This is a genomic window from Pseudomonas azotoformans, assembly GCF_001579805.1.
In the GTDB taxonomy this organism is placed as follows: domain Bacteria; phylum Pseudomonadota; class Gammaproteobacteria; order Pseudomonadales; family Pseudomonadaceae; genus Aquipseudomonas; species Aquipseudomonas azotoformans_A.
Window position 1 is genome coordinate 3539955 of the sequence record NZ_CP014546.1, and the last position, 55921, is coordinate 3595875.

At 61.1% G+C, this 55921-nt stretch carries 53 protein-coding genes and 4 tRNA genes (2 of these 57 only partly in view); 25 read left to right on the top strand and 32 right to left on the bottom strand.

What is annotated here, in order from left to right:
- On the top strand, positions 1 to 1429 hold the 3' portion of the coding sequence (locus AYR47_RS16550) for an alkaline phosphatase D family protein (RefSeq protein ID WP_061435938.1). Its footprint begins 146 nt before the window's first position; 1429 of the gene's 1575 nt are visible here — the last part of the coding sequence; its start codon lies beyond the left edge, outside the window; the stop codon is at positions 1427 to 1429.
- Here AYR47_RS16550 and AYR47_RS16555 read toward each other — a convergent pair.
- Positions 1426 to 2052, bottom strand: coding sequence for a serine-tRNA(Ala) deacylase AlaX (locus tag AYR47_RS16555; protein ID WP_033897706.1), 627 nt, complete (start codon positions 2050 to 2052; stop codon positions 1426 to 1428). The two genes, AYR47_RS16550 and AYR47_RS16555, sit on opposite strands and share 4 nt — an antisense overlap.
- An 89-nt stretch (positions 2053 to 2141) precedes the next feature.
- Between AYR47_RS16555 and AYR47_RS16560 the strand changes: the two genes are divergently transcribed.
- On the top strand, positions 2142 to 3086 hold the full coding sequence (locus AYR47_RS16560) for a LysR family transcriptional regulator (protein ID WP_061435939.1): 945 nt from the start codon (positions 2142 to 2144) through the stop codon (positions 3084 to 3086).
- On the opposite strand, the gene AYR47_RS16565 is transcribed toward AYR47_RS16560, so the two are convergent.
- Both AYR47_RS16565 and AYR47_RS16570 read right to left on the bottom strand, forming a co-directional pair.
- Positions 3087 to 3494 (bottom strand): PA2817 family protein, encoded by a 408-nt coding sequence (locus AYR47_RS16565; protein WP_016979513.1) that lies wholly within the window; start codon positions 3492 to 3494, stop codon positions 3087 to 3089.
- A gap of 75 nt (positions 3495 to 3569) precedes the next feature.
- A complete protein-coding gene (locus tag AYR47_RS16570; protein WP_033897675.1) occupies positions 3570 to 6017 on the bottom strand; it encodes an acyl-CoA dehydrogenase in 2448 nt (815 codons plus the stop codon).
- Between the two features lie 158 nt (positions 6018 to 6175).
- On the opposite strand from AYR47_RS16570, the gene AYR47_RS16575 reads away from it, so the two are divergent.
- The 4 genes from AYR47_RS16575 (at position 6176) to AYR47_RS16590 (ending at position 9353) form a co-directional block, all read left to right on the top strand.
- Positions 6176 to 6835, top strand: a complete 660-nt coding sequence (locus AYR47_RS16575) for a transglutaminase-like domain-containing protein (RefSeq protein ID WP_033897676.1) — start codon at positions 6176 to 6178, stop codon at positions 6833 to 6835.
- 57 nt (positions 6836 to 6892) lie between these two features.
- A complete protein-coding gene (locus AYR47_RS16580; RefSeq protein ID WP_061449433.1) occupies positions 6893 to 7510 on the top strand; it encodes a glutathione S-transferase family protein in 618 nt (205 codons plus the stop codon).
- Between the two features lie 134 nt (positions 7511 to 7644).
- Positions 7645 to 8577: an ABC transporter ATP-binding protein gene (locus AYR47_RS16585; RefSeq protein ID WP_017737219.1), complete on the top strand. Its 933-nt coding sequence runs from the start codon at positions 7645 to 7647 to the stop codon at positions 8575 to 8577.
- A complete protein-coding gene (locus AYR47_RS16590; protein ID WP_012723134.1) occupies positions 8574 to 9353 on the top strand; it encodes an ABC transporter permease in 780 nt (259 codons plus the stop codon). Before AYR47_RS16585 ends, AYR47_RS16590 begins: the two co-directional genes overlap by 4 nt.
- Before the next feature lie 45 nt (positions 9354 to 9398).
- Here the strand turns inward: AYR47_RS16590 and AYR47_RS16595 are convergent, their stop codons facing one another.
- Positions 9399 to 9947 carry a TetR/AcrR family transcriptional regulator gene (locus AYR47_RS16595; protein WP_033897677.1) on the bottom strand — a complete coding sequence of 183 codons (549 nt, stop codon included), beginning with the start codon at positions 9945 to 9947 and terminating at the stop codon, positions 9399 to 9401.
- Positions 9948 to 10038: 91 nt separating this feature from the next.
- On the opposite strand from AYR47_RS16595, the gene AYR47_RS16600 reads away from it, so the two are divergent.
- From AYR47_RS16600 to AYR47_RS16615, 4 genes are all read left to right on the top strand, one after another.
- A complete protein-coding gene (locus AYR47_RS16600) occupies positions 10039 to 11232 on the top strand; it encodes an MFS transporter (RefSeq protein ID WP_061435941.1) in 1194 nt (397 codons plus the stop codon).
- Between the two features lie 45 nt (positions 11233 to 11277).
- The gene (locus AYR47_RS16605; protein ID WP_033897679.1) at positions 11278 to 11589 is read left to right on the top strand and encodes a cupin domain-containing protein; all 312 of its coding nucleotides are present in this window, start codon (positions 11278 to 11280) and stop codon (positions 11587 to 11589) included.
- A gap of 107 nt (positions 11590 to 11696) precedes the next feature.
- Positions 11697 to 12845: a TDT family transporter gene (locus AYR47_RS16610; protein ID WP_033897680.1), complete on the top strand. Its 1149-nt coding sequence runs from the start codon at positions 11697 to 11699 to the stop codon at positions 12843 to 12845.
- A 67-nt stretch (positions 12846 to 12912) separates the two neighbouring features.
- A complete protein-coding gene (locus AYR47_RS16615; RefSeq protein ID WP_061435943.1) occupies positions 12913 to 14787 on the top strand; it encodes an MFS transporter in 1875 nt (624 codons plus the stop codon).
- A gap of 51 nt (positions 14788 to 14838) precedes the next feature.
- Here the strand turns inward: AYR47_RS16615 and sugE are convergent, their stop codons facing one another.
- From sugE to rdgC, 3 genes are all read right to left on the bottom strand, one after another.
- Positions 14839 to 15153 carry a quaternary ammonium compound efflux SMR transporter SugE gene (gene sugE / locus AYR47_RS16620; protein WP_010211634.1) on the bottom strand — a complete coding sequence of 105 codons (315 nt, stop codon included), beginning with the start codon at positions 15151 to 15153 and terminating at the stop codon, positions 14839 to 14841.
- Between the two features lie 105 nt (positions 15154 to 15258).
- Positions 15259 to 16224: a bile acid:sodium symporter family protein gene (locus AYR47_RS16625; protein WP_061435945.1), complete on the bottom strand. Its 966-nt coding sequence runs from the start codon at positions 16222 to 16224 to the stop codon at positions 15259 to 15261.
- Between the two features lie 159 nt (positions 16225 to 16383).
- Positions 16384 to 17304: a recombination-associated protein RdgC gene (rdgC, locus tag AYR47_RS16630; protein ID WP_010211632.1), complete on the bottom strand. Its 921-nt coding sequence runs from the start codon at positions 17302 to 17304 to the stop codon at positions 16384 to 16386.
- A gap of 159 nt (positions 17305 to 17463) precedes the next feature.
- On the opposite strand from rdgC, the gene AYR47_RS16635 reads away from it, so the two are divergent.
- A tRNA-Val gene (locus tag AYR47_RS16635) sits at positions 17464 to 17539 on the top strand.
- Between the two features lie 19 nt (positions 17540 to 17558).
- A tRNA-Asp gene (locus AYR47_RS16640) sits at positions 17559 to 17635 on the top strand.
- A 142-nt stretch (positions 17636 to 17777) separates the two neighbouring features.
- Here the strand turns inward: AYR47_RS16640 and AYR47_RS16645 are convergent.
- From AYR47_RS16645 to AYR47_RS16655, 3 genes are all read right to left on the bottom strand, one after another.
- A complete protein-coding gene (locus AYR47_RS16645) occupies positions 17778 to 20210 on the bottom strand; it encodes a TonB-dependent siderophore receptor (protein ID WP_061435947.1) in 2433 nt (810 codons plus the stop codon).
- A gap of 78 nt (positions 20211 to 20288) precedes the next feature.
- Entirely contained in the window at positions 20289 to 21260 is a 972-nt protein-coding gene (locus AYR47_RS16650) for a FecR family protein (RefSeq protein ID WP_061435949.1), read from the bottom strand.
- A gap of 6 nt (positions 21261 to 21266) precedes the next feature.
- Positions 21267 to 21785, bottom strand: a complete 519-nt coding sequence (locus AYR47_RS16655; RefSeq protein WP_061435950.1) for a sigma-70 family RNA polymerase sigma factor — start codon at positions 21783 to 21785, stop codon at positions 21267 to 21269.
- Between the two features lie 200 nt (positions 21786 to 21985).
- On the opposite strand from AYR47_RS16655, the gene AYR47_RS16660 reads away from it, so the two are divergent.
- From AYR47_RS16660 to AYR47_RS16680, 5 genes are all read left to right on the top strand, one after another.
- A tRNA-Val gene (locus AYR47_RS16660) sits at positions 21986 to 22061 on the top strand.
- 19 nt (positions 22062 to 22080) lie between these two features.
- Positions 22081 to 22157: transfer RNA gene (locus tag AYR47_RS16665), tRNA-Asp, on the top strand.
- A 304-nt stretch (positions 22158 to 22461) separates the two neighbouring features.
- Positions 22462 to 24045 (top strand): BCCT family transporter, encoded by a 1584-nt coding sequence (locus AYR47_RS16670; RefSeq protein ID WP_061435951.1) that lies wholly within the window; start codon positions 22462 to 22464, stop codon positions 24043 to 24045.
- A gap of 27 nt (positions 24046 to 24072) precedes the next feature.
- Positions 24073 to 26079: a CocE/NonD family hydrolase gene (locus tag AYR47_RS16675; protein ID WP_061435952.1), complete on the top strand. Its 2007-nt coding sequence runs from the start codon at positions 24073 to 24075 to the stop codon at positions 26077 to 26079.
- Between the two features lie 83 nt (positions 26080 to 26162).
- Entirely contained in the window at positions 26163 to 27098 is a 936-nt protein-coding gene (locus tag AYR47_RS16680) for a LysR substrate-binding domain-containing protein (protein WP_061435953.1), read from the top strand.
- 3 nt (positions 27099 to 27101) lie between these two features.
- On the opposite strand, the gene AYR47_RS33150 is transcribed toward AYR47_RS16680, so the two are convergent.
- The 3 genes from AYR47_RS33150 to AYR47_RS16690 form a co-directional block, all read right to left on the bottom strand.
- Positions 27102 to 27224 (bottom strand): hypothetical protein, encoded by a 123-nt coding sequence (locus AYR47_RS33150; protein ID WP_256348291.1) that lies wholly within the window; start codon positions 27222 to 27224, stop codon positions 27102 to 27104.
- A 110-nt stretch (positions 27225 to 27334) separates the two neighbouring features.
- Positions 27335 to 28501, bottom strand: a complete 1167-nt coding sequence (locus AYR47_RS16685; protein WP_033897690.1) for a catalase family protein — start codon at positions 28499 to 28501, stop codon at positions 27335 to 27337.
- Positions 28498 to 30306 (bottom strand): di-heme-cytochrome C peroxidase, encoded by a 1809-nt coding sequence (locus tag AYR47_RS16690; protein WP_061435954.1) that lies wholly within the window; start codon positions 30304 to 30306, stop codon positions 28498 to 28500. The genes AYR47_RS16685 and AYR47_RS16690 overlap by 4 nt, the downstream gene beginning before the upstream one ends.
- 258 nt (positions 30307 to 30564) lie before the next feature.
- On the opposite strand from AYR47_RS16690, the gene AYR47_RS16695 reads away from it, so the two are divergent.
- The 4 genes from AYR47_RS16695 (at position 30565) to AYR47_RS16710 (ending at position 32871) form a co-directional block, all read left to right on the top strand.
- The gene (locus AYR47_RS16695; protein WP_033897692.1) at positions 30565 to 31296 is read left to right on the top strand and encodes an FKBP-type peptidyl-prolyl cis-trans isomerase; all 732 of its coding nucleotides are present in this window, start codon (positions 30565 to 30567) and stop codon (positions 31294 to 31296) included.
- 313 nt (positions 31297 to 31609) lie between these two features.
- On the top strand, positions 31610 to 32068 hold the full coding sequence (locus AYR47_RS16700; protein WP_061435956.1) for a YkvA family protein: 459 nt from the start codon (positions 31610 to 31612) through the stop codon (positions 32066 to 32068).
- Positions 32069 to 32161: 93 nt separating this feature from the next.
- Complete coding sequence (locus tag AYR47_RS16705; protein WP_061449434.1) at positions 32162 to 32503, top strand: helix-turn-helix domain-containing protein; 342 nt, start codon at positions 32162 to 32164, stop codon at positions 32501 to 32503.
- Positions 32500 to 32871 carry a hypothetical protein gene (locus AYR47_RS16710; protein WP_005786715.1) on the top strand — a complete coding sequence of 124 codons (372 nt, stop codon included), beginning with the start codon at positions 32500 to 32502 and terminating at the stop codon, positions 32869 to 32871. Before AYR47_RS16705 ends, AYR47_RS16710 begins: the two co-directional genes overlap by 4 nt.
- Here AYR47_RS16710 and AYR47_RS16715 read toward each other — a convergent pair.
- Positions 32868 to 34637, bottom strand: a complete 1770-nt coding sequence (locus AYR47_RS16715; protein WP_028615784.1) for a bifunctional diguanylate cyclase/phosphodiesterase — start codon at positions 34635 to 34637, stop codon at positions 32868 to 32870. The genes AYR47_RS16710 and AYR47_RS16715 overlap by 4 nt on opposite strands.
- A 118-nt stretch (positions 34638 to 34755) precedes the next feature.
- Positions 34756 to 36837, bottom strand: a complete 2082-nt coding sequence (locus tag AYR47_RS16720) for a carboxy terminal-processing peptidase (RefSeq protein WP_208603903.1) — start codon at positions 36835 to 36837, stop codon at positions 34756 to 34758.
- 138 nt (positions 36838 to 36975) lie between these two features.
- Between AYR47_RS16720 and AYR47_RS16725 the strand changes: the two genes are divergently transcribed.
- On the top strand, positions 36976 to 37938 hold the full coding sequence (locus AYR47_RS16725; protein WP_061435960.1) for a zinc-binding dehydrogenase: 963 nt from the start codon (positions 36976 to 36978) through the stop codon (positions 37936 to 37938).
- A gap of 160 nt (positions 37939 to 38098) precedes the next feature.
- Here the strand turns inward: AYR47_RS16725 and AYR47_RS16730 are convergent, their stop codons facing one another.
- From AYR47_RS16730 to AYR47_RS16755, 6 genes are all read right to left on the bottom strand, one after another.
- Positions 38099 to 38752 carry an HAD family hydrolase gene (locus AYR47_RS16730; protein WP_033897697.1) on the bottom strand — a complete coding sequence of 218 codons (654 nt, stop codon included), beginning with the start codon at positions 38750 to 38752 and terminating at the stop codon, positions 38099 to 38101.
- Positions 38753 to 38781: 29 nt separating this feature from the next.
- Positions 38782 to 39771, bottom strand: a complete 990-nt coding sequence (locus AYR47_RS16735; RefSeq protein ID WP_061435961.1) for an ABC transporter ATP-binding protein — start codon at positions 39769 to 39771, stop codon at positions 38782 to 38784.
- Positions 39768 to 40568, bottom strand: a complete 801-nt coding sequence (locus AYR47_RS16740) for an ABC transporter permease (RefSeq protein ID WP_010211611.1) — start codon at positions 40566 to 40568, stop codon at positions 39768 to 39770. Before AYR47_RS16740 ends, AYR47_RS16735 begins: the two co-directional genes overlap by 4 nt.
- Entirely contained in the window at positions 40555 to 41391 is an 837-nt protein-coding gene (locus AYR47_RS16745; RefSeq protein ID WP_016980250.1) for an ABC transporter permease, read from the bottom strand. The genes AYR47_RS16740 and AYR47_RS16745 overlap by 14 nt, the downstream gene beginning before the upstream one ends.
- Positions 41388 to 42194, bottom strand: coding sequence for an alkaline phosphatase family protein (locus AYR47_RS16750; RefSeq protein ID WP_033897699.1), 807 nt, complete (start codon positions 42192 to 42194; stop codon positions 41388 to 41390). The genes AYR47_RS16745 and AYR47_RS16750 overlap by 4 nt, the downstream gene beginning before the upstream one ends.
- 109 nt (positions 42195 to 42303) lie before the next feature.
- Positions 42304 to 43380, bottom strand: a complete 1077-nt coding sequence (locus AYR47_RS16755) for an ABC transporter substrate-binding protein (protein ID WP_061435963.1) — start codon at positions 43378 to 43380, stop codon at positions 42304 to 42306.
- A gap of 351 nt (positions 43381 to 43731) precedes the next feature.
- On the opposite strand from AYR47_RS16755, the gene AYR47_RS16760 reads away from it, so the two are divergent.
- Positions 43732 to 44457, top strand: coding sequence for a UTRA domain-containing protein (locus AYR47_RS16760; protein ID WP_033900319.1), 726 nt, complete (start codon positions 43732 to 43734; stop codon positions 44455 to 44457).
- On the opposite strand, the gene AYR47_RS16765 is transcribed toward AYR47_RS16760, so the two are convergent.
- From AYR47_RS16765 to AYR47_RS16800, 8 genes are read right to left on the bottom strand one after another with little or no spacing between them, the layout of a single operon-like run.
- Positions 44438 to 45352, bottom strand: a complete 915-nt coding sequence (locus AYR47_RS16765) for a metal ABC transporter substrate-binding protein (protein WP_061435965.1) — start codon at positions 45350 to 45352, stop codon at positions 44438 to 44440. The two genes, AYR47_RS16760 and AYR47_RS16765, sit on opposite strands and share 20 nt — an antisense overlap.
- Positions 45352 to 46251, bottom strand: a complete 900-nt coding sequence (locus AYR47_RS16770) for a metal ABC transporter permease (RefSeq protein WP_061435967.1) — start codon at positions 46249 to 46251, stop codon at positions 45352 to 45354. Before AYR47_RS16770 ends, AYR47_RS16765 begins: the two co-directional genes overlap by 1 nt.
- Complete coding sequence (locus tag AYR47_RS16775; protein WP_061435968.1) at positions 46248 to 46994, bottom strand: metal ABC transporter ATP-binding protein; 747 nt, start codon at positions 46992 to 46994, stop codon at positions 46248 to 46250. The genes AYR47_RS16770 and AYR47_RS16775 overlap by 4 nt, the downstream gene beginning before the upstream one ends.
- Positions 46991 to 47911 carry a metal ABC transporter substrate-binding protein gene (locus AYR47_RS16780; RefSeq protein WP_061435970.1) on the bottom strand — a complete coding sequence of 307 codons (921 nt, stop codon included), beginning with the start codon at positions 47909 to 47911 and terminating at the stop codon, positions 46991 to 46993. The genes AYR47_RS16775 and AYR47_RS16780 overlap by 4 nt, the downstream gene beginning before the upstream one ends.
- A 19-nt stretch (positions 47912 to 47930) precedes the next feature.
- Positions 47931 to 48491, bottom strand: coding sequence for a DUF6162 family protein (locus tag AYR47_RS16785; protein ID WP_016980242.1), 561 nt, complete (start codon positions 48489 to 48491; stop codon positions 47931 to 47933).
- Positions 48488 to 48817 carry a hypothetical protein gene (locus tag AYR47_RS16790; RefSeq protein ID WP_061435972.1) on the bottom strand — a complete coding sequence of 110 codons (330 nt, stop codon included), beginning with the start codon at positions 48815 to 48817 and terminating at the stop codon, positions 48488 to 48490. The genes AYR47_RS16785 and AYR47_RS16790 overlap by 4 nt, the downstream gene beginning before the upstream one ends.
- Complete coding sequence (locus AYR47_RS16795) at positions 48814 to 49350, bottom strand: hypothetical protein (RefSeq protein WP_033900310.1); 537 nt, start codon at positions 49348 to 49350, stop codon at positions 48814 to 48816. The genes AYR47_RS16790 and AYR47_RS16795 overlap by 4 nt, the downstream gene beginning before the upstream one ends.
- Positions 49347 to 50549, bottom strand: coding sequence for a PepSY-associated TM helix domain-containing protein (locus AYR47_RS16800; protein ID WP_033900308.1), 1203 nt, complete (start codon positions 50547 to 50549; stop codon positions 49347 to 49349). Before AYR47_RS16800 ends, AYR47_RS16795 begins: the two co-directional genes overlap by 4 nt.
- A 271-nt stretch (positions 50550 to 50820) precedes the next feature.
- On the opposite strand from AYR47_RS16800, the gene leuC reads away from it, so the two are divergent.
- Both leuC and leuD read left to right on the top strand, forming a co-directional pair.
- Complete coding sequence (gene leuC, locus AYR47_RS16805) at positions 50821 to 52239, top strand: 3-isopropylmalate dehydratase large subunit (protein ID WP_061435973.1); 1419 nt, start codon at positions 50821 to 50823, stop codon at positions 52237 to 52239.
- Positions 52236 to 52850 (top strand): 3-isopropylmalate dehydratase small subunit, encoded by a 615-nt coding sequence (leuD, locus tag AYR47_RS16810; protein WP_061435975.1) that lies wholly within the window; start codon positions 52236 to 52238, stop codon positions 52848 to 52850. The genes leuC and leuD overlap by 4 nt, the downstream gene beginning before the upstream one ends.
- Here the strand turns inward: leuD and AYR47_RS16815 are convergent.
- The 3 genes from AYR47_RS16815 to AYR47_RS16825 all read right to left on the bottom strand — a co-directional run.
- Positions 52847 to 53761: a LysR substrate-binding domain-containing protein gene (locus tag AYR47_RS16815; protein WP_208603943.1), complete on the bottom strand. Its 915-nt coding sequence runs from the start codon at positions 53759 to 53761 to the stop codon at positions 52847 to 52849. The two genes, leuD and AYR47_RS16815, sit on opposite strands and share 4 nt — an antisense overlap.
- A gap of 78 nt (positions 53762 to 53839) precedes the next feature.
- A complete protein-coding gene (locus tag AYR47_RS16820; RefSeq protein ID WP_033900301.1) occupies positions 53840 to 55144 on the bottom strand; it encodes a dicarboxylate/amino acid:cation symporter in 1305 nt (434 codons plus the stop codon).
- 83 nt (positions 55145 to 55227) lie between these two features.
- Positions 55228 to 55921 carry the 3' portion of an alpha/beta fold hydrolase gene (locus AYR47_RS16825; RefSeq protein WP_061435979.1) on the bottom strand. Its footprint extends 182 nt past the window's final position, so only the last 694 of its 876 coding nucleotides appear in the window; its start codon lies beyond the right edge, outside the window — the gene reads right to left on this strand; its stop codon occupies positions 55228 to 55230.

Consider the following 55921-nt stretch of genomic DNA (forward strand, 5'->3'; position numbering starts at 1 on the left):
CGATGGGTTTGTGATCTGGACGCGCCTGGCGCCGTTGTTCAATGCCGTGGATGGCCGGGGCGGCTTGAGCCGTTCCGTGCCCGTGCGTTGGCGGGTCGCCAGCGATGCCGCGATGACCCGCGTGGTGCGCCAGGGCGAAGTCATGGCCAGCGAGCGCTGGGGCCATTCGGTGCATGTGGAAGTCGCGGGGTTGGAGGCGGGCCGGCCGTATTGGTATCAGTTCGAAGGGCTGGGCGCGCAAAGCCCGGTGGGGCAGTCGCGCACGGCGCCTGCGGTGCATGCCATGGTGTCGGCACGCCTGGGGTTTGTCTCGTGCTCCCACTGGGAGCGCGGCTATTTCAGTGCCTATCGCCACCTGGCAGAGGAACAGCCCGACCTGGTGTTCTTTCTCGGCGACTACATCTACGACAGTTCCTACGCGGCGGATTCGGGCAAGATCATCCGCCCCCACGGCAGCGGCAATGCGGTGAGCCTGAGCGACTATCGCAACCGCTATGCCCTGTACAAAACCGACCCGGATCTACAGGCCCTGCACGCTGCTGCACCGAGCGTGGCGACCTGGGACGATCACGAAGTGCAGAACGACTACGCCAACCGCTGGTCCCAGGACCCGAAGATTCCGGTCGGGCAATTCCTGCAGCAGCGTGCGGCCGCCTACCAGGCTTACTACGAACATATGCCGCTGCGTGCCAGCAGTTTGCCGAAAGGGCCGGACATGCGTATTTATCGGCGCCTGGACTACGGTCGACTGGCCCGTTTCCACGTGCTGGACGGTCGGCAATACCGTTCCGAACAACCGTGCATTCCGGCGAATGGCAGCCACCAGGGACATATCGCCGATAACCTCTGTCACGACTTGCGCGACCCTGGCCGCACCATGCTCGGTTGGCAGCAAGAGGCTTGGCTGGACCAGGGGTTTGCCCAGTCGAAAGCGCAGTGGAACGTCATCGCCCAGGACCTGCTGGTAGCGCCGCTGACCCAGCGTGACCTGACCGATCACAAGCCGGGACGCTGGACCGACGGGTGGGATGGCTACATGGCCAACCGCTCACGGATGCTGGCGTCCATTGAGCGCAATCGCGTCAACAACCCGGTGTTCTGGGGCGGTGACATCCATTCGTTCTGGGTCACGGATTTGCACGCCGATGCCAACAACCCGGATTCGCGGGTGGTGGCTACGGAATTCGTCGGTACGTCGGTGACGTCTGACGGGCCGCCTTTTGCTGCGTTCAGCAAGCTGCTGCCACTCAACCCCCATGTAAAATTTTTCGACAGTCGCCAGCGAGGGTATGTGTCGGTGGAGGTGGAGGAGGGCAGGATGCTCACGAACCTGCGGGTGATTACCGACCCTCGCGACCCGATGGCCACGGTGTCGACCCTCAAGTCGTTTGTGGTGGAACCAGGGCGGGCGGGGGCGATTGAGGTTTAATTGAGTTCGTAGCGCACGGACAGCGCGCCCTTTTTCTCTGACAAGGCCAGGATAGTCACCTGGCCCAGCTCGCTCAGTGCCTGCACGTGGGTGCCGCCGCAGGCATACGCGGGCAATTCGCCAAAGCCGACTTCGCGGGTGCCGTCTTCCAGGTTCATGTGGCGCGGGTAGTCTGCGGCGATCCATTGATTGACCTGTTGCTGGATTGCCTCGGCGTCCATGGCTTGCGCCGCTTCGCCACGGATGAAGGTGATCTTGCCTTCGCCCGGCCAGTGATGGGCCTTGATCGGCATCCAACCCAGGGTTTCGCCTGCGTTGCCAATCAAGTGCCCGGCGGAATGCAGTCGGGTGTGTAGAGTACGACGCTGCGCATCGACTCGCGCGGTAATCAGACCTGGCTCCAGTGGCCGGTCGACGTAGTGCACCACGCGATCGGCTTCCTGGGTGACGCGCAGCACAGTGCTTTCACCCAGCCAGCCTGTATCGAAAGGTTGCCCACCGCCCTGGGGGTGAAAAATCGTCGACTGCAGGATGACTGCAAACTGCTCCTCGTGGGGGGTGCAACTCAACACCTCCAGCTCGGCAGTCAGGTGGTCGTGGGTAAAAAACAGGCGCTCGGTCATCATCTACATCCGCATCAGGGTTCTGCGCGCAGTATAAATAGTGCGTGGATAGGTGATAATCCGCTCAATTATCAATGGACCTGTGCACCATGAGCATCAATCTTCCTTTGCCGCTGCTGGGCGAAATGGCGATTTTCGTCAAAGTGGTGGAAACCGGCAGTTTCTCCGAAGCCGCCCGGCAGATGGGCGCTTCGCCTTCTTCGGTGAGCCGCAGTATCTCGCGTCTGGAAAAAGCTTTGGCTACGCGCTTGTTGCAACGCACCACGCGCAAGTTGCGCTTGAGTGAAGGCGGGGAAGAGGTGTTCAAGCGTTGCCAGGAGATGGTCAGCGCGGCGCGCTCGGTGATGGAGATCAGCGGCCAGTTCACCCATGAAGCCGAAGGTTTGGTGCGGGTCAGCGTGCCCAAAGCGGTAGGGCGGTTTGTGGTGCATCCGCATATGCCGGAGTTTCTACGGCGGTATCCCAAGGTGGATGTGCAGTTGATCCTGGAGGATCGGCAGGTGGACATGATTGATGACAATGTCGACCTGAGTATCCGCATCACTGACAGCCCACCGCCGGGGTTGGTGGGGCGGCAGTTATTGCCCATCGAGCATCTGTTGTGCGCGACGCCGCAGTACTTGGCTGAACACGGGACGCCGGAGCACCCCCATGATCTGCTGGCGCACAGTTGCATCTACCTCGGGGAGACACCCGGAGACTCGCGCTGGAAATTCCGCCAGGCCGGCAAGGCGGTGACGGTGGCGGTGCGCGGGCGTTATGCGGCGAACCACACCGGGGTTCGGCTGGATGCGGTGTTGCAGCACGTGGGGATTGGCAGTTTGCCGTACTTCACGGCGCGGCATGCGTTGGAGGAGGGGCGGTTGGTGCAGGTGTTGCCGGAGTGGGATTTTATTGCGTCCTACCATGGCGAGGCGTGGTTGCTGCATTCGCCCACGCGGTACTTGCCGCCGAAGTTGCGGGTGTTTATTGATTATCTGGTGGCGTGCATGGCGAAGGAGCCGACATTGCGTCGGCCCATTCCTGGTCGCTGATCAGTGCTTGCTCTGGTCAACCGGCATGGCCAGCAGCTGCTTTTCCTGGTTCCAGTCGAACGGTTCGTCGTTCTGTTCGGCTTCGAAGCGACGTTCTTCCAGGGCCTGGTACAGGTCCAGTTCTTCGTCGGGCATGAAGTGCAGGCAGTCACCGCCAAAGAACCACAGCAGGTCGCGCGGCACCAGGTGGGCGATTTGCGGGTAGCGCAGGATGACCTGGCTCATCAGGTCCTGGCCCAGGTACTGGCTTTCGATCGGGTCGATCGGCAGCAGGGCGCGCAATTCGTCGAAGCGCTCCAGGAACAATGAATGGCTTTCCTCGGGCACCTGTTCGGCTTCGCCGACGGCAACCAGGATGCTGCGCAGGTGGTCGAGCAAGACGAGATGATCGGCAACGACGTTGGACACGAGATAAGTCCTCTAAAGCAAAAACGGGCGCGAGAGTATATAGCTCTCGCGCCCGTATTTATATGACCGCTCGACTCAGCGGACTTTACCCTCGGCCTGGGTCAGCTCTTCCTTGCTGAAATCATCCACGTCGATCACCTTGCGCCGCGCTGCTTCGGCGTCACGCAGGGTTTGCGCCTCGGCCGGTTGCAAGACGCCTGCGTGCAGCGCCGCGTCGATGGCATGCTCCCCGGCGCTCGGTTTGACCTGGCCGCTTTTGAGCGCGGTGTGCAGTTTTTTCTGCAGCGGATGGCTGGCGCCGAGCAGGTCGTAGGCATGTTGCAAGGCGCCTACCGGATCTTCCGCCGATTGCGGGCGATAGCAGCCGGCCAGCAACTCTTCCAGGGTCGGGTCACCCTTGGCACGGCCGATCACTGCGGCCACTTCGGCATCCAGCGCATCCGACGGCCCGGTATGGCGACGGCCGAACGGGAACACGATCAACCGCAGCAGGCAGCCCAGTACCTTGTTCGGGAAGTTGCTCAGCAGTTCATCCAGCGCACGCTCCGATTCGCCAAGGCTTTCTTCCATGGCCCAGGCGAACAGGGGTTCCAGATGATCCGGCGAATCCAGGTCGTGATAACGCTTGAGGGCGGCTGACGCCAGGTACATATGGCTCAATACATCACCCAGGCGTGCCGACAGGCGTTCGCGACGCTTCAACTCGCCACCCAGCAGCATCATGCTCAGGTCAGCCAGCAGCGCGAACGCGGCCGCCTGGCGGTTGAGTGCGCGGAAGTACCCCTGGCTCAAGCGGTTGCCTGGGGCCTTCTCGAAATGACCGACACCGAGGTTCAGCACCAACGTACTGGCGGCGTTGCTCACGGCGAAACCGATGTGTTGCATCAGCAGCCCGTCGAACTCCTTCAGCGCCTGGTCATGGTCTTCGCGACCGGCCAGGGCCATTTCCTTGAGTACGAACGGATGGCAGCGGATCGCGCCCTGGCCGAAGATCATCAGGTTGCGCGACAGGATGTTCGCGCCTTCCACCGTGATAAAGATCGGCGCACCTTGCCAGTTGCGACCCAGGTAATTGTTCGGGCCCATGATGATGCCTTTGCCACCGTGCACGTCCATGGCGTGGCTGATACACTCGCGGCCACGTTCGGTAAGGTGGTACTTGAGGATCGCCGACAGCACCGAGGGTTTCTCTCCCAGGTCCACGGCGTTGGCGGTGAGCATGCGTGCGCTGTCCATCAGCCAGGCGTTGCCGCCGATCCGTGCCAAAGCTTCCTGGATGCCCTCGAAGGCCGACAGCGGCACATTGAATTGTTCGCGCACCTGGGCGTATTGGCCGGTCACCAGGCTGGTGAACTTGGCCGCGCCAGTGCCGACCGCAGGCAGGGAGATCGAACGGCCCACGGAGAGGCAGTTCATCAACATCATCCAGCCTTTACCGAGCATTTCCTGGCCGCCGATCAGGAACTCAAGCGGGATGAAGACATCCTTGCCGGAGTTGGGGCCGTTCATGAAAGCGGCGCCCAGAGGCAGGTGGCGACGGCCGATTTCTACGCCGGGGGTATCGGTGGGGATCAGCGCCAGGCTGATGCCCAGGTCTTCTTCTTCACCCAGCAGGTGGTCCGGGTCATGGGCCTTGAAGGCCAGACCGAGCAGGGTCGCGACCGGGCCGAGGGTGATGTAGCGTTTTTCCCAGTTGAGGCGCAGGCCGAGGGTTTCCTTGCCTTCCCATTCACCTTTGCAGATAACGCCGGTGTCGGGCATGGCGCCTGCATCGGAGCCGGCCAGTGGGCCCGTCAATGCGAAGCAGGGGATGTCATCGCCACGGGCCAGGCGCGGCAGGTAGTGGTTGCGTTGTTCTTCGGTGCCGTAGTGCAGCAGCAGTTCGGCGGGGCCAAGGGAGTTGGGCACCATCACGGTGGAGGCCAGGTCACCGCTGCGGGTGGCGAGTTTCATCGCAACCTGGGAATGCGCGTAGGCAGAGAAGCCCTTGCCGCCATATTCCTTGGGGATGATCAGGGCGAAGAAGCCATGGGTCTTGATGTGCTCCCAGGCCGCGGGCGGCAGGTCCATGGCCTGGCCGATTTCCCAGTCGCTGACCATGGCGCAGAGTTCTTCGGTCGGGCCGTCGATAAACGCCTGTTCTTCTTCGGTCAGCTGGGCCTTGGGGTAGGCCAGCAACTTGTCCCAGTCCGGGCGACCGCTGAAGAGTTCGCCGTCCCACCACACGGTGCCGGCGTCGATGGCGTCGCGCTCGGTCTCGGACATCGGCGGCAGGACTTTCTGGAACCAGCTGAACAGTGGCTTGGTGAAGTATTGGCGGCGCAGGTCGGGCAGCAGCAGGGGCGCGGCCACCACGGCGATCAACACCCAGAAGATCAGCAGCAGCCAACCCGGTGCGTGGCTCCAGGCGCCCATCGCCAGCAGGTAGACGGCAACCACGCCGAGGGCGGGCAGGGGCGCGACGCGGCGGTGTGCGAGGTAGGCAATGCCGACCACCAGCACCAGTATCCACAACAACAGCATATTCAATCCTCCGTGAAACCAGGGGCGAAACCACCAGGGAGCTTAGTCGGCATCCGAACAAGCGGGGTGATCAGGGTGTAACGAGATTTGGCCGATTCGTCGTTATCTCCCCGGCAGGCCTGTGGTTAGACTCCAAGCTTCCTTCGGAGATAAAGCTCATGGATACCTACCTGAGTCCCAGCCGCTTCATCGATAGTGACCACCCTGCGGTGGTGGAGTTCGCCGAAAAACACCGTGGAACCCGTAGGGATTTTAGTGACCAGTCAGTCAGCCTCTACTACGCCGTGCGTGAGGCGATTCGCTATAACCCCTACACCTTTAGCCGCGATCCAGACACATTGAGTGCCAGCTTCGCCCTGGCCGCCGGCGAAAGCTATTGCGTGCCCAAGGCCACGTTACTTGCCGCCTGCGCCCGCCATTGCGGGATCCCGGCGCGCATCGGCCTGGCGGATGTGCGCAATCATCTGTCGACGCCGCGTCTGATCGCGCTGCTCAAGAGTGATGTTTTCGCCATGCACGGCTATACCGAGCTTTACCTGAATGATCGCTGGGTCAAGGCCACGCCTGCGTTCAACCAGCAACTGTGCGATGTATTCGATGTGCCGCCGCTGGAGTTCGACGGCCTTCACGACAGCGTTTTCCACGCGTTCAACCGCCAAGGCCAGCGTTCGATGGAATACGTGGTCGACCACGGGCAATTTCCTGACGTGCCCGAGGCCTTTTTCTTCGCCCATATTCAGCAGTCTTACCCGCATCTGTTTGCCGACGACCTGCCGCCGTTACTCGGCGACATGCAGAGCGATTTGAGCCGCGCGTGAACCGGCGTATGCTGCTGCCTTCATCCAGCCATGTTCATCCACAAGAAAGGCGCGGTCATGCTGAAAATCTGGGGTCGTAAAAATTCATCAAACGTCAGGAAGGCACTGTGGTGCGCCGAGGAACTCGGCCTGGACTATGAAGCAATTGATGCGGGCGGGGCTTTTGGTGTGGTCGACACGCCGCAATATCGGGCATTGAACCCCAACGGCCGGGTGCCGATGATCGAAGACGGCGACTTCGTGTTGTGGGAGTCCAATACCATCGTGCGCTACCTCTGCGCCAAGCAGGCGTCCAGCTGGTATCCGACCGAGGTGAAAGCCCGGGCCAACGCTGAAAAGTGGATGGATTGGACCACGTCGACTTTCGCCGAACCGTTCAAGATTGTGTTCTGGGGCGTGCTGCGCACCCCGGCGGACAAACAGAACTGGGACAACATCCACGCCGGTCGCCAGGCCTGTATTGATGTGCTCAAGACCGTTGATGAAGCGCTGGCTACACAGCCGTATCTGTCGGGCGACGAGATCGGCATGGGCGATATTCCCCTGGGCAGCTTTATCTACGCCTGGTTCGAAATGCCCATCGAACGGCCTGCGATGCCCCATCTAGAGGCCTGGTATGCGCGCCTGCAACAACGTCCGGCCTACCGCAAAGCGGTCATGACTGCGTTGACTTAATACCCACTATTAATACGGGTGACTGTACTTGTGCGGCGCGGGCAAGCACCATGCTTGTCATGCGCCGCCGTTGAACTACCTGGGCTGCGCCCTCATCTACTCTTTCTATTCCCTTCTTTGGTGCGTAATCCGATATGAGTTCCGCTCTGTCCATCCGGCAGCTAACCAAAACCTACGGCAACGGTTTCCAGGCCCTGAGTGGTATCGATCTGGACGTTGCCGAAGGTGACTTCTTCGCCTTGCTCGGCCCCAACGGCGCCGGCAAATCCACCACCATCGGTATCCTCTCGACCCTTGTCAACAAGACCAGCGGCACGGTGAATATCTTTGGCCATGACCTGGACAAATCCCCGGCGGCGCTCAAGCGTTCCATCGGCGTGGTGCCCCAGGAATTCAACTTCAACCAGTTCGAAAAGACCTTCGACATCGTCGTGACCCAGGCCGGTTATTACGGCATCCCGGCGAAGATCGCCAAGGAACGCGCCGAGCAGTACCTGACCCAACTGGGCCTGTGGGACAAGCGCGACGTGCCTTCGCGTTCGCTGTCTGGCGGCATGAAGCGCCGCCTGATGATCGCCCGCGCATTGGTGCATGAGCCGCGCTTGCTGATCCTTGATGAGCCCACTGCCGGCGTGGACATCGAACTGCGTCGCTCGATGTGGACTTTCCTCACCGAGCTGAACGAGAAGGGCATCACCATCATCCTCACCACCCACTACCTGGAAGAGGCTGAGCAGCTGTGCCGCAACATCGGCATCATCGACCACGGCACCATCGTCGAGAACACCAGCATGCGTAACCTGCTGGGTCAGTTGCATGTGGAAACCTTTTTGCTCGACCTGAAAAACAACCTGTCGGCGCCGCCGCAACTGCTCGGTTACCCGAGTCGCCTGGTGGACAGCCATACCCTGGAAGTGCAGGTGGACAAGGCCATGGGCATCACCGCGTTGTTCACGCAGTTGGCGACCCAGAACATCGAAGTGCTGAGCCTGCGCAACAAAACCAATCGCCTTGAGGAGTTGTTCGTGTCCCTGGTGGAGAAAAATCTGGCGAAGGTGGCGGTATGAGTTCCGAACTGCAACCCAACCTCGTCGCGCTGCAAACCATCGTCTATCGCGAAGTGAAACGCTTTACCCGGATCTGGCCGCAGACCCTGCTGCCGCCGGCGATCACCATGGTCCTGTACTTCGTGATCTTCGGTAACCTGATTGGCCGCCAGATTGGCGACATGGGTGGCTTCACCTACATGGAGTACATCGTGCCGGGCCTGATCATGATGTCGGTGATCACCAACTCCTACGGCAACGTGGTCTCGAGTTTTTTCGGCAGCAAGTTCCAGCGCTCCATCGAAGAACTGATGGTGTCGCCGGTGTCACCCCATACCATCCTGATCGGCTACACCCTGGGTGGTGTGCTGCGTGGCTTGATGGTGGGCGTGATCGTGACCCTGCTGTCGCTGTTCTTCACCCACCTGCAGGTGCATCACCTCGGGGTCACCATTTTGGTGGTGGTACTGACGGCGACGATTTTCTCGCTGCTGGGCTTCATCAACGCCGTGTTTGCGCGCAACTTCGATGATATTTCGATCATCCCGACCTTCGTGCTGACGCCGCTGACCTACCTGGGCGGGGTGTTCTACTCCATTACCCTGCTGCCGCCGTTCTGGCAGACCGTGTCGCTGGCCAACCCGGTGCTGCACATGGTCAACGCCTTCCGCTACGGCATTCTGGGGGTGTCGGACATCAAGATCAGCGTGGCAATCACCTTCATGCTGGTGGCGACGGTGGTGCTGTACATTGGCTGCGCGAAGCTGCTGGTGAGTGGACGTGGGATGCGTACGTAAGCGACGACCCGCAATAAAAAACGGCCTCAATTGAGGCCGTTTTTTTTAGGTGCCGAGCAGGGCCAGATCGATCAGTTCATGCAGCTCTTCAACCGGCAACGGTGCGCTGGAAAACAGGCTGCGATACACCGTGGGGGCCGCGATCAGGTTCAGCAGGCGATCCAGGCTTGGCAACACGTCGACGCTGCTCTGATAGCGGTCGAGGATGACCTGCAACTGGCCCATCAGAATGTGGCTGCAGTAGTCCCTGGGATGACTGCACTGCACGTCGCGCATCATGTTGCGGCCCAGGTCGGAGCTCATTTCATCCAGGTATTGTTCGCCCCAGGCGCGCAGGTCACCGCGCAGGCTACCGGTGTTGGCCGGCTCGCTGTCCGGGCGCAGGCGCTCCAACGCCACATCGGCGAGCAGGGCGGCGAGGTCGCCCCAGCGTCGGTAGATGGTGGAGGGCGTAACGCCCGCGCGTGCAGCAATCATCGGCACGGTCACGCTGGAGCGCTCATGGGCTTCCAGCAGTTCGCGCGCGGCGTTATGCACTGATTCTTGGACCCGGGCACTGCGGCCTCCCGGGCGAAGGCCTTCTTTGATCGCCATGCACAAAACCTTAACACAAAGAATTTGCTTTAAGCGCTTTCCAGTAGCACACTCTGCAAAAGCAAAATATTAGCTTTAGCGGAGCGTGCCCATGTCCAGTACTCCTTCACACCGTGCCAACCTGGCCTTCCTGGTGGTCACGGTGTTGACCTTCCTCGCCGCGTCCAGCGCGCCGACGCCGCTGTATCAGGTGTATCAAGACAACCTGCACTTTTCGGCGGCAATGCTTACGGTGATATTCGGCGTCTACGCCGTGAGCCTGCTGGCGGCGTTGCTGACCGTCGGTTCGCTGTCGGATCACCTGGGACGCAAGCCGGTGATCTTCACCGCATTGCTGCTGAACATTCTGGCGATGCTGCTGTTTATCAACGCCGACAGCACCGCTTACCTGATCGCCGCCCGCGCGTTGCAAGGCTTTGCGACCGGCATGGCCACGGCGGTGTTGAGCGCGACGCTGCTCGATACCGATCGCCTGCGCGGCCCCATGCTCAACAGCCTGGCGCCTTTGTTGGGCATGGCCAGTGGCGGCCTGGGCAGTGGTTTGCTGGTGGAATACGCGCCCCGGCCAACCCAGCTGATTTATCTGGCGATGCTCGCCTTGATGGTGATGCAGGCACTGTATGTTTGGCGTTTACCGGAAACGGTCAGCCGGATTCCGGGTGCCTTGAAATCCCTGGCGCCGACCCTGCATGTGCCCGAACAGGCGCGCCGGGCCCTGTGGCTGGCGATGCCGTTGAATGTGGCGGTGTGGGCACTCGGCGGGTTCTTTTCCTCCCTGGCACCTTCGCTGGTGCGGGCGGCGACCGGCTCGACCTCGCACCTGATCGGCGGCGGGTTGGTGGCCGTGGTCACCTTGAGCGGTGCGGTGATGATCTACAGCCTGCGGGATCGCCCGGCGGACAAGGTCATGCGCCTGTCGGCCGTGCTGTTGGCGGTGGGCGTGGCCTTGCTGCTGGTCGCCGTGCAGAGCGCCAGCCTGGTGCTGTTCTTTGCCGCCAGTGTGATCGCCGGCTTCGGCTTTGGCGGCGGATTCATGGGCAGTGTCCGCAGCATTGTGGGCCTGGCGTTGCCTCACGAACGGGCTGGATTGATGTCGGCTTTCTACGTGCTGAGCTACCTGGCGTTCTGCTTGCCGGCGCTGCTGGCGGGTAACTTGAGCCACGTGTATGGCCTGATCGTGACCACGGATGGCTACGGCGCGGTGCTGATCCTGTTGGCCCTGGGGGCGCTGGTCGGTCTGCTGATGCAGGATTCGGCACGGGCCAGGGCGACGACAGGCGGCTGATGGGTAATAATCGGTGCCTCGTATTCGCCTGACCGAGAGGCAAGCATGAAGATCATCCGCAGCAAGGACTTCACCGGCAGCCGGGCCTGGGAGGCGCTGGATATCGCCAACATGAACGGCATCACCACGCGCCTGCACTGGACCGACCAGCCGTACCGCTGGCACATCAATGACGGTGAAGAAGTGTTTGTGGTGCTCGATGGCCGGGTGCAGATGCACTATCGCGACAATGGCTTCGAACAGGTGGCGGAACTGGGCGTCGGCGACATCTTCTACGCCAGCGTCGGCACCGAGCACGTGGCTCACCCTCAGGGCCCGGCGCGTATCCTGGTGATTGAAAGCGAAGGCAGTGTTTGACGCTATATTGGCAAAACAGATAACAGATAGAGATATTACCCGTTATATAGATATTCGATATGGTTCTACCATGGTCTCAACCTCAAACGAGGACGAGGATTGCCATCATGACCTGCTCGAATACCATCAGCTACAAACCCTTCAGTCACTTGACCCGTCCACGGGAAGTGATCCGCCAGTTCACCCCGAACTGGTTTGCCGCCACCATGGGCACCGGCGTGCTTGCGTTGGCGTTGGCGCAACTGCCGTTCAATTTGCCTGGCTTGCACGCGATTGCCGAAGCGCTGTGGTTGTTCACCATCGGCCTGTTTGTGCTGTTCAGCGGGTTGTACGCGGCGCGCTGGGTGATGTTTTTCCATGAAGCGCGGCGAATTTTCGGACACTCCACGGTGTCGATGTTCTTCGGAACAATTCCCATGGGGCTGGCGACCATTCTCAATGGCCTGCTGTTGTTCGGCCTGCCGCGTTGGGGCAGCGACGTGATCCCTCTGGCTGAAGCGCTGTGGTGGCTGGATGTGGCCATGGCGCTGGCCTGCGGTGTGCTGATCCCGTTCATGATGTTCACCCGCCAGGAACACAGCATCGACCAGATGACCGCCGTCTGGCTATTGCCGGTGGTGGCTGCCGAAGTCGCCGCCGCCAGCGGTGGCCTGCTCGCACCACACCTGGCAGATGCTCATTCGCAACTGGTGATGCTGGTGACCAGCTACGTGCTGTGGGCGTTTTCCCTGCCGGTGGCGTTCAGCATCCTCACTATCCTGATGCTGCGCATGGCCCTGCATAAACTGCCTCATGCCAATATGGCCGCGTCGAGCTGGCTGGCGTTGGGCCCCATTGGCACCGGTGCGCTGGGCATGCTGTTGCTGGGCGGCGATGCTCCGGCGATTTTCGCGGCCAATGGTTTGCCGGGTGTCGGCGAAATGGCCAACGGCCTGGGGCTGGTGGCGGGCATTACTCTGTGGGGCTTCGGTCTGTGGTGGATGCTGATCGCGGTCTTGATCACCCTGCGTTACCTGCGCGCCGGTATTCCGTTCAACCTGGGGTGGTGGGGCTTTACCTTCCCATTGGGTGTGTACGCCCTGGCCACATTGAAGCTGGCGAGCCTGTTGCACCTGGGTTTCTTCAGCGTATTCGGCAGTGTGCTGGTGGTGGCATTGGCGCTGATGTGGCTGATCGTGGCCAAGCGCACGGTGCAGGGGGCTTATAAAGGTGAGCTTTTTGTTTCGCCTTGCATTGCGGGACTAGGGAATAAGTAAGCCGGATTAGGTAAAGTCGTGGCCTGAATGCTTTTACAAAAAAATAGGCCACGCAGGAACACGGACGATGAGCCACCCCTCGCAATTCACTTTGCTGCGCACACGGCGTTTCCTGCCGTTTTTCATCACCCAGTTGCTGGGCGCGTTCAACGACAACATCTTCAAGCAATCGCTGATCCTCGCCATTCTCTACAAGCTCACCATCGACGGTGACCGCTCGATCTGGGTCAACCTCTGTGCCTTGCTGTTTATCCTGCCATTCTTCCTGTTTTCAGCCCTGGCCGGGCAGTTTGGCGAGAAATTCAACAAGGACGCGTTGATCCGCGCGATCAAGATCGGCGAGATCGTGATCATGGCCGTGGGGGCGACGGGCTTCCTCACCAATCACCTGGAACTGATGCTGCTGGCGCTGTTTGCCATGGGCACCCACTCGGCGCTGTTCGGGCCGGTGAAGTACTCGATCATGCCTCAGGCTTTGCACGAAGATGAGTTGGTGGGCGGTAACGGCCTGGTGGAGATGGGCACGTTCCTGGCGATCCTGGCCGGCACCATTGGCGCCGGGATCATGATGTCGTCCACCCATTACGCGCCGGTGGTGTCCGTAGCGATCGTCGGCGTGGCGGTGCTGGGTTACCTGGCCAGCCGCAGCATTCCACGGGCGGCGGCGTCGACCCCTGGGTTGCGCCTGAACTGGAACATCTTCAGCGAGTCCTGGGCCACCTTGCGTCTGGGGCTGGGGCAGACGCCCGCCGTTTCGCGTTCCATCGTTGGTAACTCGTGGTTCTGGTTCGTCGGTGCGATCTACCTGACGCAGATCCCGGCCTACGCCAAGGAATGGTTGTACGGCGACGAAACCGTGGTGACGCTGATCCTCACCGTGTTCTCGGTGGGTATCGCGCTCGGCTCGATGCTCTGCGAAAAACTCTCCGGGCGTAAGGTGGAAATCGGCCTGGTGCCGTTCGGTTCATTCGGCCTGACCGTGTTTGGCCTGCTGCTGTGGTGGCACTCTGGCGGCTTCCCGCAGAACGTGCAGGCCAACGACTGGCTCGCCGTGCTCAGCTACGGCCAGGCCTGGTGGGTGCTGTTCGATATCCTTGGCCTGGGCGTGTTTGGCGGCTTTTATATCGTGCCGCTGTATGCGCTGATTCAGTCGCGGACCGCCGAGAATGAGCGCGCGCGGGTGATTGCGGCCAACAACATCCTCAATGCACTGTTCATGGTGGTCTCGGCCATCGTGTCGATCCTGTTGCAGAGTGTGGCCAAGCTGTCGATACCCGAGTTGTTCCTGGTGGTGTCGCTGCTCAACATCGCGGTCAACACCTACATCTTCAAGATCGTCCCCGAGTTCACCATGCGTTTCATGATCTGGCTGCTCAGCCATTCCATGTACCGCGTGGAGCACCGCAACCTGGAGGCGATCCCGGATGAAGGCGCGGCGTTGCTGGTGTGCAACCACGTGTCGTTTGTCGATGCGCTGTTGATCGGCGGCGCGGTGCGTCGGCCGATTCGCTTTGTCACGTACTACAAGATCTACCGTTTGCCGGTGCTGAACTTTATCTTCCGCACCGCCGGGGCGATTCCGATTGCCGGGCGCCATGAAGATATCCAGATCTACGAAAAGGCCTTCACGCGGATTGCGCAGTACCTGAAGGACGGTGAGTTGGTGTGCATCTTCCCTGAGGGCAAGCTGACCGCCGATGGTGAGATGAATGAGTTTCGCGGGGGCGTGACGCGGATTCTGGAAGAGACGGCGGTGCCGGTGATTCCAATGGCGTTGCAGGGGTTGTGGGGGAGTTTCTTCAGTCGCGATCCGAAGAAGGGCTTCTTCCATCGCATATGGTCGCGGGTGGTATTGGTGGCGGGTGAGCCGGTGGCGGCAGACGCTGCCACTCCCGCGCAGCTACAGGAAAAAGTCACCCAGCTACGCGGCACTGTTCTGTAGGCGCCCGGCTTGCCGGCGATGGCGATTTTCAGGCCGCCATCGCCCGCAGGGTTATGTGGAGATTTTCAGGCCAATCAGCCCACAAATGATCAGCGCCACGCTGGCCAGCCGGAACAACGCCATGGACTCCCCAAACAGGATGATCCCGGCAATCACGGTGCCCACGGCGCCCACGCCAGTCCAGATGGCATAGGCCGTGCCCAGCGGCAGTTCCTTCATGGCCAGCCCCAGCAGGCCGAGGCTGACGGCCATGGCGGCAATCGTCAGAGCCGTGGGCAAAGGCTTGCTGAAACCATCGGTGTACTTCAGTCCGACGGCCCAGCCGACTTCAAACAAACCCGCGAAAAACAGAATGATCCAGGACATGATGACCTCCTAACGTTAGGTGGGGTCGTCCCCGGATTAGCCGCTTGAAGTGTCGCGGGGTCGTCCCCGCGCAGCTCGGTAGAGTGCCGAAAAGTGCTCGGCTGATCAAGTTTGCGGGGTGTTCTCCAGCACGCGACGGTCTTCCTTTTCGCTCATGCGGCGGAAGTAGGTCGACAGCAACGCCCCGGAAATATTGTGCCAGACGCTGAACAACGCACTCGGCACTGCCGCCAATGGCGAAAAGTGCGCGCTGGCCAAGGCGGCGCCCAGCCCGGAGTTCTGCATGCCCACTTCCAGCGCCAGCGACTTGCGCTGTGCCAATGGCAGCTTGAACACGCGGCCGGTGAAGTAACCCAGCAGGTAACCAAAGCTGTTGTGCAGCATCACCACCGCCATGATCAACAGACCCGACTCGGCAATCTTCGCCTGGCTCGCCGCTACCACCGCCGCGACGATGATCACGATGCTCACCACCGACACCAGCGGCAACACATCCACCGCATGGCGTACCCGTTCACCGAGCAGACGTTGCGCCAGTACGCCGAGCACGATCGGCAGCAGCACCACTTGCAGGATCGACCAGAACAATTCCATGAACGACACCGGCAGCCAGGCCGACGCCAGCAGCCAAATAAGCGCCGGGGTGAGCAGCGGGGCGAGGAGGGTGGTGATGGCGGCGATGGCCACCGACAGCGCCAGGTCGCCACGGGCCAACCAGGTCATCACGTTGGATGAGGTACCGCTTGGGCAGCAACCGACCAGGATCACACCGACGGCGATTTCCGGCGGCAGGTGGAACGCCTGGCACAGCAACCACGCCACGCCCGGCATGATCACGAAGTGCGCGACCACGCCCAGGGCCACCCGCCACGGATGGCGGGCGACCTCGGCGAAGTCATCGAGTTTGAGGGTCAGCCCCATGCCGAACATCACCAGGCCCAGCAGCGGGACAATGGCGCTTTTCAGACCGATGAACCAGTGGGGTTCGAGGAAGGCGACGACGGCGAAGATCAATACCCAGTAGGCGAAGGTATTGCCGACGAAGCGGCTCAAGGCGGCGAGTGCGCGCATGGGGATGTCCTTTTATTAGAGAGGTAGTCGGAGTGCAAACCGGATCCAAATGTGGGAGCGGGCTTGCTCGCGAATGCGGTGGATCAGTCAACATATTCAGTGACTGGCACACCGTATTCGCGAGCAAGCCCGCTCCCACAGTTTGATCTTCACAAAGCGTTAAATGCCCTGTGGTGTCTCTTCACCGCCCAGTGCTTCAACCAGCGCCGGGATGAAATCGCCGAACGTCAGCATCATCAATGTGAAGCTCGCATCCAGTTGACCCAGGGCCTCGTCGCCGCCGTCCTGTTCCGCCTGGTCTTGCAGCAGGTCTTCGAACTTCAGGCGCTTGACGGTCATCTTGTCGTCGAGCATGAAGGACAGCTTGTCCTGCCAGGCCAGGGACAATTGGGTCACGACTTTGCCGGTGGTCAGGTGCAGTTGGATCTCTTCGCCGGTCAGGTCCTGGCGCTTGCAACGCACGATGCCGCCGTCTTCGTGGGTGTCGCGCAGCTCGCATTCGTCGAGGACGAAGAAGTCATCGGCTGGCTTCTGGGTGGTGACCCAATCGGTCATGATTGCGGTGGGCGCGGTTTTCACGGTGAGTGGGCGAACCGGCAGGGTGCCGATCACTTCCCGCAGGGTCGACAGCAGGTCTTCGGCGCGTTTCGGGCTGGCCGAGTTCACCAGGATCAGGCCCTGTTTCGGCGCGATGGCGGCGAAGGTCGACGAGCGACGGATAAAGGCGCGTGGCAGGAAGGCCTGGATGATTTCATCCTTGATCTGGTCGCGTTCCTTCTTATAGACCTTGCGCATTTGCTCGGCCTCGATTTCTTCGACTTTCTCTTTCAGTGCGTCACGCACTACGCTGCCCGGCAGGATGCGTTCTTCCTTGCGCGCGGCAATCAGCAGGAAATCACCGCTGACGTGAACCAGAGGAGCGTCTTCACCTTTACCAAAAGGCGCGACGAAACCGTAAGTGGTCAATTCCTGGCTTGCGCAAGGGCGCGCCAGTTTGGTGGCCATGGCCGCTTCCAACGCCTCGGCATCAACAGGCAGATCTTGGGTCAGGCGATAGATAAGCAGGTTCTTGAACCACATGGGGTGAGTCTCTCCTTTATACAAAGGGGGGCATTATTCTCTTGATAACGTCCCAGGCCAACCCTGCCTAAGCCATTGGAAGCTATCAAAAAAAAGATTTAAGAAAGTGCTTGCCAGACTCAAGGTCGCTCCGTAGAATGCGCGCCACACCGAAACGAAGGGTGATTAGCTCAGCTGGGAGAGCGTCTGCCTTACAAGCAGAATGTCGGCGGTTCGATCCCGTCATCACCCACCATTCGCTTCATGTGTTACGCGCAGCGGTAGTTCAGTCGGTTAGAATACCGGCCTGTCACGCCGGGGGTCGCGGGTTCGAGTCCCGTCCGCTGCGCCATATTCGGTAACCTGGAACACTGAACGCCAGGTCACCACAGGAAGCCCGCTCAATGAGCGGGCTTTTTGCTGTCCGGGGTTTGCAAAAACCAAAAAACGCCGCCGATCATTTCCGATGATTGGCGGCGTTTTTTATTGGGCGATCAGAAATCCCAGCGTGTAGTGACCATGAAGTTGCGCGGCTCACCGTAGGCGGCGGAGTTATAGAAGCCGATGTTGGTGTAGTAGTGCTTGTCGAACAGGTTGTTGACGTTCAGGGTCGCTGAGAGGTTTTTAGTGACCTGATATTTGGTCATCAGGTCCACCAGCCAATAAGCGTCCTGGGAAAACTCTTCATACCCACCATGGGGTGAGTTGTAGATGTCCTGCCAGCCCACGCTTTGCCAGCGCACGCCACCGCCGACGGTCAGCTTGTCCAGGTTGCCCTTGAGTTTGTAGGTGGTGAACAGCTTGACCTGATCTTCGGGCTCGAAGGTGGAGATCTTCACGTCCTTGTCGTCGCGCACCACCTTATGGGTGTAGCCGGCCTGGAGTTGCCAGCCTGGGGCAATCTCGCCGGACATCTCCAGCTCGTAACCCTTGGTGACGGCCTTGCTGCTTTTATAGGCGTAGTTGTTCGGGATCGGTGTCTGGTTGTTGTATTCGTCGTCGGAGAGCGCGCGATTTGACTCATGGATTTCAAAGTACGCCGCGCTGGCGTTCACCCGGCCATCGAGGAAATCGGCTTTCACGCCCAGTTCCCAGTTCTGGCCTTCATCCGGTTCCAGCAGCTTGTTGTCGCGATCGCGGTTGTAGTTTTCCTGTGGCATGAAGATGTCGGTGTAACTGGCGTAGACCGCATAGGTGTCGTTGAGGTCGTACACGGCGCCGATGTACGGGACGAAACGTCCGGACTCGCGGTAATTGGGGTTGTAGCCCGTGACCTGGTAGTTGACCACGCGCCCGCCCAGCAGCAGCTTGAGGTCATCGGCGAGGTTCAGTCGCGTGGTCACGTAGGCACCGGTCTGGCGCACCGTGTCATCGGTAAGCGATTGCGCCTTGCCCCAGTCCGGTATCGTGGCGTGGCCGTGCCAGTTATTGAAGTCGACGATATTGGGGGAGAGGTTCCAGTAGCCTTTGCCTTTCCACTCCGACGCGCTGATGGAGCCACCCAGCACCAGCTCATGTTCGCGCCCGCCGAGGTTGAATGGGCCGCTGACGTACAAGTCGGCCGAGTCGCTGACGGTTTCCCCGGTGTATTTACCCGAGGTGAGTTGCGCGGTGCCATCCGGCTGCGGTTGGTCGCCCTGGATCGAGCCCATGAGCGCGTGATAGCCGTTGATCTTGTGATCCAGTTGCAGCTTGGTGACCCAGCCATTGCCCAGGTCGTGTTCGAGCATGGCAAAGACGGTTCGAGTGTATTGCTCCCAACTGCTCCAGTCCGCGGCGTTGTTGAACGAGCGCTTGACGCTGTTGCGGTCGCCCTTGGAGTTGATCAGCGGGAAACTGCCCGACCACGACGAGCCCTTCGGCAAGGTGTCCTGGTAATCGCCGCCGACGGTCAGCAGGGTATCGGGTGACAGGTCGAACTCCATGATGCCGTAGTACGTCGGGCTCTTGCGCGAGTAGTGGTCCATGAACGAATGCTTGTCCTGATAGGCCGCCACGGCGCGGCCACGCACGTTGCCGCTTTCGGTCATGGGGCCGCTGACATCCAGCTCGCTGCGGTAGTTGTCCCACGAACCGGCGCCGAGGGTTGCGTGGCCCTGGAAGTCTGCGGTGGGTTTCTTGCGCACCAGGTTGATCGTCGCGCCCAATGAGCCTGCGCCCGTGAGCAGGCCGGTGGCGCCCTTGAGCACTTCGACACGGTCGTAGATCGCCATGTCGCTCAGGGTGTTGCCCGCCGAGTAAGCGACGTTGCGTGCGGTCGAAGGGATGCCGTCGTACTGGAAGTTATTGATCGAAAAGCCTCGGGCATAGTAGTTGGTACGCTCGGTGTCGAAGGCGGAAACGGTGATGCCGGGCGTGTGGCGCATCACGTCGTCAACGTTGTTCAGGCCGAAATCATCCATGTGCTGGCGGGTGACCACGCTCACGGACTGCGGGGTTTCCTTGGGCGTCAGCACCAGCCGCGTGGAGGTCGCGATAGTGCCGGGCGTATAGGAACCGGTGCCTTCGGTGACGTTGCCCAACTGGTTGGCGGTGACGGCGGTCGGACTCAGCTCCATGGTGCCGTTGCCGGCGATGGGCGCGGGTTGCAGTGCATATCCCTGATCGCCTTTTACCGCGCGGTAGCCGCTGCCTTCCAGCAGCCGGTCGAACCCGTCCTGAATCCCGAAGTTGCCTTTGAGCCCAGGGCCTTTGAGGCCTTCCAGTTCGTGGGACTGGAACACGATGGCCACACCCGCCTGCTGGGCAAAGCGGTTGAGCGAACTGCCCAATGGCCCGGCAGGAATGTCGTAGGAGTGGGCGGCGACGCTGACGGCGTCCGCCTGGGCCAGACCGATGTGCAAGGTGCCGGTAGTGATTAGGGCCAAGGACAATGGCGCACCTTTCAGTAGCCGAAAGCGTCCGCGTGGGTAGGAAGGGGTGTGCATGGTGAAGGCAGTCCTTTATGTGTCGAATTACCTTCCTTGACGGGCAACCTCGAAAAAACCGGAAGCAAATGCGAATAATTATTTATTGGATGCTGGCTCGGGGCCAACCACGATCAGCCAGGGCGTGAAGGACTGCACCCGTATCGGCAACGTTTGCGCGAGTAATCGCAAGGCGCGGTCGCTGTTATCCAACGGGATTACGGCAGACACGCGCAGGCTTTGCAGTGCGGCGCGATCGAACTGCACACGGCCGCTGCGATGCCGGGCGATTTCATCCAGCACCTCGGGCAAGGGCTGGTTCTCCACCACCAATTGATGCCGGTGCCAGGCTTCGTTGATGCTGCTCGGGTCGACAGTGCCCGCCAAGCGGACTTCGTTCGTGTGCATCAGGGCCCGCGAACCTGCATCGACTTCCAGCGTCTGCTGGCCGTTCGCGCTTTGTGCCGCCACGCGCGACTGGAGCATGCTCAGCACCGTGACATCACCTTCGCGCTTGACCACGAACCGCGTGCCCAGTGCACGCAGGGTGCCTTGCGGCGTCTGCACGACAAATGGCCGGGTGCTGTCGTGGGCGACTTCCACCAGGATTTCGCCTTGCAACAGTTCGATACGACGCTGCTGGCCATCGAAATGCAGGTTCGCCGCGCTGATGCCATTGAGGGTCAGTGTCGAGCCGTCCGCCAGTTGCAGGGTTTGCCATTGGCTCGGGCCATTGCGCACATCGGCCATCCACTGCCGCGGATAGGGGCTGACCCACAATGCCGCTGCCGGAATCGCCAGGCTGCACGCCAATACCAGTGCGCGCACGGCGCGCTTGCTGCGACGCGGTTTCGGCTGCGCAAAGGCCGCATTCAATGCGGCACGGGCAGGGGCTTTTTTACCGCGCAGGGCCTGCATGCGCGAAACCACGGTTTCCATGCGTGCGGCGGCTGCAGCGTGATGCGGGCCTTGTTGTTTCCAGCGCTCAAACGCCTGCAACTGGGCCTCGTCCCATTCGCCATCGTGGAGGCGCAGCAGCCATTCGGCGGCTTGTTCTTCGACGTCCGACATGCTCGATCAAGTGTCCATGCTGTGGCTGCAATGCATAAGCGCCTGGATCAGGTACTTGCGCACGGTGCGTTCCGACAACTTGAGCTGCCGGGCAATCTGTTGCTGGGTCAAGTCTTCGAGGTAATACAGCACGAACGCCTGGCGCGAGTAAGTGTGCATGCCTTCCAGGATAAAGGCGATCTGTTCGAGGGCTTCAAGGGTGGTGTGGATTTGCTCCGGGGATTGGAACCCTTCAAGCGCGTCCACCGTCAATGCCAATTCTTGCAGGTAAGCCTGTTCAATCTGCCTGCGCCGCGCCTGGTCGATGAGCAGCCGCCGGGCGGTGGTGCTCAAATACGCGCGGGGTTCGCGAATGCCAGCGACGGACTCACGTGCGTTCAGGATGCGTGCAAACGTGTCCTGCGCCAGGTCGGCGGCATTCTGTCGACAGCCCAGCTTGCGTCTTAGCCAGGTGAGCAGCCAGCCATGATGCTCGCTGTAGAGCTGGGTAATTTCCCGTTGGAAGGGCGGTTCACCCACAGACATAGGCGTGGCTCAAGTGTTATTGAGAATGGTTTTTAATTGTGCAGCCAAGGGCCGGGTAAACGCAATAGACTCGCGTTTGAAGGCGTAGAAGCCCGTTTTTGCTGGGTTTTGTCGCGCCTGAGAAAATATTTCAAATAAATTGCATTTAAATCAAGACATTGCGGATTTTTGGTGTATGATGCCGCCCACACCGAAACGAAGGGTGATTAGCTCAGCTGGGAGAGCGTCTGCCTTACAAGCAGAATGTCGGCGGTTCGATCCCGTCATCACCCACCATTCGTTTTACGTGTTACGCGCAGCGGTAGTTCAGTCGGTTAGAATACCGGCCTGTCACGCCGGGGGTCGCGGGTTCGAGTCCCGTCCGCTGCGCCATATTCGGTCACCTGGAACACTGAACGCCAGGTCACCCCAAGAAGCCCGCTCATTGAGCGGGCTTTTTTTCGTCTGCAATTTATCCTCTTTGCGCACTCCCGGTGTGCACTGCCTATTCGTCTTGAACTGTACGGGTGCGTCATGACGTGGGGGAATACCCCCATGCACATTGGTTGATTGCGTCCTCGGTCGCTTAAACGTTTATCTATAGCCACGCGAAGACTTCCAGGCGGGTTACCGGCAGCAGGATGCTGCGGGGCTCGCTCTCCAACATAAAAATAGTCTGCAAGGGGAATGGCTCTCTATGAAATATCCACTGCGTCCGTTGGTGTTCTGGCCAACGTTCCTGATCCTGCTGGCGGCAGTGATCGCCAGCTACGTCGACCTGAATGCATTCCTTGCGGCCAGCAAACAGCTCAACAACTTGATCCTGAAGAACTTCTCATGGCTGTTCAGTGCCGGCTCGTTTGCCATGGTGGTGCTGACCGCGATCGTCTACTTTTCCGCGCTGGGCAAGGTGCGGATCGGCGGTGAAGACGCCCAGCCGTTGCTGAGCAAATGGCGCTGGTTCATGGTGGCGCTGTGCACCACGCTGGCGGTGGGCGTGCTGTTCTGGACCACCGCCGAGCCGCTTTACCATCTGTACGGCCCGCCCACCAGCCTGCCGATCGAGGCGGGCAGTTCGGCGGCGAAGAGTTTTGCCATGTCGACGATGTTCCTGCACTGGACCATCACGCCCTACGCCATCTACCTGGTGCCCTCGCTGGTGTTTGCGTTGGTGTTCTACAACCGTCGCAGCAACTTTTCCATCGGCGCCATGCTTGAACCGTTGCTGGGCGAAGCACGGGTCCGGCGCTATGCCGGGCTGATCGACACCCTGGCGATGTTCGCCCTGGTGGCCGGCATGGCCTCGTCCCTGGGCACCGGTGCGTTGACCCTGGCCGGTGGCCTGGCCCAGTACATCGGCGGTGAAACCACGCCGTTCCGACTGGCCATCATCATTGCAATCATCGTCATCACCTTTGTCGCCTCGGCCGCCAGCGGTCTGCAGAAAGGCATTGTGATGCTGTCTTCGTTCAACACCTGGATCATGCTGGCCCTGGGGCTGTTCGTGCTGTTGTGCGGGCCGACCCTGTACATGTTCAGCCTCGGCGTCGAGTCGCTTGGCGTGTACCTCGACACCTTCTTCAGCCGCAGCCTGTTCACCGGCGCCGCCAGTGGCGACACCTGGCCGCACAGCTGGACGGTGTTCTACTGGTCGGTGTGGTTTGCCTGGGCACCGGTCAGCGCGTTGTTCCTCGGCAAGATCGGCCGCGGCTACACGGTGCGTGAATTCATCCATATCAACATGCTGTACCCGGCGTTGTTCACGGCGGTGTGGATCTGCATCTTCTCCGGCACCAGCCTGTACTTCGATGCGCTGGGCGACGGCAGCCTCAACCGGGTGCTGAACGAGCAGGGCGTGGAGCACGTGCTGTACCAGATGTTCCAGCAACTGCCGGCGAGCGGCCTGATGATCGCGTTCCTGCTGTTCGTGGCATTCATCTCCTTTGTCACCGCCGCCGACTCCAGCACCGATGTGATCGCCAACCTGTGCAGCAAAGGTGTGACCGCCGATTCCGATCTGGACGGCAATCCGATGTTGAAGATCGTCTGGGGCGTGATCATCGGCTCGGTGTCGTGGGTGATGGTCTCATTCGTCGGCATCGACGGCGTGAAGATGCTCTCCAACCTCGGCGGCCTGCCGGGCATGATCCTGGTGTTGCTGGCCAGTACCTCGCTGATCTTCTGGTTGAAAAACCCCGCATTGCTGGATGTGAAACGCCTTCAGCGGACCCCCGAGACGGAACTGCGCGGCGCCAGCCCGGTGCCGGATTTCGCCCGCTGATCGATTGAACCGCTGTAGGAGTTACTGATGGAAATCGTCACTGAATTTGCTTACACCGTGCGCGAAATCGAGCACTGCCTGATCCCCTTGAAGGACGGCACCCAACTGGCCGCCCGTATCTGGTTGCCGGAAGTCGCCGGTTTGCAGACCTTCCCGGCAATCCTCGAATACCTGCCGTACCGCAAACGCGACGGCACCGCCGTACGCGACGCGCTGACCCATCCGTGGATGGCGGGGCAGGGCTACGTGTGTGTGCGGGTGGACATGCGAGGCAATGGTGAATCCCAGGGCCTGATGGCCGATGAATACCTGTTGCAGGAACAGGAAGACGCCCTCGAAGTGATCGACTGGTTGTGCCAGCAACCCTGGTGCGACGGCAATGTCGGCATGATGGGCATTTCCTGGGGCGGCTTCAACGGCCTGCAAGTCGCCGCGCGCCAGCCCGAAGCGTTGAAAGCGATCATTACCCTGTGCTCCACCGATGACCGCTTTGCCGACGACATCCATTACAAGGGCGGCAACCTGTTGATGGAGAACTTCGGCTGGGCTGCCACCATGCTCAACTTCAGTGCGGCGGTGCCTGACCCGCTGTTGGTCGACGACTGGAAAAGCCTCTGGCACCAACGCCTGGACGCCATGCCGTTGCTGGCGGAAACCTGGCTGCAACACCAGACCCGCGATGATTACTGGCGCCACGGCTCGGTGTGCGAGGACTATTCAAAGATCAAGGCCGCCGTGTATGCGGTGGGCGGCTGGGGCGATGCCTATCGCAACACCGTTTCGCGCCTGATGCAAAACCTGCCGGGCCCGAAGAAAGCCATGATCGGGCCGTGGATCCACAAGTACCCGCATTTTGCTGTGCCGAACCCGGCTATTGGCTTCCTGCAAGAGGCCAAACGCTGGTGGGATCACTGGCTTAAGGGCATCGATAACGGGGTAATGGATGACGCAGCCTGCACTTTTTACCTACAGGATATTCTGCCGCCGAAGGGCAGTTATGCCGAGCGGCCGGGTATCTGGGTGCAAACGGCAGGTTGGCCGGATCCGCAGGTGCAATGGACCGATTTCAGTCTCGGTGAACAGGGGCTGAGTGCAGGATCAGAGCCTTTGGCGGCGCCGCGCAGTCTCTGCTCGCCGCTGACCACCGGCCTGCATCAGGGCGAATACTGCGCCATCTGGTTTGGCCCCGACGGGCCGACGGATCAACGCCGCGATGACGCTAACTCGCTGTGCTTCGACTCCCCACCGCTGACCGAGCCGCTGGCGCTGCTCGGCGATGCACGTCTTAAGTTGCGCCTGGCCAGTGACACCGCCTGTGGCCAATTGGTCGCCCGGCTGAATGCGATAGCGCCGGACGGGCAAGTCACGCAGATCAGCTACGGTGTGCTTAATCTCACCCTGCGTGAGGACTTTTCCCAGGTAACACCTGTAGTCCCTGGTGAACCGATGGATGTGCAGCTAAACCTCGACCACATCGGCATGCGCCTGCCCGCCGGCTACCGTTTGCGCCTGGCCCTCAGCACCGCGAGTTTCCCGTTGCTGTGGCCGAGCCGCGAGCTGACCACCCTGACGTTGTTGCCGAGCCTGCAAAGCCTGCAACTGCCGATATTCAACGGCGAGGCGGTGGACTGCCCGTTCGAAGCGCCGCAGTCGGCTACGCCGGTCGCGATGGAAGTCCTACGTGCTGCTGCGCCGAAACGTACGTTGATCGAAGACGTGGGCAGTGGTGAAGTCTGCGTGAAAATCGAAGATGATTTGGGTTCGGTGCGTTTTACCGACCACGGTTTGTCGGTAGACCAGCGCTGCACCGAGCAGTACCGCACCTTGCCTTGGGATCCACTGTCGACGCGCGCCGATATCGAATGGCACTACCGTGTCGGCCGCGACCAGTGGGCCGTGGAGGTGGAAAGCCACTTGAGCGTGCACGCCGATGCCGAGTGGTTCTACATCGAAGCGGAGCAGACCGCCTGGGAAAACGGCCAGTTGGAACACCGTCGGCAATGGAGTAAACGCGTGGCCAGGGTCGCGCTCTGAGCAGGCAACTGGCAGGATGCACGCCAACGTGATCTCTGCGGGCCTGGGGTAACCTGGGCCCGTCATTGCCAATGGACTTGCTCATGTCGCGCCGAAACGTCGATCTTCCTCCCCTCAACTGCTTGCAGACCTTCGAAGCGGCGGCCCGCCATTTGAGCTTTACCCAGGCGGCCCATGAACTGAACCTGACCCAAAGCGCAGTCAGCCGCCAGGTTAAGCGCCTCGAAGAAGACCTGGCCCGCCCGCTGTTTTATCGGTTGGCCCAGGGCCTGAGCCTGACCCCCGCCGGGGTACGTTATTTCCGTACCGTCCAACGCCTGTTGCGCGAGCTTGATCGCGAGTCCGCCGAGTTGCGCAGACGCGGTGCCGATCGCCAGTTGACCCTGGCCAGCACGCCCACCATCAGTTCCATCTGGCTGGCCGGTCTGTTGCCGCAGTTCCAGCGCGACCACCCGGACCTGGATATCCGCATCCTGTGCAGCGAAAGTCCCAGCCACCTGGATGTCAGCGAATACGACCTGGGTTTGTTCTATCACTTGGATGAACTGGCGGCGCCCCACGGCCTTGAGCTGTCGCCGGTGTTTGACAGCGAACAGGTCATCACCGTGTGCAGCCCCGATTACCTTGAGCGTCACGGCCCGATTCGCGACCTGCATCACTTGTTGCACGCTCACACTTTGCTGATCGTTGAGGACCACCATCACGACTGGCTCACCTGGGCCGACTGGTTCGCTGATGCGGGCGCCGATTACTACTCGCCGCGTCACGCCTTGCGCACCAACAGCTATCAACTGTTGATGCAGTCGGCGGTGATGGGGCACGGCGTCGCCCTCGGCTGGAAGCGCTTGCTGGACAGCGACCTCGATTCCGGGCGCCTGCAAATGGCCTTGCCCCACAACATGCACAGTCGCGGCCGCCTGCACTTGATGCAGCCACATCACCGCAACCCGCCGGCGGCGGTGCGCAGTTTTCGTCAGTGGTTGCAGGCTCGAACGGCGGAGCCAGAACAGGCTGGCTGAGGGTCAGTGCTGACCGGTTTTTTTCTTTTTGGTCTGGCGTGTTGCCAGGTGTTCGAAGCAAAAAGACGCGGTGCCGAACACGGCGATCAGGGTCAGTACGATCATGCCGAGGGTTGAGCTTTCCACGGTGATTTCCTACGGGTGATGGGGTAGGTACTCACGGTAGAGGCGGGGTGAAAACGGCTCAATAGACCCGACGCAATCCTTACGCCGTCGGGTCCATTGTTACGCATTCTTTACGGAGCGTTGCGGCTGTGGCGGTAATCGCTGACCGCTTCGTACACCGCCTTGCGCAAGCGGTTGATGCCGCCGATTGGGCGGTGTTCCGCTACACCAAACCAGGGGTTGAACGACTGGTTGTCGCACGCCAGGTTCTGCTCGGGTGTGTCGAAATCCTGCGCCGGTATACGCACCTTGGCCACGGTTTCATAGGGCGCATCGCTCTCCTTCCATTCGATGCTGGTGTCTTCGATCGGCATGAATTTCTGCGGGTTCTGCCGCTGGATCTGCAGCACGAAACACGCAGGCACGCGGTCAGTGGACAGCTGCTGGCTCAAGGCGCTGCGCAGGAAGTTCGGCAGGTCCTGGTTCTGCTTGGGCAGTTGATATTCCGGGCAGCTCTGCGGGTCGGGTGCGACGCGGAACTTGGCGTTGGCCGCGCCGAACTTGTAGGGCGACACCGAAAAGTAGGTGGTCTGCGTCGGGCTGGCCGGTGCGGGCGCCAGGGTCGCCAGGGCGATAAACAGATGGCGTACCTGCCAGGTCCGTGGGTCGGCCTTGGGGAAGAACGCCAGGACTTTCTTGCCATCTGCTTGCGCGCCGATGTTCTGCGCGTACTCCGCCACATCGCTGACAAAGAAGTTCGGGTGGCTGAACATCACGAAGTCCTGTTCCGTGCGCGCCTGTTGGTCGGCCAGCAGTTGCTTGCCCGGCACGTCCAGCAGCTTGAGCGCCATGCCCCGCGCATCACGGATGCTGTCGAACTGCGGGTAGGCGTTGCCGTTGGACAGCCGCATCATCGCCTGCCAGGTCTTGCCCGGTTCGGCGAACACGCCTTGGCGCAATGCCGGGTCGAGGTCGGCCAACACGCTGACCTCGGCCTTCACGCAACCATGGGCCTTGGCATGGGCATCGCGCAGGTAGCGTGTGCCTTCGCGGTGCTGGTCGACGATGCGCACCGCCGTCTGGATGATGCCTTGGGTCATCGCCGCTTCGCCGGGCGGAGTCTGCTCATTCGGCGACACCGGGCCGCTGTGCTGCCAGGCATACCAGGCACTGGCGCCCAGCCAACCGAGCAGGCCGAGGCCCACCAGCCACAGCAGGGTCTTGCCGAGGAATGCGCCGATGCGCAGCCACAGGCGGGCGAGCAGGGAAGGTCGGTCGTAGGGGGATCGAATCATCATGGCAGTTGTTGCTCCAGCGGGCCGCCCAGCACTTTGAGGTATTCCAGCAGCGCCCAGCGTTCCTGCGGCAGCAGGCCACGGCCGATTACGCCGTTGCCACGACTGCCGGCACGGAATTCGTGACCGCTGTTGTGGTTGCCGGTGATTTTGGTATCGAACAAAAAGGCATTCTTGAACGCACCGGTCTCGAAGCCGAGGTGGCGCGGGTCGTAGTTGAACGTGCCTTTATAGAAGGTGGTGCTGCGCTCGTCCTGGGGCGAGAGCAACTGGTAGATCGTCGGCACCGAACCGTTATGCAGGAACGGCGGCGTCGCCCAAACGCCCGCCAATGGCCGTGCCTTGTAGGCGCGCAACTCACGTACGCCGATGGGCAGGCCGTAGCCGTCCAGGCGCGGGCGTTCGGCCGGGGTTACGCCAGCGGCGCGGTAGGCATGTTCTTCGACGAACGCGGTGACGTAGGCAAGGCCCTTGGCCACGGACAGCTTTTTCAGGTCCAGCGGCTCGGTCGGCGTGGGGTGCAGTTCGACGTTGAGTTTGGCCAATTCCGCCAGGTCCCATTGCAACGCGCTGAGGTCGTAGCGCTGGTCGGCGATGTTGCTGGCTGTGCCGGGGTCGGTGCCGATGTAGTCCACTGGCAGCATTTTCAGCTGTTGCACCGGGCGTCCGCCTTCCTGGCTGACGCTGGGCACATGGCAGCCGGCGCAGTTTTCGGCAAAGAGTGCGCGGCCTTGAGCCGCGAGCGGCTTGTCGACGGTGCCGAACAGGTCCTCGGGCCAGGTCGGTGGCTTGAGGCGTTGCAGGGTTTCTTCGATCAGGTTGAGGTCGCGTACCCGCACGCTGGATGGGTAACGCGCATCGCCTTGGAGTGGCTGGCCGGCGTCGTCGAAAAACGCCAGGGTCGCGCCGACCCCCAGGGCTTCGCCGATATTGCGCGCCATGGGCTGCTGGGCCGATCCGTTCCACTGCACCCAGTCGAAGGTCCAGATGTCCCACAGTTGCGGGTAGTCCACCGGCGCATTGGCGACGCGATAATTATCCGGGGAAATGGCATCGCCAAAGCTGGCGTTGGCGATACGGCCAAAGGCGTCCGTACGGCCAGGGCCTTCTTCAGTGGGGTAGAGGCCACGGTGAGTATCGTTCCAGGCTACTTTGAGGAACTGGTTCAGTGATTGCTTGAAGTCCTTACGCAGTTGCGTGTGCTCGGCGTCGTAGCGATCCCCCAGCACCTGGCGGGCAAAACGTTCGAACTTCCACGGGTTGTAATAGGTGGCCGCCAGGCTGGCGACCAGGGCCTGACCGAAACTGCCGCCGCGCAAGGTTGGCACGCTGGAGGGCAGCACGTGCTGGGCGGAACCGCCGTCGATACGCAGGGCCTGGTTTTTGTAATGCAATTCGCCGGTGTGGCAGGCGGCGCAGGTGATATCCAGGTATTGGGCGTTGCTGCCGGCGTTTTTATGCCGGGCGAAACCCACCGGCAGGTTGCCGGGGTTTTGCGCAGTGGGCACTTGCTTGGGGTCCACCAGAAAGCCAAAGCGCGCCAGATACTCGGGCGTTGCGAAACGCTGTTCGGAAAACGGCAACTCCAGAGCGGTGAACCAATCGTAGTGCAGGCCTTTTACCTGGGTGCCCTGGGGCGTGAAGTAATAGGTCTGGCGGTCGGCGGCACTCCATTGGTCCTGGTAGTGCACCTGCTCCACGGGCACGTAGTCCGGCAGCTTGGGGTTGACGGTGTAATAGAGCACCACGGCGAGGGCGATGCCCAGCAGGGTGAATATCAGGAGTAAAACACGGGAAAAAATGCGCAAGATGGCTATCCTTGTCTCGGCCTTGTCGAGTTGTCGCGATGTTATGCCACTACGCCACAGGTGCGGCAAGTGGCCATGAGCCCGGTAGTGGGCGGTCCCGCGATCCTTCGCGGGCCTCCATCATGAATGAAAATGCTTTTAAACACGTGAACTTATCAGAAGTTTCCTGCTCACATGCCGGTAGCCATTGGTCGTGGCCGCCTGATAAGCTCGCGACTTTATTCGAATGCCCTATTGGCGCATGAACAAGGAAATAGCATGAAACAGCATCGGTTGGCGGCGGCGGTGGCCCTGGTTAGCCTGGTACTTGCGGGTTGTGATTCGCAGACCAGCGTAGAGCTGAAAACCCCGGCGCAGAAAGCTTCCTACGGCATCGGCCTGAACATGGGCAAGAGCCTCGCCCAAGAAGGCATGGATGACCTGGATTCCAAAGCAGTAGCCCAAGGCATCGAAGATGCCGTCGGCAAAAAAGAGCAGAAGCTCAAAGACGACGAGCTGGTTGAAGCGTTTGCCGCACTGCAGAAGCGTGCTGAAGAACGCATGACCAAGATGAGCGAAGAGTCGGCAGCCGCCGGCAAGAAATTCCTCGAAGACAACGCCAAGAAAGACGGCGTCGTCACCACCGCTTCCGGTCTGCAGTACAAGATCACCAAGAAAGCCGACGGCGCCCAGCCTAAGCCGACTGACGTGGTGACTGTGCACTACACCGGCAAACTCACCAACGGCACCACCTTTGACAGCTCCGTGGATCGCGGTAGCCCGATTGACCTGCCGGTCAGCGGCGTGATCCCAGGTTGGGTCGAAGGCCTGCAACTGATGCACGTGGGCGAGAAGGTCGAGCTGTACATTCCTTCGGACCTGGCCTACGGCGCACAAAGCCCAAGCCCAGCGATCCCAGCCAACTCCGTGCTGGTATTCGACCTGGAGCTGCTGGCCATCAAGGACCCAGCCAAGGCTGACGCTCCTGCTGCACCGGCTGCCAAGAAGTAACAGGCGCCTGAACACACAACGCCCCGTCTCGACGGGGCGTTGTTGTTTCTGGGGGTTGCAGAGCCCGCACCCGCACACATCCGATCGAACGCCTGCAACCTGCAACAGTCTGATATAAGACTCGAGTACGGGTAGCCGCACATCAACGCCAAGTCAATGAAATCTTGGGTTTTTTTTCAGTGCGCAAAAAACGCCCGATCTGACTGCAAGCCTTGTACTACGTGGCTTTCAGCGCAGAAAATAGGCTCTGTTCACAAGGTTATCCACAATTTGTGTGGATAACCTTTTATGTCGCCTGGAACTGGAGTGACCGATGAAACCACCCTTCAATTTCACCCGTTTCCTGCCCATGGCCGCACGCCTCCTAGGCCGTGGGCGCTTGCCGACGCTGCTGTTCGCCGTCGCCGCCAAGGGCTCCAACCAGGGCAATCGCCTGGGCAAGCTCAAGGATGACCTCAAGTTGCTCCAGGCCCTGTGCCTGGCTTACTGGCGCGGCGAGTACCGGGCCATCAGCCCCAAGGCGCTGATCTCGGTGGTAGCGGGCTTGATGTACTTCCTGAGCCCGATCGATGCGATCCCGGACTTTATCCCTATGTTCGGCATGCTCGACGACATTGCCGTGCTGGCATGGGTCATGAAGACCCTGGACGGCGAACTGAGCGCCTTTCGCGCCTGGCGCGACGCCCAGCGTCCGGAAAAGCTTGCCGTGGTTGAGCGCCTGCCTGCGACTCCCGCCCTGCTGGCCAAGGAAAACCCGCAAAAAAACGGATGACGTGACTATCCCCCTGCGACCTTTAGGGCTGTTAGGATTACACTCCTAAGGAAAGAGCTTACTAAGTAAGTGCAGTTATCCTACGGGGCAGTCATGGATATTCAGATAATTTCACGCAATGGCGAACCCGAGTACGCGGTGTTGCCATGGGATCAGTACCAGGCGCTGCTAAAAGCTGCCGGTCAGCAACAACCGACGCTTCCTCCTCTTTCATCGCCTGCCCAAGCCGCCCCTGTACAGGACCTGCGCCCACTCGCAGACCTGCGCGGCTTGCGTGAGGGCAAAGGCCTGGCGATCGAAACCCTGGCCCGCACCGTGGGGATCAGCCCCTCCTATCTTGGATTAATTGAAAGTGGTGAACGCCAGCCGGATGCCGCAATCCGCCGCAGCCTGGCCTGGGAATTGGGCGTTGCAGGTTGGAGGGATGAATCTTGAGCCTACGTATCAGTCGTCAACACTGGGATGGGTTACTCAACGAACTAGACCAGGCGCGCCGCCAGCGCCATTTGCTGACCTACCGCGCGCTGCTGGAGCGCTTGCAATTCCCCACGCCGGCCATGCAGACCCTGGCTGCCGCTCTGGAGCACCTGGCGGCGTTGGACGCCAAGGCCGAGCAGCCGCTGCGCAGCTCACTGGTGATCAGCCAGGGCGCCAGTCGCCTGCCGCGCACCGGTTTCTTTGAATGTGTCGAGCGCCTGGGCCGTTTCAGCGGGCCGTCCGATGGCGTGGCCGCTGCCTCCTGGCACGCATCGGAAGTGGTGCGGGTGTTCGAATATGAGTACCCGGAGTCTGCCGAGGCCTAAAGCGCCTGGGGCAGCGCGTCCATGCTGTCGATCACATGGATGCTGTACCCGGCCATGTCCTTGGCATGGTGCTTGGCCTGCGAGGCCAGCTCCGCCAACTGGCTGGCATCGAGTTGTCCACAGGCCTGTGGATACAAATGCACCACGCCGATGGACAGTGACAGCAGCGCAAACTCCTGGCGCACGCCCTGGCGGTTGAGCGCCACGAAGCAGCCAGCCTCCAGGTGTTCGGCGCGGTAGAAACGTCGGCATTGGGTGTGGAAGTCATCCAGCAGCTGATTAAGGCGTTTGCGCCAATCCTGCGGGCCCAGTACCAGCAAAAAGTCATCACCGCCGATATGCCCGACAAAGTCGCGGCTGGGGTCGACACGGTCGTTCAGGCACTGCGCCAGGCACAACAACACCTCATCCCCACGCCCATAGCCGTAGATATCGTTGAATGGCTTGAAGCTGTCGATATCCACGTAGCAGATCACCGATTCGCGCTGTTGCTGCAGCAGTCGCGTCAGGCACTGCTGGATCGGCACGTTGCCCGGCAGCAGGGTCAGCGGGTTGGCGTAGCGCGCTTGTTGGATCTTCAGCTCGGTGATCAGTTTGAGCACATCGATCACCCGACCCAGGCCCAGGTAATCGCCATTGAGCGTGATGATGAAGTCTTCTTCGATGCGTTGCCGCGCGCGGCTGGTAAGCAAACGGCTGACTTGCTGCAGGGACTGACTCAGCTCCACTGCCAGAAAGTCGGTGCTCATCAAACGACTGATGGGCTTGCGCGCAAACAGGTCGGTGGCGAAGGGTTTCAGCAGCGCATCCGACAGCGAATGCCGGTGGACGATACCGATTGGGTGCCCGCGCCCATCCAGCACCGCCAGGGAATTGAGGTTGGCCTGGCGCCGGAACGCTTCCAGCACCTGGGCGGTGGCGGTGTCCTGATCTACTGCTGGCTGTTCGCTGAGCAAGGCGCTGAGGTCGCTGCCTTCGTCGTTCAGCGCCACGTTGGCGCTGTCGGGCTTGGGCAGCATCAGGCGCGCTTCCTGCGGCGGTTGTTCCTGTGGACGGCAGAGCAGGTAGCCTTGGACCAGGTCCACGCCCATCTCCGTCAGTACCGCCAACTCTTCAGGCAACTCGATCCCTTCGGCAATCACTTGGGCCCGAGACGCCTTGGCAATTTGCAGGATGGAGCCGACAAATTCCCGCTTGAGCGCATCCTGATGGATGCCGTCGATGAAGTGGCGGTCGATCTTCACATAGTCCGGGCGCAGCTCCGACCATAGGCGCAGGCTGGAATAACCGGCGCCCAGGTCGTCCAGGGCAATCGAGAACCCCATGTTGCGGTAGTGGTGCAGGGCGGTTTGCAGTAAATCGATATCGTTGGTGGGGGTTTGCTCGGTGAGCTCGATTACCACTTGGCTCGGTGGAATACCGAAGTCACGCAGCAATTGCAGGGTGCGCCCTGGTTGATGTGCAGTTTCCATCAACGATTGTGGCGAGACATTGAGGAACAGCTTGCCCGGTAGCTTCTGTTCACTGAAGCGTCGGCACGCGCTTTCGCGGCAGGCGATCTCCAACTCACTGAGTCGCCCGGCCTGGCTGGCCACCGAGAACAGGGCGATGGGGGAGTGCAGCGGGCTGTTGGAAGGCCCACGACTGAGGGCTTCATAGCCGAGAATGCGCCGTTCAGACAGGCTGATGATCGGTTGGAACAGGCTGTGCAAACTGCCTTGAGCCAGGATAACGCCCAATGCATTCAGCTGTTCGGTCATGGTCATGGCGATCTCGATCGAAAAAAAAGGACCGCAGGCTGGAAACCTGCGGTCCTTCATTTCACGACAGAATGATGTCTATATGATGACACTCCGCGGAGCGATCACATTAAATCGCCATCATTTACTGCTTGGCTACCTGTTTGGTGATCTTCAGGTAGTCCAGCAGGATCCGGCCCGTCTCGGCCAGGTAGGCGTCGTCTTCCGGCTTGGTCTTGTCGGCTTCGGCCGGCAGCGCATCTTCGTCTTCTTTCTTCAGCTCCTTGAGTGGATCTTCACCCTTGGCCTTGCGGCGGATGTTTTCCAGGACAAGTTGCTTGTTTTCGATGTCGGAGTGCTGCGCGCGGCGATCCACTTCATTGAGGCTGACGGTTTTTTCTTCCATCAGCTTCTTCGCCAGGGCCAGCTTGTCGCGGATAAACACAAACTCGGCATCCTTGGCGGAGCGGGTATCGTGGTCAGCCTTCAACTGCGCCAGGAATGGCTTGAACGGATCCGATGCCGGCTTGATCGCAGGGCGGATGGTGTCCCACGGCATGGCTTCCGGCAGGGCGCTTTCGCCGATTTCCTTGGTGTCGATGATCGACGGGAAATCGATGTCCGGCAGTACGCCCTGGTGCTGGGTGCTCTGCCCGGAAACCCGGTAGAACTTGGCCAGCGTCAGTTTCAGCTCGCCATGGTTCAGCGGCTGGATGGTTTGCACGGTGCCTTTGCCGAAGGTCTGGCCGCCGATGATCAGGGCGCGGTGATAGTCCTGCATGGCACCGGCAAAAATCTCCGAAGCCGAGGCCGAGAGGCGGTTGACCAGCAACGCCATCGGGCCTTTGTAGAAGGCGCCTGGGTTCTCGTCTTCGAGCACGTCGACGCGGCCGTCAGCGTTGCGCACCAACACGGTCGGACCCTTGTCGATAAACAGGCTGGTCAGCTCAGTGGCTTCCTGCAGGGAACCGCCGCCGTTGTTGCGCAGGTCGATGACCACGCCGTCGACTTTTTCCTTCTGCAGTTCGGTCAGGATTTTCTTGACGTCACGGGTGGTGGACTTGTAGTCCGGATCGCCCGCGCGGAAGGCCTTGAAGTCCAGGTAGAAGGCCGGGATTTCGATCACGCCCAGCTTGTAGTCCTTGCCATCCTGCTTGAGGTTGAGGACTTTCTTCTGCACGGCCTGGTCTTCGAGCTTCACCGCTTCACGGGTGATGGACACGATTTTGCTGGTCTGGTCGTTCGGCGCATTGGTGTGCGGAATCACTTCCAGGCGCACCACACTGCCTTTCGGCCCACGGATCAGCTTGACCACTTCGTCCAGACGCCAGCCGACCACGTCGACCATCTCTTTGTCACCCTGGGCAACACCGATGATTTTGTCGGCCGGAGCCACCTGCTTGGTCTTGTCCGCCGGACCTGCCGGCACCAGGCGTACGATCTTGACCTGGTCGTTGTCGCTTTGCAGGACGGCACCGATGCCTTCCAGCGACAGACTCATGTTGATATCGAAGTTTTCCGCGTTATCTGGCGACAGATAATTGGTGTGCGGATCGTAGGACATCGCGAAGGTATTGATGTAGGCCTGGAAGATATCTTCGGCGCGGGTCTGGTCCAGACGCGCGAGCTGATTCTTGTAGCGCTTGGTCAGCAGCTCCTGGATGGCCTTAGGCTCTTTGCCGGCGATCTTCAGGCGCAGCACCTCGTCCTTGACGCGTTTGCGCCACAGGTCGTCGAGGGCGGCGGTGCTAGTCAGCCAAGGCGCGTCCTTGCGGTCCACCAGAAGGGTTTCCTTCTGGGTGAAATCGAGCTTGTCGACGCCTTTGTCCAGCTCACCCAAGGCGAAGTCCAGACGCGCTTTGACGCGGTCCAGGTAACGCTTGTAGATGGTGAAGCCAGGTTGCAGGTCGCCGCTCTTGAGGAAGTCGTCGAACTGGGTTTTCCACTTGTCGAACTCGGCGATGTCGCTGGCCAGGAAGTAGCTGCGCGACGGATCCAGCAGCTTGAGGTAGCTGTCATAGATGATCACCGAGCGCGCGTCGTCCAGCGGCGGCTTGCTGTAGTGATGGCGCTTGAGCAACTCGACGACGTTAAGGCTGGCAATCACCTCATCGCGATCCGGCTGAAGGTTGTCCCAGCTGTTGGCTGCGAACGTATTGGTCGACATCGACGCAAAGCCGAGACCAATGAAAAGAGCGAGGGCGGTGCTGGGGAACAAATGCTTCATGCTGATTCGACGCGGGGGCAATTGATAACGCATATTAGGCCGTCTTTGAGGGAGCCGGTTCCATATGGTCCGGTCGCATAATGCAAAAAGCCCGGCGATACAGCTACGGGCTCAGTCCAGACTCACTATGGAGGCAGTGTGAAAGCATTGCAAGGCGTTGACGGTCATGTGGCGTGGTTGGAAGAACCCGTTCCTACGTGCGATGTAGGGCAAGTTCGCATTCGTGTGGCGGCAGCGGGCCTCAATCGCGCCGATTTATTACAGCGCGCGGGGCTTTATCCACCGCCGCCAGGCGCCAGCCAGGTGCTGGGCCTGGAGTGTTCCGGGGTGATCAGCGAAGTGGGGGCGGGCTCATCCTGGCAAGTCGGTGACCGTGTCTGCGCGCTGTTGGCCGGGGGTGGCATGGCCGAGGAAGTGGTGGTGGATGCGCGTCACGTTCTGCCGGTGCCGGAAGGATTGTCGCTGATCGAAGCGGCGGCGTTGCCTGAGGTGTACAGCACCGCGTGGCTCAACCTGTTCCAACTGGCCGGCCTCAAGCCCGGTGAGAAAGTGCTGCTGCATGCTGGCGCCAGTGGCGTGGGCTCGGCAGCGATCCAGCTGTGCAAGGCGTTCGGCAGCCCGTGCTGGGTCAGCGTCGGCTCGGCGGAGCGCCTGGCCTATTGCGAGGCGCTCGGCGCCCAGGGCGGCGTGGTACGCACCGATGGCCTCGAAGGGCTGCGGGATTTCGGGCCGTTTGATGTGATCCTCGACCCGGTGGGTGGCGACTATGCGGCGCTGGATCTCAAGCTGCTCGCCCTGGATGGCCGTTGGGTGTTGATCGGTTTGATGGGCGGTCGCGAGGCCAAGTTGGACCTGGCGCAGGTGCTGGGCAAGCGTATTCAGCTATTGGGCTCGACTTTGCGCAGCCGCAGTGATCAGTTCAAGGCCGACCTGTTCAGCGACTTGAGCCAGCATGTTTGGCCGTTGTTTGTTGAAGGGCGCCTTAGCCCGCAACTGGCCAAGACCTTCCCCATCAAGGATGCCGAGGCGGCGTTTGCCGAGTTGGCGACCAACCGGATTTCCGGGAAGTTGGTGTTAGTGATTGATGAGGCCTTGAACTGATCTCAATTTGAAATGCAGTCCAAATGTGGGAGCGGCGGTGCGACGATTCGACTTGCTCGCGAAGGCGGCGTGTCTGTGAAGAATGTTTCATCTGACACACTGCCTTCGCGAGCAAGCCCGCTCCCACATTTGATCGCATTTCAAATCAGGGAAGTCGGTTTCAGACCCAGTGATGGATCGGCCAGCCAGCCTTTTCGGCATGCTCGCGCAACACGGGATCCGGATTCACCACCTGCGGATGATCCACCTTCAGCAACAACGGCAAGTCATTGCGCGAATCCGAATAGAAATACGCGCCCTCCAGCGACTCGCCTTCCTGCTCCAACCATTCCAGCAACCGCGTGATCTTGCCTTCGCGATACGTCAGCACATCCACCGTACGCCCGCTGTATACGCCATGGCTGACTTCAAGGTTGATCCCCAGCACTTCATCAATCCCGATCCGCGCCGCAATCGGCGTGACCAAGTGCGTGCCCGACGCCGAGATCACCAGGATCCGGTCGCCATTGGCCCGATGACGGGCGATGGTCTTGGTGGCTTCGCTGTAGATCAGCGGCTCGATCACGTCCTCGACCCAGGGCTCCACCAGATGCTCGATTTCCTCCGGCGTGCGGCCGATCATCGGCTCCAGGCTGAAGTCCATGAAGTCTTCCATTTTCAGCTTGCCCTGGCTGTAGGCGTCCATCAGTTCGTGGTTCTTGCGCATGAACGACTCAGGGTCGACCCAGCCCAGGCGGCCCATCTGCTCGCTCCACAGGGTGGCGCAGTCACCGTGGATGAGGGTGTCGTCCAGATCAAAAATTACCAATGCCATCGGTCACGCTCTCTCAATCAATCGTTGCATCAGGCTACTTCACACAGGGCGCTGGGGTCGATGGAAAGTGCCAGGCGTTGCCCCTCGGGGTACAGATCGTCAGCCGAACGGTTGAGCACATCCACCACCAACTCCACGCCGCGCGCTTCGATGCGGTAGCGAATCACGTTGCCCAACAGGCTGTGGCTGCGCACCAGGACGTCCAGGTCGCCATCGCGGCTCAGTTCGATGGCCTCCGGGCGAATGGCAATGCGGCTGTTGATCGGGCGTTGCAGCAATTGGCTGGCCTTGTCGGCGTCCAACAGATTGTAGTTGCCGATAAAGCCAGCGGCGAATACGTCGACCGGCGCGGTGTAGAGGGTCTCGGCATCGCCGCTCTGCACGATCTTGCCCTGGTTCATCAGGAAGATCCGGTCGGACATGGTCAGGGCTTCTTCCTGGTCATGGGTCACGAAGATCGTGGTCAGCCCCAGCTCGCGCTGGATCTGGCGGATCTGCTCGCGCAGGTGCTTGCGAATCCGTGCATCCAGCGCCGACAGCGGCTCATCCAGCAACAACAAACGTGGGCGGGTGACCAGGGAGCGGGCGAGGGCCACGCGCTGGCACTGGCCGCCGGACATCTGGTGCGGGTAACGGCTGGCGAGGTCCTTGAGCTCTACCAGTTGCAGCACTTCCTGCACGCGCTTGTGACTGTCGTCGGCGTTGACCTTTTGCATGCGCAGGCCGAACGCGACGTTCTGCTCCACGGTCATGTTGGGAAACAGTGCATAGCTCTGGAACACCATGCCGATGTGACGTTTCTGCGGGCTCAATGGGACGATGTCCTGCCCATCCAGCAGGATTTTCCCACTGTCCACCGAGGTCAGGCCGGCAATGCACCGCAGTAGTGTGGATTTGCCGCAACCGGACGGGCCGAGCAGGGTGACGAACTCACCCTTGGCGATCTCGCAGTTGATATCACTGAACACCGGGGTGCCGGCGTAGCCTTTTTGCAGGTGTTGGACGCTGACGAAGCTCATTGGCTTTTGTCCTTGTTCAAGATGTTGGCGGCCCAGGTCAGCACCAGCACAAAGAAGAAATAGGAGATCACGACGGCACTGGTGAAATGGCCGCTGCTGTTGCGCATGTTGTTCAGGTACACCTGCAGGGTCTCGTAGCGGGTGCCCACCAGGATGTTGGCGAACACGAACTCACCGAACAGGAACGAGAACGACAGCAGCAACGCCACCATCAAGCCTTTGCGCAGGTTCGGCAGCACCACCAGGATCGCCGCCTGCCAGGTGCTGGCGCCGAGCAGTTGCGAGGCGTCCATCAAGTCGCGCAGGTTGATGGCTTGCAGGTTGTTGGTGATCGCCCGGTACATGAACGGCAGCGCGACGGTGAAGTAGCAGCCGATCAAAATCCACGGCGTGCCGACCATCGCCATCGGCCCGGAGCCATACAGCTGCAGCAAACCCACCGACGACACCACCGGTGGCACCGCGAAGGGCAGCAGGATCAGGATGTTCATCAGCGCATCGAGCTTGGGGAAGTGGTAATGCACCACGAACAGCAGCGGCAAAATCAGCACCACCGACAGGATTAGCGCGCCGACACACACCAGCAACGACTGCCCGAAGGCCATCAAAAAGCGCGGGTCGCTCCATAGCTGCACGTACCACTTCACCGTGAAGCCGGCGGGCAGGATGGTCGCTGACCAACTGCTGGCAATGGAATAGACGAAGGTGCCCACCAACGGCAGCACCAGGATTGCAAACAACAGCCACACCACCACTCGATGGTAGAGGGAGGCCGGGCCGGCTTCAGCGCGAGACATGGTAGCTCCTCTTGAGCAGCAGTTGATGGACCACGGTGACCACGGTCATCAGCGCCACCAGCACCACGGCCAGGGCGCTGGCCATGTTCGGGTCGAGGGATACATCACCGGAGACCAGCCCGGCGATACGGATCGGCAGCACGTTGAAGTTACCGGTGGTCAAGGCGTACACCGTGGCATAGGCGCCCAAGGCGTTGGCCAGCAGAATCACGAACGTACCGAGCAGGGCCGGGGTGAGCACGGGCAGGCCGATATGCCGCCAGAACTGCCAGCCATTCGCGCCGAGCAGTGCAGCCGACTCACGCCAGTCTTCGCGCAACGCATCGAAGGCCGGGTAGAGCAGCAACACGCCCAGGGGAATCTGGAAGTAGGTATAGAGGATGATCAAGCCGGTCTTCGAATACAGGTTGAAGTCCTGAATGATCCCCGCCTGCTTGAGCATGATCGTGATGCTGCCGTTGAAGCCCAGCAGAATGATGAACGCGAAGGCCAAGGGCACGCCGGCAAAGTTGCTGGTCATGTTGGCGAAAGCGGTGACGAAGTTACGCAGCGGCGAATCCACTCGACGTAACGAGTAGCTGCCCAGCGTGGCGATGATGATGCCGAAAATGCTCGAGTAGAAGCTGATCTCCAAACTGAACTGGATGGCTTGCAGGTAGAACTTCGAACTGAAGATACGTACGAAGTTTTCCACACCCCAACCGGCTTCTTCGGTTTGCAGGCTGTTGATCAGCACCCAGACCAGCGGGGCGATTTCGAACACGATAAAGAACAGTGCGAAGGGCACCAGGCACAGCAGCGCCAGCCATTTGCCACGGATCATTTCAACAGCTCCTGGCAGACAGGTTTGTCGTGGGGCACGCCGAGCAACTCGCAGACGGTGCCGCACAGGTCGGTCTGTTTCGGCATGGCGTTGGGGTCCAGGCTGAAGGCATTGCCGAGGACAAACAGCGGTACTTCGCGCTCTTCCGGCAACAGGCCGTTGTGGGAACGGTCGTTGTTCATGCCGTGGTCGGCGGTCACCAGCACTTGGTATCCGGCGTCGAGCCAGGCTTGCAGGTAATCGGCCAGGATAATGTCGGCCGAGCGTGCGCTGTTGCGGTATTGCGGGGTGTCGAGGCCGTGCTTGTGGCCGGCGTCGTCGATGTTCATCGGGTGCACCACCAGGAAGTTCGGCGCGTGTTTGAGGCGCAGGCTTTCGGCGTCGGCAAACAGGTGGGAATCCGGGTAGTGGTCATTCCAGTAGAAATGCCCGTGCTGGATCGCCAGTGACGTGTCGTCGGTATGACGGTCGCGGGCGGCGAGGAAGGGCGTGCGGTTGTACAACTCGCTGACCCAATGGTAAGCCGCCGCTGCCGTGGTCAAGCCGGCGTCGGTGGCGTAATGGAAAATGCTGCGCTGGTTGGACAGGCGCGAGACGTTGTTGTGCACGATGCCGCTCTGGATCGGAGGCACGCCGGTGAGGATGCATTCATACAGCGGGCGGGACAGGGCGGGCAGTTCACATTCCAGTTTGTAGAGGGCTGCGCGTCCTGCGCCGACATAGGCCTGCAAGTGCCCCATGGCGTGCCTCGCAACCTCGAAGTTCAGGCCGTCGAGCACGACAAGGATGACGTTGTGCTTCATGGGGGCTGGGGCTCCGCAACAGTAGGTTTGACTCAATTTCTCTGACTTAGCTGGGTTTAAAATGTGGGAGCAGGCATGCCAGCTCCCACACTGACCGCATTTCAGACCTTTACTTCATCTCTACGATGACCTGCTCGTTCCACAGCTGAGGCAGCTTTTTGGAAGTCGCTTCCCAAGCATCCGCATCCTTGATCGGCTGCGGGTTGGCCTTGGTGTACTGCTCGCCCGGGATCAGGTTCTTGGCGATATCGGCCGGCAGTTTCAGGTCGGTTTCAGCGCGGATCGGGCGCGCATTGCCTTTCGCCAGGTTGAGTTGGCCGGCGTCGCTGAAGATGTATTCGCGGGTCAGCTTGGCGGCGTTCGGGTGCTTGGCGTATTTGTTGATGATGGTGGTGTAGCCGGATTTCACCGAGCCGTCCGATGGGATCAGCACCACGTAGTCATCCGGGTTGGCCATCTTGGCCTTGTAGCTCAGGCCGTTGAAGTCCCAGACGATGCCCACTTCGACTTCGCCTTTTTCCATGGTGGCGATGGTCGGGTTGGACAGGCCGAGACGACCTTGCTGGGCAATCTTGGTGAAGAATTGCAGGCCTGGAGCGATGTTCTTCTCGTCGCCTTTGTTGGCGATGGCTGCGGCGAGTACGGCGTTGGAGGCCTGGGCCGCGGTGCTCACGTCACCAACGGAGACTTTGTATTTGCCGGTCTGCAGGTCAGCCCAACTGGTAGGCACCTCGGATCCGTGCAGCAGCTTTTTGTTAACGATAAATGCAATGGTGCCGGTATAGGCGAGGGCCCAGTGACCGTCTTTGTCTTTCGCCCAATCCGGCACCTGGGCCCAGGTGGACGGTTTGTACGGCTGTGTCACTTCCTGCTTCACAGCAATCGGACCGAACGCTGCGCCCACGTCACCGATGTCGGCGCTGGCGTTGTCTTTCTCAGCCTTGAACTTGGCGATTTCCTGGGCCGAGCTCATGTCGGTGTCGATGTGCTTGAGGCCATAGGTCTTGGCCAGGTCTTCCCAGGTGCCTTTCCAGTTGGCCCAGTCATCGGGCATGCCGACGCTGTTGACGGCGCCTTCTGCCTTTGCGGCAGCTTCCAGGGTTTTTAGATCGGTATCAGCGGCCATGGCGGCGGTGCACATGGCAATGGTCGAGCCTAACAGTGATGCCAGGAAAAGCTGTTTCATCCGAAGCTCCTTTGGGCGTTTTCAACGCTGCGTTTTTATCGACGTTTGCGGTGGTGTTGGTCTAGGTCAGCAATACCTGAGCCAATCTAGGCTCGATGGATGACAGTTTCATGTCGATGTCGTTTTTAAATCGCTGATGTCGCTTGTCGCAGAGTTAGCGTAGACCATGCCCAAGTGCCCGCATTGATTGGACTTGGCCGATGTATTGCAGGGTGTGCTAAGGGCGATGGATACGGACTGTCATCTGTCGGTCATCTGTAATGCCTAGGCTGGCAAGCTTGAGTGTTGGCCGGTTTACCCAGCGGTTTGTGCACCGGATCGGTGCTGGTCTAGTCCAGATAGGTAACGTTGATGCGTGATGAGGCAATCAAGGCGGTGACATCCATTGGCCTGGCGCTGCAAGAGCAGATCGACCACGGTTTGTTGCCGCCTGCCAGCAAACTGCCTGCCGAGCGCAAGCTCAGCGAGTTGTTTGGTACCACCCGGATTACCGTGCGGGAAGCCTTGTTACAACTGGAAGCCCAAGGCCAGATCTATCGCGAGGAGCGGCGCGGCTGGTTTGTCTCACCGCCACGGCTGGCGTACAACCTGATGCAACGCAGCCACTTTCACGCCATGGTCAGCGACCAGGGGCGCGTGGCGTCCACCGAAGTGATTTCGGCGCGCTTGCAGCCGGCGTCGGCGGCGGTGTGTGCGTGGTTGCAGTTGCCGGCGCTGTCCAGTGTGATTCAGATCTGCCGGGGCCGACGGATTGATGGGCGCTTGGTGCTGTATGTGGAGCACTACCTGAACCCGCAGTATTTTCCGGGGATCCTGGCGTGTGATTTGAATCAGTCGATGACGGAGTTGTACGCGCGCAAGTACGACCTGCACTACGGGCGCGTGCGCTTTGAAATCGTGCCGACCTCACTGCCGGTGGAAGCCGCCGCCGCGTTGCGCGTGTCGGTGGGCAGCCCGGGCTTGCGGATCGCCCGGGTCAATTATGATCAGCACCAGCGGTTGATCGACTGCGACCTGGAGTTCTGGCGGCATGATGCCATTCATGTGGGTGTGGATGTTATGGGGTCAGCGCCTTGATCACCTGATCCACATTGGTTTCCAGCTCTGTCACCGGCTCGGCACCGTCCACATTCAACACCAACAGTTTTGAATCACCGGCCGTGATAGCCGCCTTCACCGCGTCACTCGGCTGCCGATGATGCAGCACCACTGCCACCTCGTTGTCCTTCAGCTCGGCACTCAGTTTTTGCAACGCCTCAGGCGTCCACTCCGCGTCGGGTCGCGCATCGGTGCTGAGCACTTCCAGGTTCAAACTGCTGACCAGGTAGGCGAAGTGATCACTCAGGCTGACCACACTCAGGTTATCCGCCTTGGCCAGTCGCGCCTCGCTGTCGGCGGTGAGCTTGAGCAGGCGCTGCTTGAGGGTGGCGAGGTTGGCGTCGATCTTCGGTTTGGCAGTGGGCGCCAGGCGGCTCAGGTCGGCGGCCAGCACATCGGCCATGCGTCCCATGTTGTTGCTCGACTGCCACGGCTGACTGTTCAGCCCATCGGTGACGCCCGGCTGCACCGCGATGCCCGGCAGACCGCCGTCCACCGGACGTGCAGCGTCGACTTCAACGATGCGGATGTTGCTGCGCCGCGCCACCGGGTACAGCGGGTCATCGGCCCACAGCGAGCGCAGGCCGATGGCAGCGTCGGCGTCCAGTGCCAATTTGCTCAGAGCTGGCGCGCCTCGGCCGGTGAAGTAGGACACTTGCCGCGAACCCGGCAGGTTGGCCGGGGCGGCGCGTTCGAGCTGCACGTCGGTGCCTTTGAGCAGTACTTCAGCCAGGCCATAGGTGATCGGCAGCGAGGCCAGCACTTTGACCGGTTTTGTCGCGTGGGCAGCTGGTTTGGCCGCTTCAGCCGCCATCAATGGCGTGGTGAACAAGCAGGCGATGGCCAGGGCCAGGGGAGAAAGAACGGAGCGCATTATCCAAGATTCCCTTTAAGGCTGGGCACCGTGCCGCGCGCGATGGCGGCCAGGGCGAAGGCGATACCGGCGACCAGAATGATGGCGGCGCCGGACGGCACAGGCAGGTCGAAGATGATCGGCAGCAGGATCCCGCACAGGGTGCTGAAGGTGGCAATCGCGACCGAGATCCAGAAGAAGCCCTTGAGCGACTGGCTCAACAGGCGTGCCGCTGCGGCCGGAATGACCAACAGCGCCCCCACCAGGATCGCGCCGATGACCTTGACCGCCGCGACGGTGATCAGCGTCACCAGGATCACGAACAGATAATCCAAGGTCTTCACCGCCACGCCGCGCACCGCCGCTAATTGCGGGTTGAAGCTGGCCAACATGATGCGGTTGTACAGCGGCAGCGCCAGGGCCATCACCAACGAGCCGACCACCGCCAGCACCAGCAGGTCGTTGCCGTTGACCGTCAACACCGAGCCGAACAGCACGTTCTCAAGGATATGCACGTTGATCTTGCCCGCCAGGATTAGCAACAGGCTCGCACCCAGCGCCAGGGACACCGACAGGAACACGCCGATCAAGGTGTCCGGCGCCAGGCCGGTGCGGTTACGCAGGTAATTGAGCAGGATGCCGAACAGCAGGCAGTAGCCGAACAACGCGCCATACGGGCCGGTGTAGGGTTCACCGAGCAGAATGCCCACCGCCACGCCGGTCAGCGCAGCGTGGCCGACCGCTTCGGAGAAAAACGCGAAGCGCTTGACCACCACCAGCGTGCCCAAACCGCCCAGTACCGGGCCGATCAGCAGACCGGCGAGCAGGGCGTTGACCACAAAACCGTAGGCCAGCGCTTCCGGCAGATAACCGGAAGAGGCCCAGCCCTGAACCATCAAGCGAAAAGCTTCATAACTCATTGCGCCGGGCTCCGAGGGTGGGTGGAGAACAGGGTCAGCAGGCGATCCGGGGTCAACGCCTCTTTAGGCGTGGCGTCGAACAGCACGCGGCGGTTCAGGCCGGTGACGCGGTCGGCCAGGCGGCCCACGGCCTCCAGGTCATGCTCGATCCACAACACGGTGATGCCTGCCAGGCGCCAGTCATTGAGCAGGCGTTCGAACACCTGGATACCGGCTTCATCCAGCGCTGACATCGGTTCATCCAGCACCAACAGCTGTGGCGCCGGGATCAGTCCCTGGGCCAGCAACACGCGCTGGCGTTCACCGCCGGACAGCGCGCCCATGCGTCGCTTGCGTTTGTCCTGCATGCCGACGCGCTCCAGCGCATCGCCAATCGCGCCGGCGTAATGCTTGGACAGGCCCAGAAACGCCGGGCGCCGCTGGCACATGGCGGCCATGAAATCATCCACGGTCATCGGCAAGCCCCGGTCGAATTCCAGGGCCTGCGGCACATAGCCAATGGTGCCGGGTGTGGCTGGCCAGTGCAGGCTCAAGCGTCCCTGGTGAGGGGTTTGCCCGAGCAGCGTCTTGATCAACGAGCTTTTGCCGCCGCCGTTGGGGCCGACCAGTGCATGGATACTGCCCGGCTGTACCTGGAAGCTCACGTCATCCAGGATCACCGTGCGTCCCAGCGTTAGCGCAACCTGATCGAACTCAAGCGTCGGGCCGACGCTGACGGCACTCAGCTGTTCCGCCGCCGTCATGATCCGGACTCCTGAATCGCCCGCACCACCGTGTTGAGGTTGCCGGTCATCTCCACTTCGTACTTCTCGGCGCTGTACTCGCCGTAGGAAATATGCGACAGCGGGTACAGCTTGACCCCGGACTCACGCTGGATGGTGTCGACGTAGGTCGACGGGAAATCCATCTCCGAGAAGATCACCTTCACATCCAGGGCGCGCAGTTCATCGATGGTCTTCTTCAACTGGCTCGGGCTTGGCTCGATGCCGTGGGCCGGTTCGACCACGGCGGTAACTTCCAGGCCGAACTCGCGCAGCAGGTAGTCATAGGCCGCGTGCACCGTGGCCACGCGCAAGTCCGGGTTAGGCGCGCTGGTCAACTTGGCGAGTGCATCGGCGCGCATCTGGCGCAGGCGCTTGCCGTAGGCGCGGGCGTTCTGGGTGTAGGTCTTGGCGTTGTCCGGGTCCAGCTTGCCCAGTTCGCGGGCGATATTGTTGACCTGGGCAATCGACGCACTGATCGACAGGAACGTATGCGGGTTGACCACCTTGCCCGCACCGCGCGCGGCGTTACCGGTGGCGGCCAGCAGCGGCACGTTGGCGTTTGCCTCGATCACCGGGATGTCCGGGCGTTCGCTGGTGGCGATCATGCGGTCGGCAAAATCATCGTGGCCGACGCCGTTGAGCACGATCACGTCCAGAGTGCCGATGCGCTTGATGTCTTCGGCGCGCGGCTCGTAGGCATGCGGGTTGAAACCGGCCGGAATCAGCGGCACCACTTCGGCCTTGTCGCCGACGATATTCGCCACGTAGCTGTAATAAGGGTGCAGGGTGATGCCGATACGCAGGCGCTTGGCCGCCTCAGCATTAGCCAGGGGAGCCAGCATCAGGCTGAGCAGGCCAACCAGCAACAGGCGCAACAGGGGAGATGAAATAGACATGGGCAATCGGTCTTCTCGTTCAGTGACGGTGCTGGCGGGTGACGCCGGCATCGAATTGCGCGACCACTTGCTGCCAGCCGGCCGCGATCAGCGCCTGGTCAGTAAGGTCGGAAGGGGCGGCGAGGTTGGCCTGGCGATTGAGCCAGATATCCGGTTCGGCACCGTGCACACGCATCAGCAGTGAGCCGGCGGTGGCCGGTGCCTGGCTCAAGCCCAGGTAGGCCGAAGGCTCCAGCAATTGCCAGCGGTGATCGCCACGGCTGACCGAACTGGCGTCCTGGGCAAAGGGCGCAAAGCCTTCTTCGGCCAGCTGCGCCGGGCTGGGCAGCGCGCTTTGCTCCTGCTGCAACAGCTGGATTTCATCCAGGGTAACGCGCAGGTCGGCATAGATACCTTGCTCGGCGGCGCTCAGATCGCGGCGCGCGTCCAATTGATGGCTGGGCACGGCCGCTACTTCCTGGGATTCACCGTGCAATGCGATCACTGAGCCGGCCACCGCGAGGATGATCAGGCACAACAGCAGCACGTAGAGGGTTTCGTGACCGGCACCGGCGGGGCGTACAACCTGTGTAGTCGTCATTGCGGCTGGATATCCGCTTGGTCGATTTCCACCACATGGCCTGGGCCTGCATCAAATAACACGTAGAACTCGGCCGACGGCTTCTTGAAGGTCAGGGTCGAGTCATCACCCAGCTTGCCGGGCATCAGGATGGTTTCGTCGTAGCCGATCACATCGAGGGTCACGCCGGGCGCGCCGCTGCCGTCGGAGAAGCCGCCCTTGCACTGGATCTGCTCGCCGGGGATTTCCTTGCACTCGCACATCGGGTTGTGGGCCAGGGCGACGGTACTGAAACCGGCGCACATCAGCAGGACGCCACAGGCGCGGGTCATGCGCATCAAAGTCATGGTTTAACTCCTTGCTTGTTCAGCCAGGCAATAGTGGCAGGCGAAGCCTGGCTCAACGGGATGGATCCCTGGTGCATCGTGCCGTCCCAGCCTTCCATGGTGACCCACAGTTCGGCGTCGGCGGGTGTGCGTTCCGGGATCGGCAGGCCGGCGCCCATGCGGTACGGCGTGCCGAAGAAGATCACCCCGGCGGCGCGCAGGCTGCGCGGTTTGCCGATGCGCAGGTAGGTGGCCTTGACCTGGTCGGCGCAGGTGTCGCACAGGGCGGCATTGAAGAACTTCATCGGCCCGGCCGGGTCGGGACGCGGGCCTTCATTGCGGAACTCCGCAAGCGTCAGGCTCCAGGGCCCGACCTGCACCTCACCGGCCACTCGCTCGCCGATGCCGGTGTCGCCACGAAACAGCGCGGCGTCAGCGAAGTACTTGGGCATGAAGCCCAGGGGGATCAGCAACAGCAGCACATTGATGTGGAAGCGCCATTTCAGCCAGAAGGCCCGCAGCGGCGAAGGTTTAGCAGCAGCGACCTGGCTCATGGGGTGACCTCCGAGGTTTCAGCCTGTCTGGCGGGGATGGCCGCCGGCTTGTGTTGGGTCTTGGCTTCACGCTTGAGGGCATTGAGGGTGGCCAGGGCGGTGCGCTTGGTCCAGATCAGCAGGCCGCTCAACACCATCATGCTCATGATCAGGCCGAAGAACGCCCAGATCAGCTTGATCCAGAGCCCACCAAAGTCGCCGGTGTGCAGCGGGCGCATGGACTCGGTGACGAACTCCAGCTTCGAGCGGTCGGACAGCAAGTGCGCCGCCGCGACTTCACCGTCATAAGGGTTGATCTGCGCGGTCTGGAACATCAGCGGATACCAGCCGCGCCCGCCGATCTGCAGGTGGCTGTAGGCATTGAGCGGCAGGCTGATGAAGCTCGCCTCCAGGCCAGGGATGCGCTGGGTGGCGATCTTGATCGCCTCGTCCACAGGAATCATGGGGGCCGGCACGCCGGGTGCCGACATCGGTACTTTTTCCCGTGCAATCACCGGGATGACCGGCTCGGTGGAAATCGAGATCTGGTTATCGCCCAGGATCGCCCGGATCAGAAACCAGATGCCGGTGACGGAAATCACCGCGATGAACCAGATCGACCAGATACCGCTCAAGCGGTGGAAGTCACCCCAGAAGATCCGCGCGCCATGGCGAATACGCAGGGTAGGGCGCAGGAAGCCCTTCCAGAACTTCTTGTACACCACCAGCCCGGTGACCAGCGACGCCAGCAGCGGGATACCCAGTGCCGAGACCAGGTACCAGCCCCAGCTGTAGCCATTGGTAAACGGCACCAGCCACCAGCCGTGCAGGGCGCGGGTAAAGGCCTGGAAGTTGAACGACGGGCTGATGCCCTGGATCGCGCCGGTGTAAGGGTTGACGTAGACCTCCACGGAGCGCCCGTCGGGGTAGCTGAGGTCGACGCTGAGGGCGAAATGGGATTCGTCGGGTCGGCTGATCGACTGGACGAACACCTGAGGCTCTTCGCGCTTGATCGCGGCGATCACCTGGTCGTAGCTCAGGGGTTCGGCGTCGTCGGTCGGCTTGCTCGCGCGGATATCCGGGTTGGCCAGCCAGACGATCTCCTGGCTGACCACCGCCAGGGTGCCGGTGACGCAGACGATCAGTACAAAGAACCAGATGGGCAAGGCCAACCAGCTATGTACGAGAAACCAGAGTTTGGAGCGTGACTTCTTCGACATGTGAATGCGGGTCTTGATCGGAGGGGGGCAGTGAAGGCCCGGAAAAGGCCAGTCGTAGCTTTTGCTGACGCGACAGGCTGTATCTAAGTTAAGACGGATGAGAATGAGAAATCCCTAAGCCGCATATGAAAGAAAATGTTTCAGGTTCACATTCAGGCCGCTTAAACGCCTCGATCGAACACGAAACATGTTCCAAGCCATCACCCAAGCGGCATTGATGGGGCCCGGGCGCTGCGTAGGATGGGCTCATACCGTTGAGCGAGCCTTAGAAATGACTGCCAGAACCCTCTACGACAAACACATCGACTCCCACACGGTGTGCTCCCTGGATGACCAGGGCCATGTCCTGCTTTATATAGACCGCCAGGTGATCAACGAATACACCAGCCCTCAGGCCTTCAGCGGCTTGCGCGAAGCCGGGCGCACGGTGTGGCGTCCCGGCACGGCGTTGGCCGTGGTCGACCATGTGAACCCCACCACGCCCAAGCGCATTGCTGCGATGCCGGATGCAGGCGGTGCGCGGCAAGTGTCGTACCTGGCGGAGAACTGCCGGGACTTCGGCATCGAACTGCTGGACATCCTCGACAAGCGCCAGGGCATCGAGCACGTAATCGCCCCGGAACAGGGTTTTATCCTGCCCGGCATGGTGATTGCCGCCGGAGACAGCCACACCACCACCTACGGCGCCCTCGGGGCCTTTGGTTTTGGCATCGGCACCTCGGAAATCGAACACCTGCTGGCGTCCCAGACCCTGGTCTACAAACGTCTGAAAACTATGCGCGTGACGGTAGACGGTGACCTGGCGCCGGGTTTGACCTCAAAAGACGTGATCATGGCGCTGATCGGCAAGATCGGCGCGTCCGGCGCAACGGGCTACGCCATTGAGTTTCGCGGCTCCACTATCGACGCGCTGAGCGTCGAGGCGCGCATGACCATCTGCAACATGGCGGTGGAAGCCGGTGCGCGGGGGGCGTTCATGGCACCGGACGAGAAAGTATTCGCCTACCTCAAGGGCAAACCACGCGCACCGCAAGGCGAGCTGTGGGAAAAGGCGCTGCTGGAGTGGCGAAAACTCCACACCGACGACGACGCGGTGTTCGACCGGGAAGTGCAACTCGACGCCTCCACCCTGGAGCCCATGGTCACCTGGGGCACCAGCCCTGACCAGGCCGCGCCCATCGGTGCCCGCGTGCCCGACCCGCAGGACGTCAGTGACCTGATCCTGCGCCAGGACATGCGCCGTGCCCTCAACTACATGGGCCTGGAAGCCGGCATGCCGCTGAGCGAGATCGTCATCAGCCACGCCTTCATCGGCTCCTGCACCAATGCGCGTATCGAAGACCTGCGCGACGCCGCCAGCGTGGTGCGCGGCAAACACGTAGCGGGCCACGTCCGCGCGATGATCGTGCCTGGCTCCACCGAAGTCCGTGACCAGGCCGAGGCCGAAGGGCTGGCAGCGATTTTTATCGAGGCTGGCTTTGAATGGCGCCAGTCGGGCTGTTCGATGTGCCTGGCGATGAACGACGACGTGCTGGCCCCCGGCGACCGCTGCGCCTCCAGCACCAACCGCAACTTCGAAGGCCGCCAGGGCGCGGGCGCCCGCACCCACCTGATGAGCCCGGCGATGGTCGCCGCCGCTGCCATTACTGGCCGCCTCACTGATATCCGCCACTTTGGAGCACGCTCATGAGCCTGCAACCCTTCACCCTGGTCACCGGCAAGGCCGCGCCGATGCTGGCGGCCAACATCGACACCGACGTGATCATGCCCAAGCAATTCCTCAAGGGCATCGACCGCAGCGGCCTGGACCGTGGGCTGTTCTTCGACTTGCGCTTCTTGGCGTCCGGCGAGCCCAACCCCGACTTCGTGCTGAACCAGCCGGCCTGGCAGGGCGCGAGTTTCATGGTGGTGGGGCCGAACTTCGGCTGTGGTTCCAGCCGTGAGCATGCGGTGTGGGGCTTGAAGCAAATGGGCATCCGCGCGTTGATCGGTAGCAGCTTTGCCGGGATTTTCTATGACAACTGCCAGCGCAACGGGGTGTTGTTGATCACCTTGGACGAGGCGGTGTTGCAGCGGTTGGGCCAGACGGTCAGCCAGGCGGACCAGGCGCAGATCAGCGTGGACCTTGAAGACCAGGCCATTCGCTTGGCGGACGGCGAGGTGATCCCGTTCCAGATCGATACCCTGCGTAAAACTGCGTTGCTATTGGGCTTGGACGCCATCGGCAGCACCCTGCAACGCCGTGAAGAGATCAAGGCCTTCGAACGCCAGCACCTGGCAGCCAATCCCTGGCTGAGCTAAATCGACAACCCTTTGAAATGCTCCTGCAAAAACTCCACGCAGGCGCGCAGCTTGCCGGAATACGCCAACCGTGTCGGGTACACCGCCCACACGTTGGCGCTCTGGGTATACCCGTGCAGCACCTGCACCAGCTTGCCCTGTTCCAGTAACGGTTTCACATCCCACATCGAGCGCAGCAATACCCCGCGCCCATCCAACGCCCACTGCAACACAATCTCGCCATTATTCGACGACAACGGCCCGCGCACGCGCACGCTTTCCTGGGCGCCGTCGTGTTCCAGGTTCCAGATGCCAAACGCGTTATCGCGCTCCTTGAGCACCAGGCAGTCGTGCTGCTCCAGGTCGCTCAATTGTTGCGGTGTTCCGCGCCGCTGCAGATAAGCCGGCGCCGCGCACAGTACGCGGCGGTTGCTCACCAGTCGGCGGCCGATGTGCTGGCCGGGGATATCGTCGCCCACGCGGATCTCCAAATCGAAGCCTTCGCTGACGATGTCCACCACGCGGTCAAACAGGTCCAGGCGGATTTCCAGGTCCGGGTACTGTTCCGCCAGCAGCGACAGGGCGGGCGCCACATGGTTGCGGCCGAAACCAAAGCTGCTGCACAGGTGCAGGCGGCCACGGGGGCTGTCGTGGGCATCGGAGAGTTCATCGGAGAGTTGCTGAAAGTCTTCCAGGATACGCACGGCCCAGCGCTGCACCCGCTCGCCGTCTTCTGTCAGGGCGATGCGTCGGCTGGTGCGGTGCAGCAAGCGGGTGGCCAGGGTGGTTTCAAGGATCTGGATGCGCTTGCTGACATAGGCCGGCGACAAGCCCAGCTCATCGGCGGCCGCTGCGAAGCCGGCCTTGCGGATCACGGTCAGGAACACCCGCAGGTCTTCGGGTAGGGGCACGGTATCTTTCTTCTTGGTCATCAGAAACAGGGCTGGCGGCATGAGCCGCCAGAATAGCACCGGATCGGTGTGCCTTCCGGCACACCTGGCCGTCTTGGGTTACTCGGCAGCGATCTTCGCTTGAGCGGCTGCCCGCGCATGTCGGCCGTGCTTGAGCGCGATAGGCGCCATTTTTTCGCGGTCCAGCTCACCCTCCCAGGCGGCCACCACCAGCGCGGCCACGGCATTGCCGATGATATTGGTCAGTGAGCGGCATTCAGCCATGAAGCGGTCTACGCCGAGAATCAACACCATCGCTGCCACCGGCACGGTCGGCACCACCGCCAAACTCGCCGCCAATGCGACAAACCCCGCGCCGACCACCGCCCCGGCGCCCTTGGACGTCAGCATGGCCACCGCCAGCAGCGTCAACTGCTGTTCCAGCGGCAAGTGGATGTTGGTGGCCTGGGCCAGGAACAACACCGCCAGGGTCATATAGATGTTGGTGCCGTCCAGATTGAAGGTGTAGCCGGTCGGCACCACGATGCCCACCACGCCCTTGGAGGCGCCCAGGCTTTCAAGTTTCTGGATCAATTGCGGCAACGCCGATTCCGACGAGCTGGTGCCCAGTACGATCAGCAGCTCCGACTTGATGTAGCCCATCAATTTGAAAATGCTGAACCCTGCGTAGCGGGCGATGCTGCCCAGCACCACGGCAATGAAGAAAAACGCGGTGATATAGAAGGTGCCCACCAGCTTCAACAACGGCAGCAACGAACCCACGCCGTATTTGCCGATGGTGAACGCAATCGCGCCAAAGGCCCCGATTGGCGCGACCCGGCTGATGATACCGACGATGCGGAAGAACACTTCGCTGGCCTGGTTGATCACACCCACCAACGGCCGGCCCTTTTCACCGACCATCACCAGGCCCACGCCAAACAGCACCGAGACGAACAGCACCGGCAGGATTTCACCCTTGGAGAACGCATCGAAAAACGTCGCGGGGATCACATGCAGCAGGAACCCGACGATGCCTTCACCGTGTTCGGCCTGGCCGACAAAACCGGCGATGGCCGAGCTGTCGAGGGTTTTCACGTCAATATTGAAACCGACGCCCGGATGCAGCAGGTGCGCGGCGAGAATGCCGATCAACAGGGCAATGGTCGAGACGACTTCGAAGTACAGCAGCGCCTTCCCGCCGACGCGGCCGACCTGTTTCACGTCGTGCATGCTGGTGATGCCGGACACCACCGTGCAGAAGATAATCGGGCCGATGATCATCTTGATCAGTTTGATGAAGCCGTCGCCCAAGGGCTTGAGGTCGATGCCGATCTGCGGCCATTGATGGCCGATCAACACGCCCAGCGCGATGGCGATGAGCACCTGGATATACAGGGTTCCCAGCAGTTTTCTGATTGTCATTGTTATTATCTCGCAGTCTTTTTTGGGCAAGCAGACCCCGTCGCAGGTGTTGGCGCGCCTGCGTGGGGGAGTGAATCAGGGGATCAGCGAAGGAAGGTCAGGACTTCGTCCAGCAACAACTCGGGAGCCTCTTCGGCAATGTAATGGCCGGCCGGCAGGGCCTTGCCGCGCACGTCGGTGGCGACTTTCTGCCATTCCTTGAGCGGCTCGAAACAGCGGCCGACGGTGCCTTCGGCGCCCCACATCACCAGCAACGGCAGGTTCAGGTGATGGCCGGCGTCGATATCCGCCTGGTCGTGCTCAAGGTCGATACCGGCGGCAGCGCGGTAGTCTTCGCAGATGCCAGTGGCAGCGCCCGGCAGTTTCAGGCAACGCAGGTATTCAGCGAAGGCCTCGTCGGTAAACGGCTTGAGCCCGGCGCTGCGGCTGCCCATCACGCTGCGCAGGTACAGCTCCGGATTACCCTCGATCAAGGCCTCCGGCAACGGCGCCGGACGGATCAGGAAGAACCAGTGCCAGTAGGCGCGGGCGAAGGCTTCGTCGGTCTGTGCGTACATCGACAGGGTCGGCGCGATGTCCAGCAGCACCATGCGTTGCACAGCGTTGGGATGATCCAGTGCCAGGCGATGGGCCACACGGGCGCCACGGTCATGGGCCAGCACCGAGAACTGTTCGAAGCCCAGGGCTTTCATGAGTTCGACGCTGTCCCGGGCCATTTCCCGTTTTGAATAATTCGTGTGGTGGTCATTGGCCGGCGGTTTGCTGCTGTCGCCATAA

Bases quoted from the DNA above. Each gene is read 5' to 3' on its own strand.
- AYR47_RS16800 (WP_033900308.1), bottom strand. From the start codon at position 50,549: ATGTCGAAGAAGTCACGCTCCAAACTCTGGTTTCTCGTACATAGCTGG.
- AYR47_RS16555 (WP_033897706.1), bottom strand. From the start codon at position 2,052: ATGACCGAGCGCCTGTTTTTTACCCACGACCACCTGACTGCCGAGCTG.
- AYR47_RS16780 (WP_061435970.1), bottom strand. From the start codon at position 47,911: ATGTCTATTTCATCTCCCCTGTTGCGCCTGTTGCTGGTTGGCCTGCTC.
- AYR47_RS16600 (WP_061435941.1), top strand. From the start codon at position 10,039: ATGTCCAGTACTCCTTCACACCGTGCCAACCTGGCCTTCCTGGTGGTC.
- AYR47_RS16750 (WP_033897699.1), bottom strand. From the start codon at position 42,194: ATGAAGCACAACGTCATCCTTGTCGTGCTCGACGGCCTGAACTTCGAG.
- AYR47_RS16605 (WP_033897679.1), top strand. From the start codon at position 11,278: ATGAAGATCATCCGCAGCAAGGACTTCACCGGCAGCCGGGCCTGGGAG.
- AYR47_RS16765 (WP_061435965.1), bottom strand. From the start codon at position 45,352: ATGCGCTCCGTTCTTTCTCCCCTGGCCCTGGCCATCGCCTGCTTGTTC.
- AYR47_RS16625 (WP_061435945.1), bottom strand. From the start codon at position 16,224: ATGCGCGCACTCGCCGCCTTGAGCCGCTTCGTCGGCAATACCTTCGCC.
- AYR47_RS16655 (WP_061435950.1), bottom strand. From the start codon at position 21,785: ATGTCTGTGGGTGAACCGCCCTTCCAACGGGAAATTACCCAGCTCTAC.
- AYR47_RS16700 (WP_061435956.1), top strand. From the start codon at position 31,610: ATGAAACCACCCTTCAATTTCACCCGTTTCCTGCCCATGGCCGCACGC.
- AYR47_RS16650 (WP_061435949.1), bottom strand. From the start codon at position 21,260: ATGTCGGACGTCGAAGAACAAGCCGCCGAATGGCTGCTGCGCCTCCAC.
- AYR47_RS16735 (WP_061435961.1), bottom strand. From the start codon at position 39,771: ATGAGCTTCGTCAGCGTCCAACACCTGCAAAAAGGCTACGCCGGCACC.
- AYR47_RS16645 (WP_061435947.1), bottom strand. From the start codon at position 20,210: ATGCACACCCCTTCCTACCCACGCGGACGCTTTCGGCTACTGAAAGGT.
- AYR47_RS16790 (WP_061435972.1), bottom strand. From the start codon at position 48,817: ATGACTTTGATGCGCATGACCCGCGCCTGTGGCGTCCTGCTGATGTGC.
- AYR47_RS16720 (WP_208603903.1), bottom strand. From the start codon at position 36,837: ATGAAGCATTTGTTCCCCAGCACCGCCCTCGCTCTTTTCATTGGTCTC.
- AYR47_RS16745 (WP_016980250.1), bottom strand. From the start codon at position 41,391: ATGATCCGTGGCAAATGGCTGGCGCTGCTGTGCCTGGTGCCCTTCGCA.
- AYR47_RS16815 (WP_208603943.1), bottom strand. From the start codon at position 53,761: ATGACCAAGAAGAAAGATACCGTGCCCCTACCCGAAGACCTGCGGGTG.
- AYR47_RS16610 (WP_033897680.1), top strand. From the start codon at position 11,697: ATGACCTGCTCGAATACCATCAGCTACAAACCCTTCAGTCACTTGACC.
- AYR47_RS16760 (WP_033900319.1), top strand. From the start codon at position 43,732: ATGCGTGATGAGGCAATCAAGGCGGTGACATCCATTGGCCTGGCGCTG.
- leuD (WP_061435975.1), top strand. From the start codon at position 52,236: ATGAGCCTGCAACCCTTCACCCTGGTCACCGGCAAGGCCGCGCCGATG.
- AYR47_RS16675 (WP_061435952.1), top strand. From the start codon at position 24,073: ATGGAAATCGTCACTGAATTTGCTTACACCGTGCGCGAAATCGAGCAC.
- AYR47_RS16755 (WP_061435963.1), bottom strand. From the start codon at position 43,380: ATGAAACAGCTTTTCCTGGCATCACTGTTAGGCTCGACCATTGCCATG.
- AYR47_RS16590 (WP_012723134.1), top strand. From the start codon at position 8,574: ATGAGTTCCGAACTGCAACCCAACCTCGTCGCGCTGCAAACCATCGTC.
- AYR47_RS16615 (WP_061435943.1), top strand. From the start codon at position 12,913: ATGAGCCACCCCTCGCAATTCACTTTGCTGCGCACACGGCGTTTCCTG.
- leuC (WP_061435973.1), top strand. From the start codon at position 50,821: ATGACTGCCAGAACCCTCTACGACAAACACATCGACTCCCACACGGTG.
- AYR47_RS16770 (WP_061435967.1), bottom strand. From the start codon at position 46,251: ATGAGTTATGAAGCTTTTCGCTTGATGGTTCAGGGCTGGGCCTCTTCC.
- AYR47_RS16730 (WP_033897697.1), bottom strand. From the start codon at position 38,752: ATGGCATTGGTAATTTTTGATCTGGACGACACCCTCATCCACGGTGAC.
- AYR47_RS16705 (WP_061449434.1), top strand. From the start codon at position 32,162: ATGGATATTCAGATAATTTCACGCAATGGCGAACCCGAGTACGCGGTG.
- AYR47_RS16580 (WP_061449433.1), top strand. From the start codon at position 6,893: ATGCTGAAAATCTGGGGTCGTAAAAATTCATCAAACGTCAGGAAGGCA.
- AYR47_RS16715 (WP_028615784.1), bottom strand. From the start codon at position 34,637: ATGACCATGACCGAACAGCTGAATGCATTGGGCGTTATCCTGGCTCAA.
- AYR47_RS16585 (WP_017737219.1), top strand. From the start codon at position 7,645: ATGAGTTCCGCTCTGTCCATCCGGCAGCTAACCAAAACCTACGGCAAC.
- sugE (WP_010211634.1), bottom strand. From the start codon at position 15,153: ATGTCCTGGATCATTCTGTTTTTCGCGGGTTTGTTTGAAGTCGGCTGG.
- AYR47_RS16560 (WP_061435939.1), top strand. From the start codon at position 2,142: ATGAGCATCAATCTTCCTTTGCCGCTGCTGGGCGAAATGGCGATTTTC.
- AYR47_RS16775 (WP_061435968.1), bottom strand. From the start codon at position 46,994: ATGACGGCGGCGGAACAGCTGAGTGCCGTCAGCGTCGGCCCGACGCTT.
- AYR47_RS16740 (WP_010211611.1), bottom strand. From the start codon at position 40,568: ATGTCTCGCGCTGAAGCCGGCCCGGCCTCCCTCTACCATCGAGTGGTG.
- AYR47_RS16595 (WP_033897677.1), bottom strand. From the start codon at position 9,947: ATGGCGATCAAAGAAGGCCTTCGCCCGGGAGGCCGCAGTGCCCGGGTC.
- AYR47_RS16795 (WP_033900310.1), bottom strand. From the start codon at position 49,350: ATGAGCCAGGTCGCTGCTGCTAAACCTTCGCCGCTGCGGGCCTTCTGG.
- rdgC (WP_010211632.1), bottom strand. From the start codon at position 17,304: ATGTGGTTCAAGAACCTGCTTATCTATCGCCTGACCCAAGATCTGCCT.
- AYR47_RS16680 (WP_061435953.1), top strand. From the start codon at position 26,163: ATGTCGCGCCGAAACGTCGATCTTCCTCCCCTCAACTGCTTGCAGACC.
- AYR47_RS16575 (WP_033897676.1), top strand. From the start codon at position 6,176: ATGGATACCTACCTGAGTCCCAGCCGCTTCATCGATAGTGACCACCCT.
- AYR47_RS16670 (WP_061435951.1), top strand. From the start codon at position 22,462: ATGAAATATCCACTGCGTCCGTTGGTGTTCTGGCCAACGTTCCTGATC.
- AYR47_RS16685 (WP_033897690.1), bottom strand. From the start codon at position 28,501: ATGATGATTCGATCCCCCTACGACCGACCTTCCCTGCTCGCCCGCCTG.
- AYR47_RS16820 (WP_033900301.1), bottom strand. From the start codon at position 55,144: ATGACAATCAGAAAACTGCTGGGAACCCTGTATATCCAGGTGCTCATC.
- AYR47_RS16695 (WP_033897692.1), top strand. From the start codon at position 30,565: ATGAAACAGCATCGGTTGGCGGCGGCGGTGGCCCTGGTTAGCCTGGTA.
- AYR47_RS16570 (WP_033897675.1), bottom strand. From the start codon at position 6,017: ATGCTGTTGTTGTGGATACTGGTGCTGGTGGTCGGCATTGCCTACCTC.
- AYR47_RS16785 (WP_016980242.1), bottom strand. From the start codon at position 48,491: ATGACGACTACACAGGTTGTACGCCCCGCCGGTGCCGGTCACGAAACC.